General features: G+C 58.8%; 34 protein-coding genes and 1 pseudogene. 20 read left to right on the top strand and 15 right to left on the bottom strand.

Translation table 11 applies throughout. The features are described from left to right. Positions 1 to 46: 46 nt before the first annotated feature. From ACZAHD_RS07150 to ACZAHD_RS07160, 3 genes are all read right to left on the bottom strand, one after another. Positions 47 to 982 carry a substrate-binding domain-containing protein gene (locus tag ACZAHD_RS07150; protein ID WP_462456158.1) on the bottom strand — a complete coding sequence of 312 codons (936 nt, stop codon included), beginning with the start codon at positions 980 to 982 and terminating at the stop codon, positions 47 to 49. Positions 983 to 1,116: 134 nt separating this feature from the next. Further along, positions 1,117 to 2,637: an FGGY family carbohydrate kinase gene (locus ACZAHD_RS07155; protein ID WP_462456159.1), complete on the bottom strand. Its 1,521-nt coding sequence runs from the start codon at positions 2,635 to 2,637 to the stop codon at positions 1,117 to 1,119. Between the two features lie 363 nt (positions 2,638 to 3,000). Next, positions 3,001 to 3,951: a sugar-binding transcriptional regulator gene (locus tag ACZAHD_RS07160; protein WP_462456160.1), complete on the bottom strand. Its 951-nt coding sequence runs from the start codon at positions 3,949 to 3,951 to the stop codon at positions 3,001 to 3,003. Positions 3,952 to 4,316: 365 nt separating this feature from the next. On the opposite strand from ACZAHD_RS07160, the gene ACZAHD_RS07165 reads away from it, so the two are divergent. Beyond that, entirely contained in the window at positions 4,317 to 5,147 is an 831-nt protein-coding gene (locus ACZAHD_RS07165) for a transketolase (RefSeq protein ID WP_462456161.1), read from the top strand. Then, complete coding sequence (locus ACZAHD_RS07170) at positions 5,140 to 6,075, top strand: transketolase family protein (protein WP_462456162.1); 936 nt, start codon at positions 5,140 to 5,142, stop codon at positions 6,073 to 6,075. The genes ACZAHD_RS07165 and ACZAHD_RS07170 overlap by 8 nt, the downstream gene beginning before the upstream one ends. Before the next feature lie 53 nt (positions 6,076 to 6,128). Here ACZAHD_RS07170 and entD read toward each other — a convergent pair whose 3' ends face one another. Next, positions 6,129 to 6,761 (bottom strand): enterobactin synthase subunit EntD, encoded by a 633-nt coding sequence (gene entD, locus ACZAHD_RS07175; RefSeq protein WP_462456163.1) that lies wholly within the window; start codon positions 6,759 to 6,761, stop codon positions 6,129 to 6,131. Positions 6,762 to 6,879: 118 nt separating this feature from the next. Beyond that, positions 6,880 to 9,135, bottom strand: coding sequence for a TonB-dependent siderophore receptor (locus tag ACZAHD_RS07180; RefSeq protein WP_462456164.1), 2,256 nt, complete (start codon positions 9,133 to 9,135; stop codon positions 6,880 to 6,882). 218 nt (positions 9,136 to 9,353) lie between these two features. Between ACZAHD_RS07180 and fes the strand changes: the two genes are divergently transcribed. From fes to entF, 3 genes are all read left to right on the top strand, one after another. Next, positions 9,354 to 10,598 (top strand): enterochelin esterase, encoded by a 1,245-nt coding sequence (gene fes, locus ACZAHD_RS07185; protein ID WP_462456189.1) that lies wholly within the window; start codon positions 9,354 to 9,356, stop codon positions 10,596 to 10,598. Between the two features lie 98 nt (positions 10,599 to 10,696). Further along, positions 10,697 to 10,915, top strand: a complete 219-nt coding sequence (locus tag ACZAHD_RS07190; protein WP_462456165.1) for an MbtH family protein — start codon at positions 10,697 to 10,699, stop codon at positions 10,913 to 10,915. Further along, positions 10,912 to 14,793: an enterobactin non-ribosomal peptide synthetase EntF gene (gene entF / locus ACZAHD_RS07195; protein ID WP_462456166.1), complete on the top strand. Its 3,882-nt coding sequence runs from the start codon at positions 10,912 to 10,914 to the stop codon at positions 14,791 to 14,793. Before ACZAHD_RS07190 ends, entF begins: the two co-directional genes overlap by 4 nt. 117 nt (positions 14,794 to 14,910) lie before the next feature. Here entF and fepC read toward each other — a convergent pair whose 3' ends face one another. The 3 genes from fepC to fepD are packed head-to-tail and all read right to left on the bottom strand — an operon-like array spanning position 14,911 to position 17,698. Then, positions 14,911 to 15,705 carry an iron-enterobactin ABC transporter ATP-binding protein gene (fepC, locus tag ACZAHD_RS07200; protein WP_462456167.1) on the bottom strand — a complete coding sequence of 265 codons (795 nt, stop codon included), beginning with the start codon at positions 15,703 to 15,705 and terminating at the stop codon, positions 14,911 to 14,913. Next, on the bottom strand, positions 15,702 to 16,694 hold the full coding sequence (gene fepG / locus ACZAHD_RS07205; protein WP_462456168.1) for an iron-enterobactin ABC transporter permease: 993 nt from the start codon (positions 16,692 to 16,694) through the stop codon (positions 15,702 to 15,704). Before fepG ends, fepC begins: the two co-directional genes overlap by 4 nt. Then, positions 16,691 to 17,698, bottom strand: coding sequence for a Fe(3+)-siderophore ABC transporter permease (gene fepD / locus ACZAHD_RS07210; protein ID WP_462456169.1), 1,008 nt, complete (start codon positions 17,696 to 17,698; stop codon positions 16,691 to 16,693). Before fepD ends, fepG begins: the two co-directional genes overlap by 4 nt. 237 nt (positions 17,699 to 17,935) lie before the next feature. On the opposite strand from fepD, the gene entS reads away from it, so the two are divergent. Beyond that, positions 17,936 to 19,177, top strand: a complete 1,242-nt coding sequence (gene entS / locus ACZAHD_RS07215; RefSeq protein ID WP_462456170.1) for an enterobactin transporter EntS — start codon at positions 17,936 to 17,938, stop codon at positions 19,175 to 19,177. A gap of 48 nt (positions 19,178 to 19,225) precedes the next feature. Here entS and fepB read toward each other — a convergent pair whose 3' ends face one another. Continuing rightward, on the bottom strand, positions 19,226 to 20,125 hold the full coding sequence (gene fepB / locus ACZAHD_RS07220; protein WP_462456190.1) for a Fe2+-enterobactin ABC transporter substrate-binding protein: 900 nt from the start codon (positions 20,123 to 20,125) through the stop codon (positions 19,226 to 19,228). Between the two features lie 247 nt (positions 20,126 to 20,372). Between fepB and entC the strand changes: the two genes are divergently transcribed. From entC to ACZAHD_RS07255, 7 genes are all read left to right on the top strand, one after another. After that, a complete protein-coding gene (entC, locus tag ACZAHD_RS07225) occupies positions 20,373 to 21,548 on the top strand; it encodes an isochorismate synthase EntC (protein WP_462456171.1) in 1,176 nt (391 codons plus the stop codon). A 9-nt stretch (positions 21,549 to 21,557) separates the two neighbouring features. Further along, a complete protein-coding gene (gene entE / locus ACZAHD_RS07230; protein ID WP_462456172.1) occupies positions 21,558 to 23,165 on the top strand; it encodes a (2,3-dihydroxybenzoyl)adenylate synthase EntE in 1,608 nt (535 codons plus the stop codon). A 13-nt stretch (positions 23,166 to 23,178) separates the two neighbouring features. Beyond that, positions 23,179 to 24,030, top strand: coding sequence for an isochorismatase (locus ACZAHD_RS07235; protein ID WP_462456173.1), 852 nt, complete (start codon positions 23,179 to 23,181; stop codon positions 24,028 to 24,030). Then, a complete protein-coding gene (entA, locus tag ACZAHD_RS07240; RefSeq protein WP_462456174.1) occupies positions 24,030 to 24,785 on the top strand; it encodes a 2,3-dihydro-2,3-dihydroxybenzoate dehydrogenase EntA in 756 nt (251 codons plus the stop codon). Before ACZAHD_RS07235 ends, entA begins: the two co-directional genes overlap by 1 nt. After that, positions 24,786 to 25,199 (top strand): proofreading thioesterase EntH, encoded by a 414-nt coding sequence (gene entH, locus ACZAHD_RS07245; RefSeq protein ID WP_462456175.1) that lies wholly within the window; start codon positions 24,786 to 24,788, stop codon positions 25,197 to 25,199. 214 nt (positions 25,200 to 25,413) lie between these two features. Further along, positions 25,414 to 27,519, top strand: coding sequence for a pyruvate/proton symporter CstA (gene cstA / locus ACZAHD_RS07250; protein WP_462456176.1), 2,106 nt, complete (start codon positions 25,414 to 25,416; stop codon positions 27,517 to 27,519). A gap of 49 nt (positions 27,520 to 27,568) precedes the next feature. After that, positions 27,569 to 27,766, top strand: a complete 198-nt coding sequence (locus ACZAHD_RS07255) for a YbdD/YjiX family protein (protein ID WP_032688939.1) — start codon at positions 27,569 to 27,571, stop codon at positions 27,764 to 27,766. Positions 27,767 to 27,775: 9 nt separating this feature from the next. On the opposite strand, the pseudogene ACZAHD_RS07260 reads toward ACZAHD_RS07255, so the two are convergent. Together ACZAHD_RS07260 and ACZAHD_RS07265 are read right to left on the bottom strand one after the other, a co-directional pair. After that, positions 27,776 to 28,519: pseudogene (locus tag ACZAHD_RS07260) on the bottom strand (SDR family NAD(P)-dependent oxidoreductase). Positions 28,520 to 28,577: 58 nt separating this feature from the next. Further along, a complete protein-coding gene (locus tag ACZAHD_RS07265; RefSeq protein WP_462456177.1) occupies positions 28,578 to 29,675 on the bottom strand; it encodes an oxidoreductase in 1,098 nt (365 codons plus the stop codon). A gap of 162 nt (positions 29,676 to 29,837) precedes the next feature. On the opposite strand from ACZAHD_RS07265, the gene ACZAHD_RS07270 reads away from it, so the two are divergent. From ACZAHD_RS07270 to ACZAHD_RS07285, 4 genes are all read left to right on the top strand, one after another. Beyond that, positions 29,838 to 31,340 carry a sugar ABC transporter ATP-binding protein gene (locus ACZAHD_RS07270; RefSeq protein WP_462456178.1) on the top strand — a complete coding sequence of 501 codons (1,503 nt, stop codon included), beginning with the start codon at positions 29,838 to 29,840 and terminating at the stop codon, positions 31,338 to 31,340. After that, the gene (locus tag ACZAHD_RS07275) at positions 31,337 to 32,335 is read left to right on the top strand and encodes an ABC transporter permease (protein ID WP_462456179.1); all 999 of its coding nucleotides are present in this window, start codon (positions 31,337 to 31,339) and stop codon (positions 32,333 to 32,335) included. The genes ACZAHD_RS07270 and ACZAHD_RS07275 overlap by 4 nt, the downstream gene beginning before the upstream one ends. Positions 32,336 to 32,355: 20 nt before the next feature. After that, a complete protein-coding gene (locus ACZAHD_RS07280; protein WP_462456180.1) occupies positions 32,356 to 33,420 on the top strand; it encodes a sugar ABC transporter substrate-binding protein in 1,065 nt (354 codons plus the stop codon). An 83-nt stretch (positions 33,421 to 33,503) separates the two neighbouring features. Next, positions 33,504 to 34,745, top strand: a complete 1,242-nt coding sequence (locus tag ACZAHD_RS07285) for an LVIVD repeat-containing protein (RefSeq protein WP_462456181.1) — start codon at positions 33,504 to 33,506, stop codon at positions 34,743 to 34,745. Between the two features lie 164 nt (positions 34,746 to 34,909). Here the strand turns inward: ACZAHD_RS07285 and mtnK are convergent, their stop codons facing one another. Next, a complete protein-coding gene (gene mtnK / locus ACZAHD_RS07290) occupies positions 34,910 to 36,109 on the bottom strand; it encodes an S-methyl-5-thioribose kinase (RefSeq protein ID WP_462456182.1) in 1,200 nt (399 codons plus the stop codon). Between the two features lie 103 nt (positions 36,110 to 36,212). Here mtnK and mtnA point away from each other — a divergent pair, with 103 nt between their 5' ends. Next, positions 36,213 to 37,241 (top strand): S-methyl-5-thioribose-1-phosphate isomerase, encoded by a 1,029-nt coding sequence (gene mtnA / locus ACZAHD_RS07295; protein WP_462456183.1) that lies wholly within the window; start codon positions 36,213 to 36,215, stop codon positions 37,239 to 37,241. A gap of 269 nt (positions 37,242 to 37,510) precedes the next feature. Here mtnA and codA read toward each other — a convergent pair whose 3' ends face one another. Genes codA through codB form a run of 3 tightly spaced genes read right to left on the bottom strand, consistent with a single transcriptional unit; the run spans position 37,511 to position 41,246 of the window. Beyond that, a complete protein-coding gene (gene codA / locus ACZAHD_RS07300) occupies positions 37,511 to 38,749 on the bottom strand; it encodes a cytosine deaminase (protein ID WP_462456184.1) in 1,239 nt (412 codons plus the stop codon). After that, positions 38,746 to 39,981: a PucR family transcriptional regulator gene (locus ACZAHD_RS07305; protein WP_462456185.1), complete on the bottom strand. Its 1,236-nt coding sequence runs from the start codon at positions 39,979 to 39,981 to the stop codon at positions 38,746 to 38,748. Before ACZAHD_RS07305 ends, codA begins: the two co-directional genes overlap by 4 nt. A 2-nt stretch (positions 39,982 to 39,983) precedes the next feature. Further along, the gene (gene codB / locus ACZAHD_RS07310) at positions 39,984 to 41,246 is read right to left on the bottom strand and encodes a cytosine permease (protein ID WP_462456186.1); all 1,263 of its coding nucleotides are present in this window, start codon (positions 41,244 to 41,246) and stop codon (positions 39,984 to 39,986) included. Positions 41,247 to 42,162: 916 nt separating this feature from the next. Here codB and ACZAHD_RS07315 point away from each other — a divergent pair. Continuing rightward, the gene (locus ACZAHD_RS07315) at positions 42,163 to 42,774 is read left to right on the top strand and encodes a methylthioribulose 1-phosphate dehydratase (RefSeq protein ID WP_462456187.1); all 612 of its coding nucleotides are present in this window, start codon (positions 42,163 to 42,165) and stop codon (positions 42,772 to 42,774) included. A 25-nt stretch (positions 42,775 to 42,799) separates the two neighbouring features. Beyond that, positions 42,800 to 43,982, top strand: a 1,183-nt coding sequence (locus ACZAHD_RS07320; protein ID WP_462456188.1) for an FGGY-family carbohydrate kinase, incomplete at its 3' end; no start/stop codon positions are given.

Raw genomic sequence — 43,982 nt, forward strand, 5'->3', positions numbered from 1 at the left:
CATGAGACTCTCCTGTGCGCCCCGAAAGGGGCGCAACAACCCGAACTCAGGACTTGATATTGAAGTCCTGAACTTTGTCTGCGTTATCTTTGGTGATCAGGATGCCGCGGAACATGACGCGCTGTTTCGCCGGTTTCACCCCTTTTTGCAGGAAGTTATCGAGGTCGCTAACCCCTTGAGCGGCGATGGACTGGGCCTGCAGCATCACGGTGGCCTGCAGGGTTCCCGCTTTAACCGCGTCACGCTCGTCATTGCTGCCGTCGATGCCGACCACCACCACGTCCGAACGGTTCGCTGCTTTCAGGGCGGCGATAGCGCCCAGAGCGACAGGGCCGTTACCGCAAATCACCCCTTTGACGTCCGGATGAGCCTGCAGGATGCTGTCCATAATGCGTTTACCGTCGATTAACGTTCCTTTGGCATCCTGTCTGGCGACGCTGACCATGTCAGGATACTGGTCGATCACCTGATGGAAAGATTTAGAGCGGGTCACGCAGTTATTATCAGCAAGGTTGCAGGTGAGCTCTGCGTATTTTCCTTTCTCCGCCATTTTCTCAACAAATACGTTGGCGACTTCCGAACCCGCCTGGAAGTTATTATGCGTAATTTGCTCAAGCGCAATATTATCGACAGGGATTTCTCTGTTGATTAATATCACGGGAATACCTGCATTTTTGGCTTTTTCAATGGCGGCGACACTGGCGGTTGAGTCGGCGTTATCGAGAATAATACCCTGAACTTTTTTACCAATGGCGGTATCAATAAGTTCGTTCTGCTTTTTTACATCTTCGCCATGTGACAGAACCGTCGTTTTATATCCCAGCTCTTTGGCTTTTTCACTGGCGCCTTTAGCTTCAGAGGCGTAATACGGATTATCCAGTGAATTGACCATAATCATAATGGTGCCTTTTTCTAGCGCCTGAGCAGAAAGTGAAAAAGCGCTCAGGGTGGCAGCAGTTAACAGCGTTAAACGTAATTTCATGACAATGTTCTCTCTATGTTGTTATTGTCGGGTACGGTGAAACAACGCAAAGCCTGAAAATCAGTTGTATGGGCCGGATCTCTCCTTATGTTGTTGATTCAGGTTCGTCGCGCAGCAAGATCCCTGGTGGGGCGTCAGGCGGACGGGGCCGGTTTCCATAATGTTCTGTCCACCGCATGACGCCATTCCTGCCATCTTTTCTGTAACCGCAGATGGCGCGCCATATCGGGGCGAAATTCGCTGTGTTCGGTTAAAAAAGCGCTTAAATCAATTCGCGTACCGGGTTGCATCGCTTTGCGGGCCAGCAGGGCCGCGCCAATTGCCGACAGCTCGGGGACATCGCTGCGCATCACCGGGCAACCCAGCAGATCGGCCTGGTATTGCATCAGCCAGTCGTTTTTTGTCGGCCCGCCATCGACCATCAGCGCCGCCAGGTGGAAGTCGTCATGTTGCCGCATGGCAATTACCACATCAGCAATCTGGTAGGTGATGGCTTCCAGCGCGGCGCGAATCAGGTGGGCGCGCTTGACGCCGCGGCTGAGTCCGCAGATCGTTCCGCGCGCGCTGTCGTCCCACCAGGGGGCGCCAAGACCGGTCAGCGCGGGGACAAAATAGACGCCCAGCGTTGAGTCGACGGAGGCCGGCAGGGTATTAAGCTCGTGGGCCAGTTCGCGTTCGGAGAGCTCGCTTAACCCCGTACTATCAGCCATCCAGGCCACCGCATCGCCGGTATGAGGAATGTTGCCTTCCAGACCATAAATGATGCTGTCGCCATCATGCCAGGCGATGGTGGTAGCCAGTGCGGCAATATCGCATTGGGCTGACTTCACCGGCGCCATGACTGACGATCCCGTTCCATAAGTAGCCTTAACGCAGCCCAGTTCGCCGAGCGCATGCCCAAACAACGCAGCGTGTGAATCGCCGACCATCGCCATTATCGGGATACCGTCAGGAATAGCAGCCAGCCCGCGGGTATAGCCGAATAACCCGCTGGAAGGTTTTATCTCCGGGAGAGCGGCGCGAGGGATCTGGAACAGCGCCAGCATTTCGTCATCCCATTGCCCGGTATGTAAATTAAGTAGCTGCGTCCGCGCGGCGTTGGAGTAATCGCAGCGGAATGCTGCGCCTTGCGTCAGGTTCCACAGCAGCCAGCTATCGATGGTGCCGAGGCAAATCTCCCCGCGTTCTGCCATCGCCCGGCCTTCCGGCAGCGACTCCAGCAGCCAGCGCATTTTTGAGGCGGAAAACAGCGGGGCGATCGGCAGCCCGGTGGTGGATTTAATAAGCGATTCTTTGTGGTCGCGGCGCAGCGCTTCACAGAAACCGGCGCTGCGGGTACATTGCCAGGTGATGGCGGCATTAATCGGTTTACCGCTCTGGCGATACCAGCCGATGGCGGTTTCGCGTTGGTTGCTGATGGCTAATGCTGCCACGTTTTCTGCGCCAACATGGTCGATAGCGTAGGCTATCACCGCCAGCGAGGCCTCGACTAATGCCTCTCCGGATTGTTCTACCCAGCCATCGCGCGGTGTCTGGATCGCTAACGGTTGAGAAAACTTCACAATCACGTTGCCATGGCCGTCAAGTACCACCGCTTTGGCATTCGTAGTACCTTCATCGAGCGCAATGATGAACTCTTTCTGTGTCGCCAGCATTAGATAGTCTCCTGAGTCACACGTCGTCCTGGCGCGAAGGGAAGGGCGAGCATTCCTCGTTATCGCATTGCTGCATAGCAGGCCATGATGTGACATTTCGTTATCACTTTTTTAATCACTGAATATATATTCGATAGTGATTATTTATTTAATACCTTAGCCAGAAAGTTTCTCCGGGGCCAGAGGGAAAGTTATCAATTGTGCTGGCAATCACACTTATCTGGATCGCGAAATGTGCAGGCAATGTTAAGAGGTAACTGCGGTTAAACTGTTTACTACATTGAAATATAAAAGGTTATTTGATGTGCCTTTGCGTCTTCCTGGAGGACGCAAAGGCAGGAGAAAAGATGTTTTGACGGATGATCACGCGGTGACGAGTAGCCTGGCGGTAGGATAATCGGTGATTAAAACGTCAATGTAACCGCCGGAAAGAGCGCCTTTGATGGCGGCGACTTTATCGCTACCGCCAGCCAGCGCGACGACATTGGGGCATTTTTTGACTTTCTCCAGCGCCATGCCGATAACAGGATCTTCATCATCGCGTAACACTGCATGCCCGTTTTTATCGTAATAGTGTAGGCAGATGTCACCCACCGCGCCACGCGCCGCCAGTACCTGCAGCATATCCTGGTGATAGTAGTTGCCCGACGTTTTCAGGAGCTGAGAAGGTTCGAGGATGCCGATGCCGACGATAGCTATATCGACCTCATCAAAACGTGAAATCACATCGGCTACATCCTGGCTGGCAATCAGCCGGTTTTTCTCTTCCACCGAGCCTTCAATGCTTTGCGAAGGCAGCAGCCAGGCTTCACAGTTTAGTCGTTGCGCCAGAGTCTGCGTGAGGATTGTCGCCTGCACATTGCCGTTAGGACCCACTCCACCCAGCAACTGAATCACGCCGCTGGCTTTCAGATTTTGCGCGTGAACCTCGTCAACCATGGCCCGAATGGTCGAGCTCCAGGAGGAGACGCCAATCAGATCTTTTGGCCGTAACCGCGTTTCAAGGTAGTGGGCTGCAGCCGAACCGATGGCGCGTTTGAGGGTATGGTCGCTAGCATCTTCTTCGGTGTCCACCACGATGGCCTGCTTAAGGCCGTAGCGATCCTCAATGCCTTTTTCGAGATTCAGGAAAATATTCGAGGGCTGCACGACGCTAATTTTGACCACCCCTTCTTTCTGACAGCGGGTGATGGCGCGGGAGACAAACGACTGAGATAGCGAGAGAAGTTGAGCAATGTCGGACTGCTTGCGTCCTTCAAGGTAGTAAAGAGTGGCAATCTTAACTAATAGCCGTTGTTCATCCTGCTTAGCCATACATATCCCCGAAAATCATTAACGTGCAGCCATTATGTTAGAGGCTGCAATCATACGCGAAAAAAAAAGACATTTAAGTGTGATGAGACTCTAACTTTTATCAATCCTCTAAAACAGCTATGGACAAAAACAGCACAGTGGTTGCATAATTGAATAAAGAATCATTAGTGAATATATATTCATTATGATTTCAGATCAACTGAAAAATTATCCAGGCGCAGGTATGCCTGATGGTGAGGAGGCAGAATGCTCCTGAGTCTGGTGCAGCGGCGAAAGCGCTGTGATGCGCTGCCAGGGGATATCTGGTTTTTTTAGTCCCTTACGGAATAAATATTCCGAGTTGAAATTAAATTCAGAGGTATTAAATGAATCCCTATAACTACGATGTTCCGGCACTTGAGCGTCAGGCTCGCGCGGTACGCCGCCACATTATCAGATTGAACGCCAACAGCCCTGCCGGCGGCCATACCGGCGCCGACCTGTCGCAGGTGGAGCTCTTAACCGCGCTGTACTTCCGTATTTTGAACGTTGCTCCGGACCGTATTGCCGATGAAGGGCGCGATATCTATATCCAGTCGAAAGGCCATGCTGTGGGTTGCTATTACTGCGTGCTGGCCGAGGCGGGATTCTTCCCCGTCGACTGGCTGAGCACCTATCAGCATGCCAACTCTCACCTTCCCGGTCATCCGGTTCGCCAGAAGACGCCTGGCATCGAGCTGAATACCGGGGCTTTAGGGCACGGTTTGCCGGTGGCGGTGGGGCTGGCGTTGGCAGCGAAAAAGAACCACAGCGCCCGCCGCGTTTTCCTTATCACCGGCGATGGTGAACTGGCTGAGGGGAGTAACTGGGAGGCCGCGTTGGCCGCAGCGCATTACGGTCTTGATAATCTGATCATTATTAATGACAAAAACAATCTGCAGCTGGCCGGGCCAACCCGCGAAATTATGAATACCGATCCGCTTGCCGAAAAATGGCGGGCCTTTGGTATGACCGTAACCGAATGTCAGGGAAATAGTATGGCCTCGGTTGTCGCGACGCTTGAAGGATTAAAGCAGGAAGGGAAACCCAACGTCATTATTGCGAACACCACGAAAGGCGCCGGCATCTCCTTTATCCAGGGACGTCCGGAATGGCACCACCGGGTGCCGAAAGGTGAGGAGATTGCGCTGGCACTGGAGGAACTGAAAGATGAGTAATGCAGAACACCTGGCAAACGTGATGGTTCAGGCATTTATCGATGCCGTAGAAAATGGAGTTGATCTGGTGCCTGTTGTCGCCGACTCAACATCAACCGCAAAAATAGCGCCCTTTATTAAACATTTCCCCGACCGGCTGGTTAACGTTGGCATTGCCGAGCAAAGCATGGTCGGTATGGCGGCCGGACTGGCGTTGGGGGGAAAAGTGGCGGTGACCTGCAATGCCGCGCCATTTTTGATTTCCCGCGCCAATGAACAAATCAAAGTCGATGTCTGTTACAACAACACCAACGTCAAATTATTTGGTCTGAATGCGGGAGCCAGCTATGGCCCGCTGGCGAGCACGCACCACGCTATTGATGACCTTGCGGTGATGCGTGGATTCGGCAATATTCAGATCTACGCGCCGTCATCGCCACGAGAATGTCGACAGATAATCGACTACGCCCTACAGCATCAGGGGCCGGTTTACATCCGTCTCGACGGCAAAGCGCTGCCGGAGCTGTATGCTGAAAACTATCGTTTTGTCCCCGGCGCCGTAAACACGCTGCGCGAAGGCCACGATCTGGCGCTGGTCGCTGCCGGTTCGACGGTACATGAAATTGTCGAGGCCGCCCAAGCGCTGGCAGAGTCAGGGATTCAGGCGCAGGTCGTCAGCGTACCTTCGATTCGCCCTTGTGACACGTCTGCGTTACTGGCTGCGCTAACGGGGTGCAACGCGGTGATTACGGTCGAAGAGCATAATGTGAATGGGGGGCTGGGAAGTCTGGTGGCTGAGGTTCTGGCGGAGGCCGGTATTGGTATCCCGCTGAAGCGGTTGGGTATTCCTGATGGCGAATATGCGGCGGCGGCGGATCGCGGCTGGATGCGCCAGCATCACGGTTTTGATGCCCAGGCGATTATCGCCCTCGCGAAAACGATCCGTTAAGCCCGGATGAGGTTTCCCCCGTGCGGTGCTGACCGCGCGGGTTCTTCCTTATATTACCGGTGTTGCGTCTGGCAAAGCGTGATGACGTAGGGCGCAACCGCCTTCCAATGCACCTGGTACATCTCCTGCGCAACCCGCAAAGTGGCGAGCTCGCCCTGAATCCCGGTTATTCGAAAGTGCATAAACCCTGTTCCTGACTGTTGCGCGAGAGGCAGGGCTTTAAATCCACTCTCTTTCGCCGAAAAAGCCAGTGTCAGGGCTAGCTCAAAGGGCAGTCCGCTCGCCTTCAGCACCGCGTGTTCCGACGGACTGATAATACTGCTCTCCAGCTCTGACGCCAGCGTGGGGGAGAAGACGTTTTCGATGTCGATCCCGAGCGGTCGAGTGGCGACGACGGCCAGTGCGCGGGTGCCGCAGTGGCTGATGCTGCCAGACCAGGGGGCAGGCCACAACGGCTGGCGCTGGTCACCTGTTCCGGGAACGCCTTTCACACCCACCGCTTTCAGGGCGCTGGCCGCCGCGATACGTCCGGCAAGATGTTCCATCTGCCGTTTTCGACCGCAATTTTCGAGTTGCTGATAGTGGGGGAGCCACAGGATATCGTGAGGCTCAAAGGTGCCGGGGTCGAAATCAATCTGATGCAGCCGATGGCCGGCAAAAAGAAACGTGGAGTGTGTCGTTTGCATAGTGTCATCCTACGTCAGGATGCAGGCGAAGAGATATCTTTGCGATCGCCCCATCCGGAGGCAAAATCGCCAGGCCGTCCTCCGGGGGGAGAGAACGGCCTGGGCTTCAGGCGCGTAATCAGAACTGCGTGTTGACGCTCATATACCAGGTACGGCCCGATTCGTTATAGGTCTCGGCGCCCGCGCCGTACATATAAGCACCGGTCGTTACGTTACCCGTTGTCTGCGCGTTACCCGCACGCCAGTGGCGCTTGTCGAAGACGTTATCCACGCCGCCCGTCAGGCTGACATATTTGGTCACGTCCCAGGTCGCGCTCAGGCCGAGGATGCTGTACGGGCTTACCTCGTTCTTCTCGCTACCAGTGACCGGCTGACCCTTGTAGTTATACTTCTTCGGTTCCTGCTTGCCGTACCAGGTGAAGGTCGACTGCACGGAAACATCCTGGTATATCTGCCAGCTCAGCGTTGAGTTCAGCGTATACTCCGGAATAATCGACAGACGGTCGCCGGTCTCTTTGTTCTTGCTCTGCAGCATATAGGTAATGTTGTTGGTCCAGTTAACGGTGTCGCTAACCGGGACGTTTAATGTCCCTTCCAGACCTTCTACCACCGCTTTCGGTACGTTTTCCCACTGGTAAATATCGGTTTTCACTTTACCCGTACCGGTCTGGGCGATCGGCGCATAGCCGGCTTCAATCTTGTTGCGATAGTCGTTACGGAACCAGGTGACTCCCGCCAGCCAGCCGTCGCGTTTAAACTCAAGGCCAATCTCCTTATTAATGCTGGTTTCTGCCTTCAGGTCATCGTTACCTAGCATGTAGCAACCGACATTATCTGCGCTGGCGTAGCAGCCCTGGCCTTTACTGTACAGGAGATAGTTCGGGTTGGTCTGATACAGGCTCGGTGCTTTATAGGCGCGGCCAATCCCCATCTTCAGGGTAAAGTCGTCGCCCAGCCCTTGTGACAGGTTCAGCGACGGGCTCCAGTTATTGCCGACAATGCTGTGGTGGTCGAAACGCAGCGCTGGGGTCAACATAGTGGAGTCGGTTAGCTCAACGTTATCTTCGGCAAATAGCGAGAAGATCTCCGCCTGTGAATATGGGCTACGGTCATTGCCCATGCCTGCAATCGGACCGCCCTGTAAAGCCTGGCCGTTAGACGACATGTCCTTCATCCGCTGCTGGTTCCACTCGGTGCCCAGGGTCAGGTTCTGATTCACCCACAGGTCGAACGGGACGCTGATTTCACTGTGCAGCATCACGTCGGACAGGTCGATATCGCTAAACTTATCGCTGTTAAACAGGCCTTCCAGACCGCCAGCCAGCCCCTCGCCGAGACGTGAATTACGGGTATGTTCGTACTGCGCCCAGTTGCTAGTGGTAATGCCGTTATCCCAGCCGCCGTTCCAGGTGACTGAATAGGTCTGACGGTAGAGACGGTTGGTCTCTTTACCGTAGTTTTTCTTCACCAGGCCGTTGCCGCTGTTGTCGTTGTTGGTGTTCTGCGTATCTCCGGCGTACAGGTTGCCCTGGCGGCTGTAGCCCGCTTCAAACTCCAGCGAGTTCATTGGCGCAAAGTCCCAGCGCACGACGCCGTTGATATTCTTGTTCTCCACCCCTTCGCGGCCGGCGGGTAACGTATCGGCGTAAATACCGGTACGTTGTGACTGGTGTCCCTGGTTGATATCCCAGGCGTCGGCCTGCGTTTTATCGAGATTACCTAACAGGCGGAAGCTGAAGTCGCCGCCCAGCGGGCCATTCAGGCTGAAGTTGGTGCGTTTGGTGGCGCCTTCATCTTTGTGCTCCGGGGCGTTCATGTAGGTGTTCCATGAACCGTGCCATTGGTTATCACCTTTTTTGGTGATGATATTGACCACGCCGCCCGCGGCACCGTTGCCGTAACGTACCGCCGCCGGTCCGCGAATGACTTCAATGCGCTCAATCAGCTCCGGTGGAACCCAGTTGGTATCGCCGCGGGTATCGCGCTCGCCGCGCCAGCCCAGGCGGATGGAGTTACGGCTGGTGACCGGTTTACCATCAATCAGGATCAGGGTATTTTCCGGGCCCATGCCGCGGATATCAATCTGACGGTTGTTGCCGCGCTGGCCGCTGGTGGAGTTGCCGGTCAGGTTAACGCCCGGCATGGTGCGGATAATTTCGGAGACATCGCGAGCGGGCGGGCGTTTACGAATTTCCTCGGCGGTGATCGTCGATACGCCTGGCGCCTGAAGGTTTTGTTCGGCGGCGGTGACGACCATCGTCTCTTCAGCGGCCGCTTTTTGACTGCCGGAGGTCTCTTCCGCGCATAGCGGGAAGGCAACCCCATAAATCCCCAGATTGACCAGCAAGGCCAATGATTTGATCTTGTTATTCATTTTACGTCCTGCTTTCCTTTGCCGCATGCCCCTGAAACCCCTTCCCACCGAGAGGGGCGGCGGCAGAAATGTTGCCAGTAGAGGACGAAGGCATTCCATCGCTGACCAATTGGCCCTCTCTGACAGGTGTAATTAGAAGTGGCTCTTCCTAAGGTGCGGTAATACGCTATTGCAAATGAAAATGGTTATCAATAATATTATCAATAAAAATTACGTTTATTGAGAAAAATCACGGTAAACATAGGGTTAATAACGGAATGTTAATGACAGGAAGTGATGACTGGTGGCAGGGGATCCCCGGTCCTCAAGTTGAGGCCGTTGGCGATGGCTGTCAGGTGACCTTCTGGTGGCGGGATCCGGCGGGCAGCGAAGAGACCTCGTTGACGAAGCGGGTGTGGATTTACATCACCGGCGTCACCGATCATCACCAAAACGCCGTACCGCAAACCCTGAAGCGTGTGTCCGGCACTGATGCCTGGCAATGGCAAACCACGCTGTCGCCCGCCTGGCGCGGCAGCTACTGTTTTATTCCCTCCGAACGCGATGACGATTTTGCCCCTGAGATTTTCGCCGGCGGCAACCCGGATCGTACGCTGCTGCGTGAAGGCTGGCGCAGGCTGCTGCCGCGTGCGCAGGCCGATCCGCGAAACCCACAAAGCTGGAAAGGCGGGCGCGGCCACGCCGTTTCGGCGCTGGAGCTGCCGCTGGCGCCGGAACAGCCCGGCTGGTCGCTACGCAATCAACCTTATCAACCGCCAGTGCGCATTGAATGGCACAGCGCCCGGCTGGGTAACACGCGAAGGATATGGATTTACACCACCGGTGAGGCAGACGGCGCAGCGCGTCCCCTGGCGCTGCTGCTTGATGGTCAGTTCTGGGCCGAGAGTATGCCGGTGTGGTCCGCGTTGGCCGGACTGACGCGCGAGGCAAAACTGCCGCCTGCAGTGTATCTGCTGATTGATGTCATCGATAACGAACAGCGAAGCCGGGAACTGCCCTGTAACGCTGATTTCTGGCTGGCGGTGCAGGAAGAGCTCTTGCCTCTGGTGCAGCAAATCGCGCCTTTTAGCGACCGCGCCGATCGCACCGTGGTCGCCGGGCAGAGCTTTGGCGGCCTGGCGGCGATGTTTGCCGCGCTGTACTGGCCGCAGCGCTTCGGCTGTGTCCTGAGTCAGTCAGGCTCCTACTGGTGGCCGCATCGCGGCGGCGCGCAAACCGGCCTGTTGATCGAACGCCTGAGTCAGGGGGCGATCCGCCCGCACGGGCTGCGAATCTGGCTGGAAGCCGGAGAGCGTGAGCCGCTCATTTTTCGCGCCAATCAGGCGCTTTTATCGCAGCTACAGCAGACACAGCAGACGATTTTTTGGCGTCAGGTTGACGGCGGACACGATGCGCTTTGCTGGCGCGGTGGGCTGACGGCCGGGCTCATCCAGCTATGGCAGCCGTTGAGCCGTACGCAATAACAACGTGCGCTTCAGATTCAACATCCTTCCGGCTACCCCAAGGCGGCAGCCTGGGCGAAAGCCGTCAGGAGGGTGGCGAGTAAAGACAGGAGTTTGGTATGCAATTCAGCAACCCCTTCGATAATCCGCAAGGGCAGTTTTACATTTTGCGCAACGAGCAGCAGCAATACAGCCTGTGGCCGCACCACTGCGCGCTGCCGCAGGGCTGGGGGGTGGAATGTCCGCCGCAGTCCCTGGAGGCGTGCAATCGCTGGTTGGCGGCGAACTGGTCAACCCTTACCCCCGCGCATCATGCAACCTCAAGGAGCCGGACATGAGCACTCGTTTACCGCTGGTCGCGGCGCAGCCTGGGATCTGGATGGCGGAACGCCTCTCTACGCTGTCCGGCGCATGGAGTGTTGCCCACTATGTCGAGTTGCGCGGCAACCTTAACCCGGCGTTGCTGGGACGGGCGATCGTCACCGGTCTGACGCAGGCCGATACCCTCAGCCTGCGTTTTTGCGAAGATAACGGCGAAGCCTGGCAATGGGTCGATGAGCATCGTCTCTTCGCGGAACCAGGCTATGGCGACCTGCGCGAGGCACGCGATCCGCACGACGCCGCGCTGGCGTTAATGCAGGCCGATCTCGGGCAGAATTTACGCGTGGACGGCGACAATCCGCTGGTTTGTCACCAGTTGCTGCGGGTGGCGGATGACTGCTGGTACTGGTATCAGCGTTATCACCATTTGCTGGTCGATGGCTTCAGTTTCCCAGCCATTACCCGCCAGATAACGGAGATTTATCGCGCCTGGCAACGTGGAGAGCCGACGCCAGCGTCACCGTTTACCCCTTTCTCTGAGGTTGTTGAAGAGTACCAGCGCTACTCCGGCAGCGAGGCCTGGCAGCGCGATAAAGCGTTCTGGATCGAACAGCGCAAAGCGCTGCCGTCACCGGCGTCGCTCTCTGCCGCGCCGCTAACGGGGCGGGCGACCAGTACCGATATCTGGCGCCTGAAGCTGGATCTGGATGCCGGCCTGTTCAGCCGCCTGGCCGCCGGCGCACCGCAGTGTCAGCGAGCCGATCTGGCGCTGGCGCTGACCACCCTGTGGCTCGGCCGTTTATGCAACCGCATGGACTATGCTGCGGGCTTTATCTTTATGCGGCGGATGGGCTCGGCGGCATTGACCGCAACCGGCCCGGTACTGAACGTCCTGCCGCTGGCGATACATATCGATGGGCAAGAGACCCTGGCCGAGCTGGCGTTGCGTCTCAGCGCCCAGCTGAAAAAGATGCGTCGCCACCAGCGTTACGACGCCGAACAAATCGTGCGCGATAGCGGCAAAGCGGCGGGCGATGAGCCGCTGTTTGGGCCGGTGCTCAATGTTAAAGTTTTTGATTATGCTCTGGATATTGACGGCATCGAGGCGGTGACTCACACCCTGGCGACCGGCCCGGTAAACGACCTTGAACTGGCGTTGTTTCCGGAGGAGTCTGGCGGACTGTCGCTGGAGGTGCTGGCGAACAAAGCGCGCTATGACGAAGCAACGCTGCGCGCGCACGTGGCGCGTTTATCCGCGCTCCTGACCCAGTTTGCCGCCGATCCGGCGCTACGTTGCGGCGAGGCGAATCTGCTCTCGGCCAGCGAGACGCAACAGCTGGTGCAGGTGAATAATACCGGCGTCGCGCTGCCGGTGACGACGCTCAGCGCCCTGGTGGCAGAGCAGGCGGCGAAAACGCCGGATGCCCCGGCGCTGGCGGACGCGACCCGACAGTTTAGCTACCGGGAGATGCGCCAGCAGGTGGTGGCGCTGGCCCGACTGCTGGGTGAACGCGGCGTCAAGCCGGGCGATAGCGTAGCGGTGGCGCTTCCGCGCTCAGTGTTCCTCACCCTGGCACTGCACGGTATCGTCGAGGCCGGTGCGGCCTGGCTGCCGCTGGATACCGGGTATCCTGACGATCGCCTGCGTATGATGCTGGAGGACGCCCGCCCGTCGCTGCTGATTACCGCAGACGATCAGTTGACCCGCTTTAGCGATATTGCGGGTCTTGAAACTCTGTGTTATCAACAGCCGCTGGCGGCGGGCGATGACACCCCGTTGGCGCTCTCGCAGCCGGAACATACGGCGTACATCATCTTTACCTCTGGCTCCACCGGACGCCCGAAAGGGGTGATGGTCGGGCAAACTGCGATCGTGAACCGCCTGCTGTGGATGCAAAATCACTATCCGCTGACCGCCGAAGATGTGGTGGCGCAGAAAACGCCGTGCAGCTTTGATGTGTCGGTATGGGAGTTCTGGTGGCCGTTTATTTCCGGCGCACAGTTGGTGATGGCCGAGCCGCAAGCCCATCGCGATCCGCAGGCGATGCAGCAATTCTTTGCCCGCTACGGGGTAACCACCACCCACTTTGTGCCGTCAATGCTGGCAGCTTTCGTGGCCTCGCTGGATGCTGAAAACGTGGCGACCTGCCGGACGCTGAAGCGCGTCTTCTGCAGTGGCGAAGCGTTACCTGCCAACCTGTGCCGCGAATGGGAAGTCTTGACCGGCGCGCCGCTGCATAACCTCTATGGTCCAACTGAAGCGGCGGTGGACGTGAGCTGGTATCCGGCCTGTGGGGCGGAGCTGGCGGCGGTCACCGGCAACAGCGTACCGATCGGCTGGCCAGTATGGAATACCGGACTGCGTATTCTCGATGCGAATCTGCGGCCGGTTCCGCCGGGCGTTGCCGGCGATTTATATTTGACCGGCATTCAGCTGGCGCAGGGATATCTGGGCCGCCCGGATCTGACCGCTTCGCGCTTCATTGCCGACCCGTTTGCCGCCGGTGAACGGATGTACCGCACCGGGGACGTGGCTCGCTGGCTGGATAACGGTGCGGTGGAATACCTCGGGCGCAGCGACGATCAGCTGAAAATTCGCGGACAGCGTATTGAGCTGGGCGAAATCGACCGCGTCATGTCTGCGCTGCCGGACGTTGCCCTGGCGGTGACCAACGCCTGCGTTTTCAATCAGGCGGCGGCGATCGGCGGCGATGCCCGCCAGCTGGTCGGTTACCTGGTGTCGGAGTCGGGGCTGCCGCTGGATACGGCAGCGCTGAAAACGCGCCTTACTGAACAGCTGCCGCCGCATATGCTGCCGGTGGTACTGATTCAACTGGCGGAACTGCCGCTAAGCGCCAACGGCAAGCTGGATCGCAAAGCGCTGCCGCTGCCGACGCTCGGCAACGAACAGCGAGGTCGCCCGCCGGAACCGGGGATGGAAACCACCGTTGCGCAGGCGTTCAGTCGGCTGCTGAGCTGTGAAGTGAACGATATTGAAGCCGATTTCTTCGCCCTCGGCGGTCATTCTCTGCTGGCGATGCGCCTGGCGGCGCAGCTCAGCCGCGAGCTGGGATGCCAGGTGACGCCAGGGCAGGTGATGGTCGCCTCGACGGTGGGGAAACTGAGCGCGCTGCTGGGATCCGATCTCAGCGATGAGCAGGCGCAACGCCTGGGCTTTGATGCGATTCTGCCGCTACGCGTTAGCGAAGGGCCGACGCTGTTCTGCTTCCATCCGGCTTCGGGTTTTGCCTGGCAATTCAGCGTGCTGGCCCGTTATCTTAGCCCGCGCTGGTCGATCACCGGCATTCAGTCACCGCGTCCGGAAGGGCCGATGATGAACGCGGCAAACCTCGATGAAGTGTGCGAACAGCATCTGCAGACCCTGCTGGCGCAGCAACCGCACGGGCCCTATTACCTGTTTGGCTATTCCCTCGGCGGGACGCTTGCACAGGGGATTGCCGCCCGCTTACGCCAGCGCGGCGAAGCGGTGGCGTTCCTGGGCTTGCTGGACACCTGGCCGCCGGAGACGCAGAACTGGGCGGAGAAAGAGGCTAACGGTCTGGACCCGGAAGTGCTGGCCGAGATTGCACGTGAACGAGAAGCCTTCCTTGCTGCCCAGCAGGGACAGGCTTCCGGTGAGCTGTTCCGTGTCATCGAGGGCAACTATGGCGATGCGGTACGCCTGCTGACCACCGCGCATAGTGCGAAGTTTGATGGCAAGGCGACACTGTTTGTGGCGGAGAAAACGCGTCCGGCGGGGATGGATCCGCAGGCGGTATGGGGCCCCTGGGTGGGTGAACTGGAGGTCTTTAGCCAGAACTGCGCCCACGTGGACATTATCTCCCCGCAGGCCTTCGCATCGATTGGTCCGGTCGTGCGGGAGATATTGGGGTAAGGATAGATAAACTCCCGGGTTACGGCGCAAGCGCCTTACCCGGGCTACGGTTTCTGCACGATTGTGTAGCCCGGCTAAGCGCAGCGCGAGCCGGGAGTGTGGCCGTCATGGAACTCACTACCGGCGCCCCAGCGGTACCACCAGAGGGGTATGGGCGACCGGATCGTCGATGATCATGCAGCGCAGGCCGTAAATCTGCTCGATCAATTCGGCGGTGACAATCTCTTTTGGCGCCCCCTCGGCAATGATTTTACCCTCGCGCAAGGCAATCAGATGTGTTGCGTAGCGGCAGGCCTGGTTGAGGTCGTGCAGTACCGCCGCCAGGGTATATCCCTTCTCGCGATTCAGCTCACTCAGCAGCTCCAGCAGGTCGATTTGATGGCTGATATCCAGCCAGGTGGTGGGCTCGTCGAGTAGCATAATGGCCGTTTCCTGCGCCAGCACCATCGCAATCCAGGCCCGCTGCCGTTGGCCGCCGGAGAGCGTATCGACACTTTGTCGTGCCAGGTCGGTTATTCCGGTCGCCCCCATGGCGCTGTTGACCGCCTCATCATCCTCTTTACGCCAGCGGGTAAACAGCGGCTGATGCGGATAGCGGCCGCGCGCCACCAGCTCCTGAACGGTAATATCCCCCGGCGTAGTGGCATTTTGCGCCAGCAGACCGATACGCTTCGCCACCTCTTTGCTGGCATAGCGCTGGATCTGCTCACCGTCGAGATAGACATGGCCGCTGGCCGGCGTCATCAGGCGACTCAGGGTACGCAGCAGCGTCGATTTCCCGCAGCCGTTAGGGCCAATGATCGCGGTGAAATGGCCGTCAGGAATGGTCACATTCAGCGATTCGGCGATGGTCTTTTTGCCGTACGCCAGGGTTAGCTGGTCGCCGCGCAAACGGGTCGTTTCGGCGGTCATTTTTTGCGGGACTCCTGAATTAACAGCGCGATGAGATAGATGCCGCCGAGGCTGACGGTCATCACTCCCACCGGTAATTGATAGGGCATAAACAGGCGCTGGGCGCTGTAGTCAGCCAGCGCTAGCAGCAGCGCGCCGCAGAGCGCCGATTGGGTTAGCCCCCAGCGCGCGGTGCCGCTCAGGCGACGGGCGATATGCGGCGCGACCAGGGCGATAAACGAGATCGGTCCGGCTAACGCGGTGGCAGCGGCGGTCAGCACCACGCCCACCAGCATCATCAGCAGGCGCGAACGTTCCACCCGCACGCCGAGCGCGCAGGCGGTATCGTCGCCCATCTCCAGCAGGCGCATGCGACGCGCCAGCAGCGCCGCCGCGACCAGCATCAGCACAATCAGCGGCGCCGAGGGCCAGGTTTTGCTCCAGGTCAGGCCATTGAGCGAGCCGGCATTCCATAGTCCGGCAGAGAGAGCGGTCTCCAGCGAGGCGCGCAGCAGCAGCCAGGTATTGAAGGCCACCAGCATGGCGCGAACGCCGATGCCGATAATAATCAGGCGGAACGTTTCGATGCCGTTGCGCCAGGCCAGCAGCCACACCACCAGCGCGGTCAACACGCCGCCGGTCATCGCCGCCAGCGCAATCGCCGCCAGGTTCTGGCCGAACATCACTATCGCCACCAGCACGCCGCTCCAGGCGCCGGTGTTGAAGCCCATCACGTCCGGGCTGCCCAGCGGGTTACGCATCAGCGACTGAAAAATGGCGCCGCTGACGCCAAGCCCCGCACCGATCAGCAGGGCCATCAGCACCCGCGGCAGTCGCCATTCGGTGACCACCATAGTGATGTTACGTGGCGCATCGCCCAGCAGAGCGGAAAGCACCTGCTCGACGCTTAACGGCACCAGCCCACTGCCGAGGCCCCAGAGGGAGACCAGCAGGCTGGCGGCCAGCAGAATCAGACAGCTGAGTAGCAGTCGGCGGGAAGGGGCGATCATACTGCACCTCCGCGCGGCTGACGGCGCACCAGCCAAATCAGCACCGGCGCGCCGATAAAGGCACTGACCACCGAGACTCGCAGTTCGCCGGGGACCAGCAGGCGACCCAGTACATCGGCAAACAGCAGCAGAGCAGGGGTGGCCAGTAAGGTGACCGGCAACGACCAGCGATGGTCAGCGCCGACCAGCCAGCGCGACATATGCGGCATCATCAGGCCGATAAAGGCTATCGGGCCAACCACCGCCGTGGCGCTACCGCAGAGCACGGTAATCGCCAGCAGGCCGATAACCTGCGTACGGGCGACCCGGCTACCGAGCGCAGTAGCGGTATCGCTGCCGAGACTCAGGCTGTTCAACGCCCGGCTTAATAGCAGCGTCACGGCGGCGGCAATCACCACCGGCAGGAGGACGATTTTCAGCGTCTGCAGGGTGCGGATATCCAGCGAGCCGGCCTGCCAGAAACGTAGCTGGTCATAGACATCAGGATTGAGGAGCGCAATCCCGTTGGAGAGCCCTTCCAGCACGGCCGCCAGCGCCACACCGGCTAGCGTCAGACGTACCGGGCTGAGCTGACCGCCGCCCTGACTGCCGGTAAAGGCCACCAGCAGCGAGGCGCCAAACGCGCCGCAAAACGACATCAGCAGCTGTTCCTGCGGGGAGTGGATGCCAAACAGCGCGGCACCCAGCACAATCGCGAAGCTGGCGCCAGAGTTCACCCCGAGAATGCCGGGGTCGGCAAGGGGATTACGCGTCAGAGTCTGCATCAGCGATCCTGCCAGGCCCAGCGCGGCGCCGGCCAGCAGTCCCGCCAGGGTTCGCGGCAACCGGGCGTCCAGCACGATCGTACAGTCGGCACTCTGACAGGTACCGGAAAAAGCCTCCACGACGACGCTCACTGGAAGAGGTTTGGCGCCAATCAGCAGGCTGAGAGCGATAGCAAAGGCTAAAACGAGTAACAGACCCGGTACGGCAACGGCGCGCACCGTGGTCGTAGAAAACGACATAATTCACATCCCTGACATGATAATGATAGTAATTATCGTTATCGATTCTATTCAGTTATGTTAGCATGGCGGCCCACAAGAATGGTATACGCAAAATCATTCAGAATGCATCGCGGCGGCAAACGCACGCTTGCCTGGAAGTATCGCTAACCGTATGACCGGGCTAAGGAAGTACTGCCAATAAGCACGCTGCCTGAACGATCGCGCGTTGATGGAAAAGAATAACAAGGCGCTGTCATGAACCGACAATCCCGGCTGCTGAACCTTAGTCTGCTGCAAACCCATCCGGCGTTTCGCGCCGTCTTTATCGCCCGTTTTATCTCGATCCTGTCGCTCGGCCTGCTGGGCGTGGCGATTCCGGTCCAAATCCAGATGATGACCCACTCTACCTGGCAGGTGGGGCTCTCGGTCACTTTGACCGGCTGCTCCATGTTTGTTGGCCTGATGGTCGGCGGTGTGCTGGCGGATCGCTATGAGCGGAAACGTTTGATTCTGCTGGCGCGAGGGACCTGCGGTGTGGGGTTTGTCGGTCTGAGCCTCAACGCGCTGCTGCCTGAGCCGTCGCTCATCGCTATCTATCTGCTGGGTATCTGGGACGGTTTTTTTGCTTCGCTGGGCGTGACGGCGCTGCTGGCGGCGACGCCGGCGCTGGTCGGGCGTGAAAACCTGATGCAGGCCGGCGCGATCACCATGCTGACGGTGCGTCTGGGTTCGGTGATTTCGCCGCTGATCGGCGGTCTGCTGCTGGCCACCGGCGGGGTGGCCTGGAACTATGGCCTGGCGGCGGCGGGTACGTTTATCACCACCCTGACCCTGCTGAGGTTGCCGCGGCTACCGCCACCGCCGCAACCGCGGGAACACCCGCTAAGGTCATTGCTGGCGGGGCTGAAGTTCCTCTTCAATAGCCCGCTGATTGGCGGCATTGCCCTGTTGGGCGGCCTGCTGACCATGGCGAGCGCGGTGCGGGTGCTTTACCCGGCGCTGGCCGACGGCTGGCAGATGTCGGCCTCGCAGATTGGTTTGCTGTATGCCGCTATTCCGCTGGGGGCAGCGCTGGGGGCGTTGACCAGCGGTCAACTGGCACAAACGGCAAAACCGGGCGCCCTGATGCTAATGACTACCGTCGGCTCATTTGTCGCCATCGCGCTGTTCAGCCTGATGCCGTTCTGGGCGCTGGGCGCGCTGTGTCTGGCCCTGTTTGGCTGGCTGAGCGCAATCAGCTCTCTGTTGCAGTACACCCTGATTCAGACCCAGACGCCGGAAGCGATGCTCGGGCGAATTAACGGCCTGTGGACCGCGCAGAACGTCACTGGTGATGCCATTGGCGCCGCGTTGCTGGGCGGGCTGGGGGCGATGATGACCCCGGTAGCGTCGGCGAGCGCCAGCGGTTGGGTGCTGGTGATTGTCGGCGTAATACTGATGGGACTGCTGCGGGAGTTGCGTCGCTTCCAGCGCCCTGAGACGGTCAGCGAAAGTTAAAGGCGGTGAAATTTCCCGGCCAGGCGCTGCGCCTGCCGGGAATGAAGATTAGCCGAAGAGGGTAGCGAGGCGTTGCAGCACCAGCATGGCACTGTAGTAATCGAGACGGAATGTTTCTGTACCGAGCGGATAGAGGCGTTTGTTCTCTACCGCCGGGAGGTGCGCCAGCAGCGGGTTGGCGTAAATGGCCGCCGCATCTTTATCGTCGCCAGCGAACAGGAACAGGCTTTTGCCATTCAGGCCAGCGGCTAAATTCTCGCCGCCCAGCTGGATAATGTCATGGCGTTTTCCCTGGCTCTGGCTGGTATGCAGACCGGCAGGCAAAGTCGCCAGCGTGAAGCCCAGTTGTTCAAGCATCTGGCCCTGAGCGGATTCCGGCGTCCACAGGTTGGCGCTGTGGGCGGCGGCGGTATAGACCAGTGCGCTCACCGGCTGCGGTGGCAGTGTCATCTGTTGCTTCAGCGTGGCGAGCTGCTTATTGAACTCCGCAATGCGCGCCGTCGCCTGCTTTTCCTGGCCGGTGATGTGCCCCAGTTCAGTCAGCAGCGCCTGCCAGCTTTTGTCGTCGTAATTAATTATGAGCGTCGGTGCGATGGTGGAGAGCTGGTCGTATAGCGCGAAGGCGGAATCACCGCCGGTAGCGCTAATCAGAATCAGATCCGGCATTTGTGCGGCCACGGCTTCGGCGCTGGGTTCGCCGATGTACAGGCGTGCGAGCTTACGTTCTTTCGCGACGGCGCTCCATTGACGCAGAAATCCCTGATCATCCGCTACGCGGTTGTTCGGCGTGGTTGCGCCGCTGGCGATGACGGGCGCGTCAATCGCCAGTAAGGATCCGGTGAGAGTGACGCTGGTGGAGACGATGCGCAGTGGTTTGCTTTCCAGCGTATGCACGCCGTGGCTATCGGTCACCTGACGCGGCCAGTCGGCCGCCAGAGCGGAGGTCATTCCTAAAAGCACCAGCCCGCAGGCCAGCAGGGTACGGCGACATAATGTGGACAAATTCACGAATTCGCATCCTGATTAAGTTGATATAAATGCGTCTCATTTTCAACTTTGTCGCAGGTGGATGCAAGCGTAAGTCGCACAACATGCCGTTTGTACGGTTGACATGGCAGGCAATACCTTTTAGGTTAGCCAACCAAAATATAAATGATAATTATTCGTAATATCTTTATCGTTTTTGGAGAATGATATGGAAACGTCATTGGCCGAGGATGTACAGGAACAAAAAATGACTCTGTCGCCGGAAAGCTTCTTCTTTATGTCGCCGTACCGCAGTTTTCGTACCGCGGGCTGTTTTCGCCGTTTTTCTCATTCTGCCGCCGATGGCGCGCTGCTCAACGGGAAATTCCAGCAGAACATGATGGCCGCGTTTACCGATGCTAAGGCTGCCGGGATCCGTAAACCGTTGATGGTCGGCGCTATCCCGTTTGATACCAACCAGCCTTCTGAGTTGTTTATTCCCGAGCGCTGGGAGAATTTCTCCCGCACCGGTAAACAGCAGTCGGCGCGCTACTTCTCCACCCCGACGGCAATGGATATTGTGGATCGTCAGGAGATTCCTCAACAGGATACGTTTATGGCGATGGTTGAGCGGGCGGCTGAGCTGACTGCGACGCCGGAAGTGGACAAGGTTGTCCTGTCGCGTCTGATCGATATTACCACCCGTGAACGAGCGGACAGCGGCGCGCTGCTTGAGCGCCTGATCGCGCAGAATCCTGCCAGCTTTAATTTCCACGTGCCGCTCTCCGACGGCGGCGTGCTGCTGGGTGCCAGCCCGGAGCTGCTACTGCGCAAAGAGGGCGATCGTTTCAGCTCGCTGCCGCTGGCCGGTTCGGCCCGTCGCCAGCCGGATGATGTGCTGGATCGTGAAGCGGGTAACAAACTGCTGGCTTCTGCAAAAGATCGCCACGAGCACGAGCTGGTGACCCAGGCGATGAAGACGGTGCTGACTCCGCGCAGCCGGGAGTTGTCGCTACCGAATTCCCCGCAACTGGTTACCACGCCGACCCTGTGGCACCTGGCGACGCCGATTGAAGGGACCGCGCTGGCCCAGGAAAACGCGATGTCGCTGGCCTGCCTGCTGCATCCAACCCCTGCCCTGAGCGGTTTCCCCCATCAGGTGGCGAAACGGCTGATTGCCGAGCTTGAACCGTTCGATCGCCAGCTGTTCGGCGGCATTGTTGGCTGGTGTGATGACGAAGGTAACGGCGAGTGGGTGGTGACGATTCGCTGCGCCCGTCTGCATCAGCGTACGCTGCGTCTGTTTGCCGGTGCGGGGATTGTTCCGGCTTCCTCCCCGCTGGGGGAGTGGCGCGAAACCGGCGTCAAACTGACGACCATGCTGAATGTGTTTGGCTTGAATTAAGAGGCACTGATGATTGCATTTAACCGTTGGCCGGAAAATTTTGCCGCCCGCTACCGAGCAAAGGGCTACTGGCAGGATTTGCCGCTCACCAACCTGATTACCCGTCATGCCGACAGCGACGTCATCGCCATTATCGACGGCGATAAGCAGTACAGCTATCGTCAGTTCAATCAGCAGGTGGATAACCTGGCTTCGTCGCTTCAGCGTCTGGGACTGAAGCGCGGCGAAACTGCGTTGGTGCAGCTGGGCAACGTCGCCGAATTCTACATCACCCTGTTCGCGCTGCTGCGTATCGGAGTGGCGCCGGTGAATGCGTTGTTCAGCCATCAGCGCAGCGAACTGAATGCCTACGCAACGCAAATTGAACCCGCGCTGCTGATTGCCGATCGCGAGCATGCGCTGTTTGCCGATGACCATTTCCTGAATAGCTTTGTTGAGCAGCATGCGTCAGTACGGGTTGTGCTGCTGCGCAACGATTGCGGAGAATACGATCTGGCGGCGGCGATCGCGCGGCCGGCGGAGAACTTTATCGCTAATCCGACACCCGCAGATGAAGTGGCTTTTTTCCAGCTCTCCGGCGGCAGTACCGGCACGCCAAAGCTGATACCTCGTACCCATAACGACTACGACTACAGCATCCGTCGTAGCAACGAAATTTGCGGCATCAGCGCGGAAACCCGCTACCTCAACGCCCTGCCTGCCGCCCACAACTATGCGATGAGCTCGCCGGGGTCTCTTGGCGTGTTTCTCGCCGGTGGCCGGGTGATTCTGGCCGCCGATCCGAGCGCTACGCTGTGCTTCCCGCTGATTGAACAACATCAGATTAACGTTGCTTCGTTGGTACCACCGGCGGTCAGCCTGTGGCTACAGGCGATCCGCGAAGGGGCAGGGAACGCGCCGCTGCGTTCGTTGACGCTGTTGCAGGTTGGCGGCGCACGCTTGTCGGCAACGCTGGCGGCGCGGATCCCGGTGGAGATTGGCTGCCAGCTTCAGCAGGTTTTCGGCATGGCGGAAGGGTTGGTGAACTACACCCGCCTCGACGACAGCCCGGAACGCATTATCAATACCCAGGGTTGCCCGATGTGCCCGGACGATGAGGTTTGGGTCGCCGATGCCGACGGCAACCCGCTGCCGCGCGGTGAGGTGGGGCGTCTGATGACCCGCGGTCCATACACCTTCCGCGGCTACTACAACAGTCCGCAGCACAACGCTGAAGCGTTTGATACCGAAGGTTTTTACTGTTCCGGCGATCTTATCTCGATCGACGAGGACGGATACATCACCGTGCAGGGACGGGAAAAAGATCAGATCAACCGCGGCGGCGAGAAGATCGCGGCGGAGGAGGTTGAAAACCTGCTGCTGCGCCATCCGGCGGTGATCCATGCCGCGCTGGTCAGCATGGAAGATAGCCTGCTGGGTGAGAAAAGCTGCGCGTATCTGGTGGTGAAAGAGCCGCTGCGCGCGGTAGCGGTACGTCGCTTCCTGCGTGAGCAGGGCGTCGCAGAATTTAAACTGCCGGACCGCGTGGAGTGCGTGGATGCGCTGCCACTGACGCCGGTGGGCAAAGTCGATAAAAAACAATTACGCCAGTGGCTGGCCTCACGCGAGCCGGGCTGAAGGAGAAGAGAGAATGGCTATCCCTGAATTACAGGCTTACGCGCTGCCGGAAGCCAGCGACATCCCGGCGAACAAGGTGAACTGGGCTTTTGAGCCCTCCCGCGCCGCGCTGCTGATCCACGATATGCAGGAGTATTTTCTCAACTTCTGGGGGGAAGAGAGCGCGATGATGGCGAAAGTGGTGGCGAACATTGCCGCGCTGCGCGACTTCTGCAAACAGAATAATATTCCGGTGTTTTACACCGCGCAGCCGAAAGAGCAAAGCGATGAAGATCGCGCCCTGCTTAATGATATGTGGGGACCGGGCCTGACCCGCTCGCCGGAGCAGCAGCGCGTGATTGCCGCGCTGGCGCCCGATGAACACGACACCGTGCTGGTGAAGTGGCGCTACAGTGCGTTTCACCGTTCACCGCTGCAAGAGATGCTCAAAGAGAGCGGTCGCGATCAACTGATTATTACCGGTGTCTATGCTCATATCGGCTGTATGACCACCGCTACCGACGCCTTTATGCGCGATATTAAACCGTTCTTCGTCGCCGATGCGCTGGCGGACTTTAGCCGTGATGAACATCTGATGTCGCTGAAATATGTTGCCGGCCGCTGCGGTCGCGTCGTCATGACCGAAGAGCTGCTGCCGCTGCCGGCCTCAAAAACGGCGCTGCGGGCGCTGGTACTGCCGCTGCTCGATGAATCCGACGAACCCATGGATGACGAAAACCTGATCGATTACGGTCTGGACTCCGTACGGATGATGGCGCTGGCCGCCCGCTGGCGCAAAGTGCAGGGCGATATTGATTTCGTCATGCTGGCGAAAAACCCGACCATTGATGCCTGGTGGGCGCTGCTCTCTCGTGAGGTGAAATAATGGCCGCGCTGGATTTTCAGGGGCAAACCGTTTGGGTCACCGGCGCCGGTAAGGGGATTGGCTACGCAACGGCGCTGGCATTTGTTGAAGCCGGCGCTCGGGTGAGTGGTTTCGATCTCGCTTTTGAGGGGGATGACTATCCGTTTGCCACCCACACGCTGGATGTTGCCAATGCGCAGCAGGTGGCCGAGGTATGCGGGCATCTGCTGAAAGGCATCGATCGGCTGGATGTGCTGGTTAACGCCGCGGGGATTCTGCGCATGGGCGCGACCGATGAGCTGAGTCTGGACGCATGGCAGCAGACTTTCGCCGTCAACGTCGGCGGGGCGTTTAACCTGTTCCAGCAGACGATGGGCCAGTTCCGTCGCCAGCAGGGTGGGGCCATCGTCACCGTCGCCTCCGATGCCGCGCATACGCCGCGCATCGGCATGAGCGCCTACGGCGCCTCAAAGGCGGCGCTGAAAAGTCTGGCGTTGACCGTGGGCCTGGAACTGGCGGGCAGCGGCGTACGCTGTAACCTGGTCTCTCCGGGCTCCACCGACACCGATATGCAGCGCACGCTGTGGATGAGTGAGGATGCCGAGCAGCGCCGTATCCGCGGTTTCGGCGAGCAGTTTAAGCTCGGGATCCCGCTGGGTAAAATTGCGCGCCCGCAGGAGATTGCCAGCACGATCCTGTTTCTCGCTTCCGAGCACGCCAGTCATATCACGTTGCAGGATATCGTGGTAGACGGCGGCTCGACGTTGGGGGCGTAAATGGCCTGGAAACGTCAGCTGACGCTGGAGGCGCTGAATGCCACCAGCGAGAATACGATGGTCGCTCACCTGGGGATAGTTTACACCCGGCTGGAAGAAGGGCTGCTGGAGGCGAGTATGCCGGTTGATGCGCGTACGCATCAGCCGTTTGGCCTGCTGCACGGTGGTGCCTCCGCGGCGCTGGCGGAGACGCTGGGATCGATGTCCGGCTGGCTGATGAGCGAAGAGGGCCAGTGCGTGGTGGGGACCGAGCTGAATGCGACCCACCATCGGGCGGTCTCGAGCGGTCGCGTGCGTGGCGAGTGTCGTCCTCTGCACCTGGGGCGTCAGAACCAGAGCTGGGAGATTGCCGTGTTCGACGAGCGGGGCCGCCGCTGCTGTACCTGCCGTTTGGGCACGGCGGTCCTCGGCTGAGGAGACCAACTCGGGGGTTGCCTGACGATGTATCAAGTCGCGCTTGCGTGCTGACGATACATTCCATTTTCCCCTCAGAAGTGATCTCGCTAGCAATGTGAGATAAATCCCTGCCTTTGCACGACATCTGTACGGTTTCAATGTTGTTAAACTTGGCGTTCTGTTCTAGAAACAAAATGTAACATCCTGATTACCTTACCGGTGGAACGCAACGATGAATCATTCAGGGAAATACCTCATCTGGACAGTGCTCTCGGTTGTCGGAGCCTTTGCCCTCGGCTATATCGCCTTAAACCGAGGTGAACAGATTAATGCGTTATGGATTGTCGTCGCGGCAGTCTGCATTTATCTGATCGCCTATCGTTTCTACGGTCTCTATATCGCCAAAAATGTGCTGGCGGTTGACCCTACGCGCATGACCCCCGCCGTACGCTATAACGACGGCCTTGATTATGTCCCGACCGATAAAAAGGTGCTGTTCGGTCATCATTTTGCGGCGATTGCCGGGGCTGGGCCGCTGGTTGGGCCGGTACTGGCGGCGCAGATGGGCTATCTGCCGGGAATGATCTGGATCCTTGCCGGGGTCGTGCTGGCCGGCGCGGTGCAGGACTTTATGGTGCTGTTTGTTTCGACCCGCCGCGACGGACGCTCTCTCGGGGAGCTGGTGAAAGAAGAAATGGGGCCAACCGCCGGCGTGCTGGCGCTGGTGGCTTGCTTTATGATTATGGTGATTATCCTCGCCGTACTGGCGATGATCGTGGTGAAAGCGCTGACCCACAGCCCGTGGGGCACTTACACCGTAGCATTCACCATCCCGCTGGCGATCTTTATGGGGATCTACATTCGCTACCTGCGTCCGGGACGGATTGGCGAGGTGTCGGTGATTGGTCTGGTGATGCTGGTGTTTGCGATTGTCTCCGGCGGATGGGTGGCGGAAAGTCCGACCTGGGCGCCATGGTTTGATTACACCGGCGTACAGCTGACCTGGATTCTGGTGGGCTACGGTTTTATTGCCGCCGTTCTTCCAGTATGGCTGCTGTTAGCGCCGCGTGATTACCTGTCGACCTTCCTGAAAATTGGCACCATCGTCGGGCTGGCGATTGGTATTCTGATTATGCGCCCGACGCTGACCATGCCAGCGCTGACCAAATTTATTGACGGTACTGGCCCGGTCTGGTCCGGCAGCATGTTCCCGTTCCTGTTTATCACTATCGCCTGTGGCGCGGTCTCCGGCTTCCATGCGCTGATTTCATCCGGAACCACGCCTAAGATGCTGGCGAATGAGAGCCAGGCCTGCTTTATCGGCTATGGCGGTATGCTGATGGAATCCTTTGTCGCCATCATGGCGTTGGTGGCGGCCTGCGTTATCGATCCGGGCGTCTACTTTGCGATGAACAGCCCGATGGCGTTACTGGCGCCGGCGGGCACCACCGATGTGGTAGCCTCTGCCGCGCAGGTGGTCAGCAGCTGGGGCTTTAGCATTACGCCGGACACGCTGCGTCAGATAGCCAGCGAAGTGGGCGAGCAGTCGATTATTTCGCGGGCCGGCGGCGCGCCGACGCTGGCGGTGGGGATGGCCTACATCCTGCATGGTTCGCTGGGCGGTTTGATGGACGTTGCCTTCTGGTATCACTTCGCCATTCTGTTTGAGGCGCTGTTCATCCTGACGGCGGTTGATGCGGGTACCCGCGCAGCGCGCTTTATGCTGCAGGATTTACTGGGCGTGCTCAGTCCGGGTCTGAAGAAAACCAACTCGCTGCCGGCCAACCTGCTGGCCACCGGGCTTTGCGTGCTGGCGTGGGGATACTTCCTGCATCAAGGTGTTGTTGACCCGCTCGGCGGCATTAACACGCTATGGCCGCTGTTTGGTATCGCTAACCAGATGCTGGCGGGGATGGCATTGATGCTGTGTGCGGTGGTACTGTTTAAAATGAAGCGCGAACGCTATGCCTGGGTAGCGCTACTGCCGACGGCCTGGCTGTTGATTTGCACCCTGACCGCTGGTTGGCAGAAATCGTTCAGCCCGGACACCAAAGTCGGCTTCCTGGCGATTGCCAATAAGTTCCAGGCGATGATCGACAGCGGCACGATTCCGCCTCAGTACACCGAATCTCAGCTGGCGCAGTTGGTCTTTAACAACCGCCTGGATGCGGGATTAACCATCTTCTTTATGGTGGTCGTGGTGGTACTGGCGTTCTTCTCCATCAAAACCGCGCTGGCGGCGTTGAAAGAGGACAAACCGACGGCGAAAGAGACGCCTTATCAAGCGTTACCTGCCGCCGCAGAGCCGATGGCGGCGCAGGCGAAGCGTGCACATTAAACCTGACCCCCTTTCCACCTGCGGAAAGGGGGAGTCATGAGAGAGCAATATGTTTGATACCCTTTCGAAAGCCGGGAAATATTTGGGTCAGGCGGCGAAAATGATGATTGGTGTGCCTGATTACGATAATTATGTCGAGCATATTCGCCAGACGCATCCTGAGCAAACGCCGATGACCTATGAAGAGTTCTTTCGCGAGCGACAGGATGCGCGCTACGGCGGAAAAGGCGGCGCGAAGTGCTGTTAAGTCCTTCCTTCAGGCGTTAAGTCCTCCATCAACATCCACACCGGTGCCGGAGATTTGTCCGGCTGCCGGGCTGGCCAGAAAGGTCACCGCAGCAGCGACATCATCCGGCTGACCGTAATGTCCCACGGCAATAAGCTGGCGTTGCGCGTCGGCCTGCTCACCATTCGCCGGGTTCATATCGCTATCGGTCGGTCCCGGGTGCACCAGGTTCACGGTAATGCCGCGCGGCCCGAGATCGCGGGCCAGGCCGCGGGTCAGCGAGTTGAGCGCAGATTTGGTCATGGCGTAGACCGCGATGCCCGGTGAGGCCACGCGGTTGGCAAGGCAACTGCCAATATTAATAATGCGCCCTCCTGCAGGCAGATGCGGCAGTGCCGCCTGGATAGCAATCACCACGCCACGGATATTCACGTTGATCAGCGCATCGATATCTTCCAGAGACAGCGATTCCAGCGGGCCGCCGCGGGCGATCCCGGCGTTATTCACCAGAATATCCAGTCCGCCGAGGGACTCTACCGTGCGCGTGACGGCCTACTGAATCGCCTGGGCGTTCGCGCTGTCGGCCTGAATCGCCGCGCCACGGCGACCGAGAGCCACGATCTCGTCGACAAGCGCCTGCGCTTTATCGGCGGATTTTTCATAAGTGATAACCACGTCGGCGCCTGCCTGTGCCAGCGACAGTGCAATTGCGCGACCAATTCCGCGACTGGCCCCGGTAACCAACGCTTTTTTACCCGTTAACTCGATCTGCATGATGACCTCGTACTGTGTGGGAGATGCATCATTAGGTATAGAGCGGGATTCCCGTCCGTCAATGCACCTGTCTGCGGAAGTTTTCCACTTTCTCAAAGGCGGCGGCCAGGCTCTGCGGCGTCAGCTCCACCGGCAGGAAGTGGATCGATTCTACCGGGCGCAGGGTATGGGCAATGACCCGATCCAGTTCGTCCCGGTTATGGATATCCACGTCGAGTTCCGCCAGGGTGGTAGGCAGGTTGAAACGCTGCCAGGCGTCGATCAACTGCGCCAGTTCGTCGTCCTGACCCAGCAGGGCGCTTTGCACCAGAATGCCGTAGGCAACCTTGGTGCCATGAAGGAATTTATCGGTCTGCGGCAGGATCGTCAGGCCGTTATGCACCGCATGCGCGGCGGCGACGCGGGTATAACGCTCACCTAAGCCGCCGACCATCCCGCCGCCGGCGATAATGGCGTCCGTCACATCGCGGAACGCCTGCGACAGTTCGCCGCGCTGCTGATCCGCCAGCGCGGTTTCGCTGCTTTGCAGCAGAACGTCGCGAATGGCCAGCGCACCGTTAATCCCCAGTCGCACGGTCAACGGCAGCGTTTCCGGTTTCGGCGCCAGCACCACCGCTTCATACCATTTCGCCAGCGTATCGCCGATTCCCGCCAGCAGATATTCCGCCGGGGCGTTGAGAATGATTTGCGGCTCCACCAGTACCAGGAAGTTGGCGTCATCGAAGATTTCAAAATGCAGCGCCTGCCCGGCGTCGTTGTACCACACCGATAGCGGGGTCCATGCGGCGCAGGTGGCGGCGATTGTCGGGATGGCTACCACCGGCAGGCTTAACCGCCGGGCCACGGCCTTGGCGGTATCCAGCAGCGCGCCACCGCCGACGCCGATCACCACGGCGCGGTCATCTCCGGCTTCCTCGACCAGTTCCGCGACGTCGCTTTCGCTGCAGTGCCCGCTAAACAGCACTTTTTTGGCGCCGACGGCGTGAAACGCCTGCGGCAGAAAGGGCTGCGCACCGGCGATGGCGCGCTCGCCGTAGATCCAGATAGCGCGCGAAAGCTGCTCGTCGCTGTAAAAATCGTGTAGGTGGGCAAGGCTGCCATCATGGGAAAAATAGTTTGCCGGGCCGGGTACCACGCGGATATCGCTGTTGCTCATGAACGCTGTCCTTTATTTTGTTTCGCTAACCTGATGTTATGTCTGGACATCCGGATGGCTAATATTATTTCGTTTTATCTTATGCCTTTTACGCAGTTGTCAGTCAAGGTCGGCTATGAAAAATTCGTTAAATCAGAATATTAATCGTGAAGGTCCCGACGGATGACAGTGAATCGTCTCGAGATGAATAACATTAATCTGGCCTTTTCCGGTTTCAGGGCGCTGAGCAGTGTTGCGTTTACCCTGCGGGGAGGTTCGGTACACGCGCTGACCGGTGCTAATGGCGCGGGGAAATCGACACTGATGGCGGTGCTGTGCGGAACGCACGCCCATTATGAGGGCGAGATCGTCATCAATAACCAGACGGTGAGCATTCGCTCGCCACGAGATGCGAAACAACTGGGTATTCATCTGGTGCAACAGGAGGTCGATGTGGCGCTGGTGCCCGGCCTGACCATTGCGGAAAACATTATGCTGGATCGACTGGCGGAGCCGGGGCTGGGCTTTAGCTGGCGCGCCGTGCGTGAGCAGGCGCGCGAGGCGCTGGCCCAGTTGGATATTACGCTCGATGTGCGTCGCCCCATCGAGAGCTGCACCCTGGCGGAGAAGCAGCAAATTCTGCTGGCCCGCGCGCTGTCGCACCATTGCCGGTTTTTGATTCTGGATGAACCTACCGCGCCGCTGGATCAGCATGAAAGCGAGCGTCTGTTTACGGTGGTTCGCCGCTTGCAGCAGCAGGGGATCGGCGTGGTGTTTATCTCCCACCGCATTCATGAGCTGAAAGCCATCTGCGACACCCTGACGGTATTGCGCGACGGAAAGCTGATTGAAAGCAGTCCGATGAACGAGCTGAGCGGCGAGCAGATCGTAGAGAAGATGCTCGGCCACGAGCTGAGCGATATCTTCCCGCCGAAACGTCCCCCGCACGGCGAAGAGATTCTGTTACAGGTTGACGGTCTGCACGATGAGGGGTTGCTGCAGGATATTTCGCTGCGTCTGCGCAAAGGTGAAATTCTGGGGATCGCCGGCCTGGCCGGGGCGGGAAAAACCGAACTGTGCAAGGCGCTGTTTGGCGCCAGCAAAAGTCGTCTGACTCGCGGTGAGCTGAACAGTCAGCCGTGGCGGCCTCGCGACCCGGCAGATTCCGTGATGCGCGGGCTGGCGCTGGTGCCGGAAGAGCGGCGCAAAGAGGGCATTTTTATTGAAGAACCGATCGGCATGAACCTGGCGGTCAGCGCTGATAACAGCTTTTCGCGCTGGAGCCTGTTCGGCCATCGCCAGGCATGGCGCTGGGCGGAAGAGGTGATCGCCCGGCTCGGGATTCGGAGTACCGGCCCGGGCCAGACCCTGCGTCGGCTTTCCGGCGGTAACCAGCAGAAAGTGGCGATCGGCAAATGGCTGCGCGGCAACGCCAACGTCTTGATCTTCGACGAGCCGACCAAGGGCGTCGATGTGAAAGCAAAAACCGACCTGTTCACCCTGATCGACGGGCTGGCGCGAGACGGGAAAGGGATTATCTATGCCTCCGGCGAGTTCTCTGAGCTGGTGGGATTGTGCGACCGCATTTGCGTGTTGTGGGACGGGCGTATCGTCGCAGAAATTCCGGGCGCTGAGGCCCGGGAAGAGACACTTCTTTATTACTCCACCGGAGGAGCAGTAGCGTGAGCAAGGCCCTGACAGTTAACGCGACGGCATCGGGTCGTCAGCGATTTTTTGATTTTCTTTATAAATGGGGCATGTTGCTCACCGTGGTGCTGCTGATTGCCGTTTTTGGCCTCGCCTCGGACAACTTCCTCGACCCGTTCAACATCATCAACATTTTGCGTTCCATCGCCATCGTGACGGTGATTGCGATTGGCGTCTCTGTTTCGTTGACCATTGGCGGCTTTGACCTGTCGGTGGGGTCAACGGCCTCGCTGGCAAACGCGCTGGTGATCTCGCTGTTTGTCTGGCATGGCTTTGGCACCACCGAGGCGATCCTGGTCACCCTGGCGCTCTGTACGCTGGTGGGGTTGTTCAACGCGTTTTTGATTGTGGTACTGCGCATTCCCGACATGCTGGCCACCCTCGCCAGCTTGTTTGTGATTCAGGGCGTGGCAATGACCTACAGCTATGGCGGTTCGATTACCGAGAACATGGTATTGCCGAGTGGCGACATGGCGGAGGGCGTGATTCCGGCCGTGTTCGGTTCGCTGGGTCAGGTACCCACGATAGTGATCGTGATGTTGGTGGTGACCGTGGTTGCACAACTGGCGCTCTCGTTCACCACACACGGGCGCAGAATGTATGCCATCGGTGGAAACCCAGAGGCCGCGCGGCTCTCCGGGTTGCGCATCACCCGCTATAAAGTGGCGGTCTATGTTATCTCTTCGCTGTTGGCCGGTCTGGGCGGCATTTTACTGGCATCGCGCATCGGTTCCTCGCAGGTTAATGCCGGTGGCGGCTACCTGATGGATGCGGTGGCGGCGGCGTGGATTGGCTTTTCACTGGCGGGCTCAGGCAAACCGAACGCGATGGGCACGCTGGTGGGAGCGGTGATTCTTGGCGTGCTCTCCAACGGTCTGGTGATGCTGTCGGTGCCGTACTACGCAATGGACATTATTAAAGGGCTGGTGCTGGCTGGCGCGCTTGCACTGACTTACTTTCAGCGCCGCACATAAAATTTTACAGGGTAAACACCATGAAAAAGATAATGCTTTCACTGATCGCCTTGGGGTTGTTCAACTCTGCGGCGGCCTTTGCTGAAACCCCGACGCCGCTCCCGGCGGCAATTGCCGAACATAGCGGCCCGATTCGTATCGCGGTGATCCGTAATCTTGGATCCGACGATAACACCACTCAGTTTGTCTCCGGGGCTATCCAGGAGGGGAAAAAGCTCGGTTTTAAAATCAGCACCTTCCTGAGCAACGGCGATGACGCCAAATTCCAGGATTTCGTTAACCAGGCAATTAGCGAGAAATACGACGGCATTATCCTCTCTCAGGGACGCGATCCGTACTCCACCGCGCTGGTGAAAAAAGCGGTGGATGCCGGGATCAAAGTTGCCGTGTTCGATACGGCGGTCAACGGCGAGATCCCGGGCGTCACCGTCACCCAGCAGGATGACGCTTCGCTGACCAATCTCTCCTTTGGCCAACTGGTGAAAGACTTCAATGGCAAAGCCAATATCGTCAAACTGTGGGTCGCCGGCTTCCCGCCGATGGAACGCCGCCAGGCCGCTTACCAGAAGCTGCTTAAGCAAAACCCGGGGATTAAAGAGCTGGAGTCGATTGGCGCGGTCTCTTCCGATGTACAGGGCGATACAGCCAACAAAGTCGGCGCGATATTAGCTAAATATCCCAAAGGTAAAATTGATGCCATCTGGGGGACCTGGGATGCGTTCAGTCAGGGCGCTTATAAAGCACTGAAAGAGAATGGCCGCACCGAGATCAAACTGTACAGCATTGATATTTCTAACCAGGACCTGCAGCTGATGCGTGAGTCCGGCAGCCCGTGGAAGGTGAGCGTGGCGGTGGATCCGAAGCTCATCGGCGCCACCAACGTACGCCTGATCGCCAATAAGATCGCCGGTGAACCGACTCCGGCAACCTATGACTTCAAAGCGGCGACCATTCCGCAGGCGCTGCTTGTGGCGCAGCCGGGAGCGGTTAACGTCGCTTCGCTGGGTAAAATCATTCCGGGTTGGGGCCAGACGGAGGACTTTATCGCCCCGTGGTTCGCCACGCTGGAAGCTAAAAACAAGTAACGCCCGTTGGCGCTGCGCATAACGGACCTGTGATCTGGCAGATCAGATAAGGCGCAGCCGCCATCCGACAAAAGGAGCTTAAGGTGACTGAATTACCGCGTCCCGACTACAGTCGCAATATGCGGCTGATTGGGCATAGCGATCAGGGAGGACGCCCGGACGGCGTCCAGCTCATGGTACACCGTGGCTTTGCCTACATCGGCCATATGGTGTCGCAGGGGTTTTCGGTGGTGGACGTGCGCGATCCGTCGAGTCCGAAAACGGTCAACTACATTGCCGCGCCGCCGGGGACCTGGAACGTGCATTTGCAGGCGCATGATGATCTCCTGCTGGTCATTAATGCCCGCGATCTGTTTGCCGACACCCGCTTTGCCGATGAGAAGGTGTATTACACCCGCTCGGTGGGAGAGACGGTGAGCGATGTGCAGGATCGCGGCTGGAGCGCCGGGCTGCGCGTGTTCGATATTTCGCGTCCGGAGCATCCGCGCGAGATTGGGTTTTTATCGCTCAGCGGTATCGGCATTCATCGAATCTGGTACGTTGGCGGTCGTTGGGCTTACGTTTCCGCGCTGATCGACGGTTTTAGCGATTATATCTTCCTGACTATCGATCTGGCGGATCCGCGCAAACCGGAAGTGGCCGGGCGCTGGTGGTTGCCAGGGATGAACCAGGCGGCGGGGGAGACGGCGAACTGGCCGCAGGGCAAGCGCTATGCGTTGCATCACGCCATTATTGCTGGGGACACGGCTTATGGCAGCTGGCGCGACGGAGGTCTGACGCTGCTCGACGTGAAAGACAGAACTCAGCCGAAGCTGATCAGTCATCGCAACTGGAGTCCACCGTTTGGCGGTGGAACCCATACGGCGCTGCCGTTGCCGGATCGCGATCTGCTGGTGGTGCTGGATGAAGCGGTGCTCGATAACCAGCAGGATGGCGAGAAGCTGATCTGGCTGTTTGATATCCGCGAACCGACGAACCCGGTGAGCATCTCTACTTTCCCGCAGCCGGATGAAGCTGACTACGTGGCGAAAGGGGCGCACTTTGGTCCGCATAATCTGCATGAGAATCGCCCCGGCAGCTTTATCAGCTCAACGCTGATTTTCGCCACTTACCAGAACGCGGGCGTTCGCGCTTACGATATTTCCAACCCTTATCGGCCGCTGGAGACCGGGGCGCTGGTGCCCGCCGCGCCAGCAAAAATGATGGATACCCGTCCAGGTCGCCCGCAGGTGATTCAGTCATGTGATGTCTTTGTCGATGCGCAGGGAATTATCTACAGCACGGATTACAACGGCGGGCTGTCGGTGATTGAGTATCTGGGGTAGGGGGTTGCCTTCCCGGGCCGCGACGCTAACGCGTCTTGCCCGGGCTACGTGTTCTTTTCTCGGATTACGGCGTAAACGCCTTACCCGGGCAACCGGAGCGCAGACGGCTGTAACCGGTAGCCCGGCGAAGCGCAGCACGATCCGGGAACGGTTGGGCTGGGAGTTCAACCGTATTGACGGATTCGCGCGATCAGCTCGTCGACACTATCAATACGGTCAGCAATCACAATCAGTGCTTTACCCAGGGTGATGGTGTGGCGCAGGCACTCGTGGCGCATGGCCTCATCCTGAATTGTCTCTATATCGGCGACGTGGGACAGGCCGACGCTACGGCGAATCAGTTCGGTGCCGCAGAAGCCAATCGCATCGTTCCACACTTTTTTCAGGAACGTGGAGGCATATCCGGGATAGGCCAGCGCTGCATCGCGCGTTTTCTCCGCAGCCAGAGACTGGAAGCGTTCGGCAAAAGTATTCCACAGCGTCTGAATATCGCGCAGTCGCCGTTCGCGAGCCGCAGCCGCATCGCGAATGCCCAGATGTCCCGGCAGGCCGCAGTAGTTCAGCAGCAGGTTGCCGATAGCGGTACCGATATCAAAACCTATCGGGCCGAAATAGCCGAATTCCGCGTCGATGGCTTTAAAACTGCCCTCGGCGACAAAAATGGAGCCGCTATGAATATCGCCGTGCAGCAGCGCTTCAGCGTGCGAGAAGAAGCGATGTTTCAGCGAGGCGACCGCCAGCCTGAGCGAAGCGTCGTCACGCAGGGCGGCCACTTCAGCTTCCAGTTCGGCCGGGTAGTTATTGCGTTCGTGAACCTGGTACGGGTCGTTGAAAAACAGGTCTTCGGTGATTTCGCACATCTCCGGATTGATAAACCGGGCGACCTGCGCCTTTTTCTCGTGTGGATGGAGGTAGAAATCACTGGTATGAAACAGCGCCTGGGCCAGGTATTCCCCCAGTTGACTAGCGGCCTGCGGATAGTCAACGTTGTTAATCAGCTCGCCGCGCCAGATACGGTGATCGGAGAGATCTTCCATCACCATCACCGCCAGTTCAGGGTCGAAGTGATGGATTTTCACCGTGTGCTGCGGGGCGTGCTGGTAGTGCGCCACCAGGGTTTGCGCTTCGAGGCGGGCGCGGTCAAGGGTCAGCGGCCAGGATTCACCTACGCAGCGAACGTAGGGCAGGGCCTGCTTCACGACCACGCGGCTCACGCCGTGAGTATCATAAATCTTAAAGACCAGGTTGAGGTTACCGTCCCCCACTTCCTGCGCGGACACCAGCTCCGACGGGTCATCGATGCCGCCAAATTGTTGTGCGTATGCCACGGCATCGCCGGGGGTGAAGGTATGGTATTGCGACATTGCCTCGATCCTCGAAAGTTCTGATTAAGCCGTTCAGACGTCTATACTTCTGGATTTCATCCTGACACAATGTAATACAACAACGCAACAGGGATTTAACGATATGCAGACACTACAGACCACCAGCCTGCGAGTAAGCGAAAATCAGCTTTTTATTCTTGATCAGCAGGCATTGCCGCAGGAAAAACGCTGGCTGGCGGCGGATAACGTTTCGTTGCTGGTGGACCATATTCACGCGCTGCGGGTGCGCGGCGCGCCGTTAATCGGCCTGTCGGCCAGTCTGCTGCTCGCGCTGCTGGCCCGGCGCGGCCTCAGCCAGGATGAACTGCTCCAGTCGCTGGAAACGCTGCGGGCCGCGCGCCCGACGGCGGTAAACCTGATGAACAATCTCGATCGCATGAAGCTGGCGCTGGCGGAAGAGAACTATTCCCAGGCGTTGGAAGAGGAAGCGCTGCGCCTGATCGAAGAAGATAAACAGCTGTGCGCCAGTATCGCCGAGGCGGGCAGCGCGCTGGTGACGCCGGGCAGCCGCCTGCTGACTCATTGTAATACCGGCGGGCTGGCGACGGCGGGCGTGGGGACGGCGCTGGGGGTCATTGCGCTGGCCCATCAGCGCGGGCGGGTGGAAAACGTCTGGGTCGACGAGACGCGTCCGCTGCTGCAGGGCGGGCGACTGACTGCCTGGGAGTTGGGCGAACTGGGAGTGCCTTATCGGCTGATTACCGATTCGATGGCTGCCAGCCTGATGGCCAAAGGACAGGTTGATGCCGTATGGGTTGGGGCTGACCGTATCGCGGCTAACGGCGATGTGGCGAATAAGATCGGCACTTACTCGCTGGCGGTACTGGCGAAGTATCACGGAATTCCGTTCTACGTGGCGGCACCGCAAACGACCCTTGATCGCCACTGTCCAAACGGCGAAGCGATTCCGATTGAGCAGAGAGCGGCAGTAGAAGTGACCGGCGTCGCTGGCAGCTTTGGCGCGGTGCAGTGGGCGCCGAAAGAGGCCGCCGTTTACAATCCGGCATTTGACGTCACCCCCGCAGCGTTAATTAGCGGCTGGGTACTGGATAGCGGCGTGGTGACCCCGGAGCAGGTAGCCGCCGGGGCGTTTGCGCCAGAAAAGGCCTGAGTCAAAACGCGAAGCGGTCGCCACAGCTTCGCGTCGGATGAGCGGCAGAGTGCAACTTTCGGTATGGCCCGACGGTGCTGCGCTGTAGGCGATACGCAACCTTCAGACTCAAGGTTTTTGCCGGTCAGATAAGGCGCCAGCCGCCCCCTGACAAGAAGGTCGGCATGAGCCTATGACCGGTACAAAAATGCAGTAAGTAAGAAGGTACTTACATAACTCCCTGTGCGGGCAGCAGATTGACGCGGGTGCATACCGCATCAACGTGATGTCTATGCCGGATAGTGAATCTGCTCCGGCTGGCGCTGCAAAATGACGTTGCCGTGACGAATTGAGGTCAGTACTTTGGCCTGACGGCGCACCGCGTCATAGTCGTTTTGTGCATCGAGAATCAGCAGGTTTGCCGGGCGACCTTCGGCAATACCGTAGTTGTCGCCGAGGCACAGTGTGCGGGCGCTGTTGTCGGTGATGAGGTCGAGGCAGCGCTGCAAATCTTCATATCCCAGCATATGGCAAATGTGCAACCCGGCGTCGAGGATACGCATGATATTGCCGTTACCCAACGGGTACCACGGGTCCTGAATGGAGTCCTGGGCAAAGCAGATGTTGATTCCGGCGCGGTCTAGCTCCGCCACCCGCGTCAGGCCGCGGCGTTTCGGCCAACTGTCGAAGCGCCCCTGCAGGTGAATGCTTTCGGTCGGGCAGGAGATAAAGTTGATGCCTGAGGCTTTAAGCAGGCGGAACAGCTTTGAACAGTAGGCGTTATCGTAGGAGCCCATCGCGCAGGTATGGCTGGCGGTGACCTGCGCGCCCATACCGCGCACCCGGGCCTCTTCCGCCAGCACTTCCAGAAAGCGCGACTGCGGATCATCGGTTTCATCGCAGTGCACGTCCACCAGGCAGCCGTGGCGCTGGGCCAGATCCATCAGAAAAACCAGCGAGCTGACGCCCTTATCGCGGGTGTTTTCGTAGTGAGGAATACCGCCCACCACGTCGGCGCCCATTTCAATGGCGCGGGTCATCAGCTCGCGCCCGCAGGGGAAGGACTCAATACCCTCCTGCGGAAAAGCGACAATTTGCAGGTCGATAAGGTGGGCCGCCTCTTTTTTCACCATCAGCATCGCTTCAAGCGCCGTCAGGGAGGGGTCGGTGACATCAATATGGGTGCGTACGTGCTGTACGCCATTATCGCGCAGCATGCCGATAGTTTTTAGCGCCCGCTGGCGCGTATCTTCAACCGTAACGCTCTCTTTACGCTGGCTCCAGCGGGCGATGCCCTCGAACAGGGTACCGCTCATATTCCACGCCGGCTCGCCCGCTGTCAGGGTGGCATCCAGGTGGATATGCGGTTCGACGAACGGCGGGATCACCAGCTTTTGCCGGGCGTCGATATCGCTGGCGTCGGCCGCCTGCAAGGCGGACTGTGGGGTGATGCTTTTAATCAGGCCGTCACGTAACTCAAGGGTATAGAGCGCTTCTTGATGGCGCAGGCGCGCGTTGAAAATTTTCATGGTTGTTCCCGTAAATGGTTTTGCGACATACGCCAGATAGCTAAGGCGACCGAGGCGTTGAGATGAAATTGCGGATGGCTGACCGGGTAGCGGGTCAACTTTTCAATGCGCTGGATACGTTGATGCAGCGTGTTGCGGTGAATACCCAGCCGCTCGGCGGCCCTGACCACGTTACCGCTCTCCTGAAGAAGCGTTTCCAGCGTCTCCATCAGCAGCCACGGACTTTTGCGATCCGGTTCGATCAGGCAGCCGAGGGTGTCGTGCATAAAATCGCTCAGCAGGGTAGGGTCGCTGACGGCGGAGAGCAGCTTGATAAAACCCAACTGCTGGTAGTCGCTGATGCGTTGGGCCGGTCGCAGGTTATCGCTGAGGTCCAGCGCCTGACGCGCCTGCGACAGCGCGCGCTGATACCCCTGTAACTGCTGCACCGGCGCTGAAAGGCCGCACAGCAGCGAAAGCCCATCGTCGCCTTCCGCCAACGCCAGCAGCCACGCCTGGAGCCACTTTTTCTGCTGATAAAACTCGCCTTCTTCATCCGGGAGCAGGAAGAGAAACATATTGCTGCGCTCGACCAGCGGAAAGGGGTTGCCCTGCTGATTGAGCTGCTGCTGCAGGCGCTGGCGCACGGTGCGGCGGGCCTGCTGGAGCCAGGCTTCAGCCTGCTCTGGCGGAAGCTGGCGAAACAGGCGCGGGATCCCTTCCAGGCGCAGCGCTGCCACTCGCAGCGAGCGGGTAAAATCCAGCTGCTGATGGAGCGCGCGTTGATGCAGAATTTGCAGGTCGGGATAGTCGCCGGTTAACAGCTGTAGCAGAATATCGCGCTGCGATTGCAGGGCATTCTCGCTGCGCACCAGTGCGGTACCGATGCGTTCGGTCACTATCACCATCTTTAGCAGATAGGGTTGTTCGATCAGCGGAATACCCAGTTCATCGGCCAGTGCGATCAGGCGCGGCGGGATCGCCTGAATATAGGCGTCGCCGGTGAGGATCACCATTCCGGCGATCCCGCGCTGCTTGCCTTCCATCAGTAAATGGATCAGGTTGTCTTCATTGCGGGGATGGTTGATCCCAGTGATAAACACCAGTTCCCCGCCCATGATCCATTCGGCGATATTTTCATTTTCCGCCACGTAGTACCAGCGCACCGCCAGCTGCAGCCCCTGTTTGCCCGCGCGCAGGCGCAGGGCGGAGAGCCCGTCAAGGGCGAGGATTTCGCTGACCGTCAGGCTCATGACTACTGCTCCGCGACCGAATCAGCGGCGGGCTGGCGTTTGCTCAGACGGCTCAGCGCGATATAGACCAGCGCGGAAACGGTAATGCCTACCAGCGGGGCGATCCACGGCGACAGGTAAGCTACCACCGCGCCTACGGCGTAGGCGCTAAGCCCCAGCCAGTTAAAACGCGGTAAGCGGGCGGTATGTAGCAGCGGATAGCGGCCACCGCGATAAAACCAGTAATCGGCGAGGATAACGCCGCCGATGGGCGGAATGATGCTGCCCAGCAGGACCAGGAAAGGAATCAACATTTCATACATCCCGCCAATGGCCAGCACAATGCCGACACCGGCGGCGACCACGGTCAGGGTACGGCGGCGCTCGCTGCGCAGCAGATGGCAGGCGGCGGCCGAGACGTTATAGATCGTCGGCCCTTGGATCGTCAGCAGGTTGAGGCACAGCATTACCACTGCAGCGACAGACAGCCCCTGTAAAATCAACACTTCCACGATATCGGCCTGCTGATAAACGATGGCGCACCAGGCGCCGGCAACGATCATCAGCCCATTGCCGACAAGGAAGCTGCTCATGCTGGCGACGATAGCGGTGCGGCTGGAGTTGGCCAGCCGCGTCCAGTTTGTCGCCTGGGTCGCGCCGCTGGCGAAGGTGCCAAATACCATGGTGATTGCCGCCGACCAGGTCATGGTTTCGCCCGGTTCGATTTTGGTCATCGCTTGCCAGCCGCCGGCGTGATGGGCGGCAAGGTACATCGAAACCACCAGCAGAATAAACATCAGCGGCACCGACACACGCGACAGCGCATCCAGCCCCTTATAGCCCACCAGCGCGGTGACGCAGAACAGGATCCCGAACAGAATCATCAGCGGGATGGTCATCGCCTCAGGAAGGGCGAGGATTTTGACCAGCGAGATGGCGACCGTTGCGGTGCCCCAGGCGTACCAGCCCAATTCGGCGAAGCCGAGAATAAAGTCGGCAAGCTTGCTGCCGATTTCCCCGAAACAAAAACGCCCCATCAGTACGGTATTCAGTCCGCTGCGTGCGGCAATCCAGCCGAGCGAGGCAGCGTAGAGGGCCAGTAAAAAGTTACCGATCACCGCAATCCACAGCAGATTGACGATGGAAAAAGAGACGCCAAGCTTGCCGCCTGCGAACATCGTGCCGGTAAAAAAAGTAAAACTGAACAGAACCATGGAGATCGACAATACGCCTTTACGTCCGGAGGCGGGCGCTTCGACGAGTGGAAAATCATTGCTGTTTGACATGGTGGAACCTCTGAGTGGTTGTCCGAATGGCGATGCCAAAGGGATAGCAAGAGGTGTGCCAAAAAAAAGGGGGCAGGGGTAACACAATATGGTGGGCACTGTGCACATAAAAATTCGTTTATCAGCCTGTGTTTGTCATAGGGGTGTGCATAGTGCAAAGTTTTGCACTGCGATGGGGCAGAGGTTCATGGTGTAAAACAGGCTGGCGCTGAGATTGATCTTGGGTACGCGCATTTCTGGCGGCTGGCGCCTTACGCGACCTGCGGGGGCGTGGTCCTGACTGCCTGCGAGTTCAATATTATTGCCAGATCTTGTCGGCCCTCTGGGGCGTTAGCCGCCAGCGGGCAATTCCTGATAAATGCACTTTGGCAACAATCAGGCACTGTATGGCGGCGCTGGGGGGGGGTCTGCCTGTTATCGAGGCAATACTGATTGTGCGAGGTAGATCAGAATCGGCAAATCATGCGCGTTTCCCCCGACTTTCTTGCAGAACGATCCCCCGTCTTTTTGAGCGCCGGTAGCCGGTAATAGGGGCTACATGAAAGCGCTTGGTTATATTATTGTTAAAAACAGTAATTTCATATGCGTTTCTGATATAACCATTATCAATGTAAGCCTTTCCTGAAATATTGTTCACTTAAGCTGGCGGTGTTAGTATCGGATAAATAGCCATTTAGACGGCTAAAGAACCTTTTGTCGGGCAATTTTATTGGCCATTTTGGACCTGGGGGCCTCACACAAAACTCGTCGAGTTTTGAACGCCTTTCATGGCGACCCGAAGGTGGGCGTAGCGAATACTCCTCACGTACTCCGTGTACGTTCGGGGTGTTCCCGTTGTCTGTGTCCAGACTGCCTGCCACATTCATGCCTGCCCGTAAAGGTTCTCAAATTAATATCGCTAAACTAAGGAACTGCTATGTGGCAAGAAAGACTCGCGCAACTGGTCACCACCTGTCATTGGATCGGCGCAAAAGGCTGGGCGCCGGCCACCGGTGGCAATATGTCGGTGCGTCAGGACGCGACCTGGTGCTGGCTCAGCGAGTCGGGGCGCGATAAAGGCAGCCTGACGACGGAGGATTTCCTCCAGGTGGAAATCGCCAGTAACAAAGCGCCTTCCGGGCGTAAACCCTCCGCTGAAACCGGCCTGCATACGCTGGTGTATCGCCTGTTTCCGGAAGCGAATGTTGTTCTGCATGTGCATACCGTCAACGCCACCGTGCTGTCGCGGATTGAAAAAAGCGCCACCCTGGCGCTGCAGGGTTATGAAATGCAGAAAACCCTGAGCGGCCAGCACAGCCATCTCGATACCGTACCGGTAGCGATATTCGATAACGACCAGGATATCGATGCTCTGGCGGCGCGCATTGAAGATTATGCCCAGACCAACCCGCTGCGCTACGGCTTCCTGCTGCGCGGTCACGGTCTGACCTGCTGGGGCAAAGATATTCACGAGGCCCGTCGCCAGCTGGAAGGACTGGAGTTTCTGTTCGAGTGCGAGCTGATGCGTCGCCGCTACGAGCGCGACTAAATTTCTCTCCATTAACGGGTCAGGCATGGATTTTTATCTCGGAATCGATATCGGCACCTCGCGCGTGAAAGCGGTGCTGTTTGATGAACATTTTCAGGCACGAGCCAGCGCGGCGGAGAATACCGGGCCGCGCCTGTCGGCGAACGGTTATGCCGAGCAGGATATGGCGCAGCTGTGGCAGTCGGTGATAGCCATTTTGCAACAGATTGCCCGGCAGCCGGAACTGAAGAACGGACGTCTGCGGGCGATCGGCCTTGCCGGGCAGGGCGAAGGCGTCTGGCTGAGCGATGCCGAGGGCGAACCGGTTGGCCCGGGGATCCTGTGGAGTGACACCCGCAGCCGCGAGCTGATGAGCGAGCTGTTACGTCGCCCCGGCTTTGACCGCCGTTTCTTTGACGATACCGGTACTCACCTGCAACCGTGCAACACCAGCATGCAGCTGTGCTGGCTCCGGCATTATCAACCGGAGCGCCTGGCGCAGGCTCACTATCTGTTTTTCGCCAAAGACTGGGTGCGTTTTCGTTTAACCGGGGTGGCGGCGCTGGATTTTACCGATGCCAGTACCTCGCTACTTAATCAGCACAGCGGCGAGCTATCGGAAGTGGTACTTAACGAAATGGGGCTGGCCGATCTGCAGCACCTGTTCCCGTCGCTTCTGGCCCCCGATGCGCCGGCAGGCACGCTGCGAGATGAGATCGCCGCCCTGACCGGACTCCCCGTCGCCACGCCGGTGGCCGCAGGGGCGCTCGACGTATGCAGCGCCGCGTTGGGCTGCGGCGCGATCGACGATGGCGATATTTACACCATTCTCGGCACCACCTGCTGTACCGGGATTGTTTGCCACGGTCGCCAGGCGGTGAATGAGGGAACGCGCTACGTGACCCACACCGAATCGGGGAGCTTTATCAATCTCTTCCCGATGCAGGCCGGCACGCCGAATATTGACTGGTTGCAACAGCAGATTTCCCTGACGGCGGACCTCCAGCTACTGGAGCAGTCTATTGCCGATGTCGAGCCGGGCAGCGGCGGCGTCTTCTGGCAACCCTATCTGAACGGCGAACGCGCGCCGTTTTTCAGCCCCGATGCGCGGGCCGGTTATTTCGGTATCAGCCAGCACACCACCCGCGCGGAGCTGCAGCGGGCAGTGTTTGAAGGGCTGGCTTACGCGATTGTCGACTCGCTGCAGGGCTATCCGCAGGGCGACGAAC

This window comes from Raoultella sp., assembly GCF_039594335.1.
GTDB lineage: Bacteria > Pseudomonadota > Gammaproteobacteria > Enterobacterales > Enterobacteriaceae > Klebsiella.

Bases quoted from the DNA above. Each gene is read 5' to 3' on its own strand.
- ACZAHD_RS07255 (WP_032688939.1), top strand. From the start codon at position 27,569: ATGTTTGATACCCTTTCGAAAGCCGGGAAATATTTGGGTCAGGCGGCG.
- entD (WP_462456163.1), bottom strand. From the start codon at position 6,761: ATGCAAACGACACACTCCACGTTTCTTTTTGCCGGCCATCGGCTGCAT.
- entC (WP_462456171.1), top strand. From the start codon at position 20,373: ATGGAAACGTCATTGGCCGAGGATGTACAGGAACAAAAAATGACTCTG.
- ACZAHD_RS07270 (WP_462456178.1), top strand. From the start codon at position 29,838: ATGACAGTGAATCGTCTCGAGATGAATAACATTAATCTGGCCTTTTCC.
- fepC (WP_462456167.1), bottom strand. From the start codon at position 15,705: ATGACCGCCGAAACGACCCGTTTGCGCGGCGACCAGCTAACCCTGGCG.
- ACZAHD_RS07190 (WP_462456165.1), top strand. From the start codon at position 10,697: ATGCAATTCAGCAACCCCTTCGATAATCCGCAAGGGCAGTTTTACATT.
- codA (WP_462456184.1), bottom strand. From the start codon at position 38,749: ATGAAAATTTTCAACGCGCGCCTGCGCCATCAAGAAGCGCTCTATACC.
- fepD (WP_462456169.1), bottom strand. From the start codon at position 17,698: ATGTCGTTTTCTACGACCACGGTGCGCGCCGTTGCCGTACCGGGTCTG.
- entF (WP_462456166.1), top strand. From the start codon at position 10,912: ATGAGCACTCGTTTACCGCTGGTCGCGGCGCAGCCTGGGATCTGGATG.
- fepG (WP_462456168.1), bottom strand. From the start codon at position 16,694: ATGATCGCCCCTTCCCGCCGACTGCTACTCAGCTGTCTGATTCTGCTG.
- ACZAHD_RS07170 (WP_462456162.1), top strand. From the start codon at position 5,140: ATGAGTAATGCAGAACACCTGGCAAACGTGATGGTTCAGGCATTTATC.
- entE (WP_462456172.1), top strand. From the start codon at position 21,558: ATGATTGCATTTAACCGTTGGCCGGAAAATTTTGCCGCCCGCTACCGA.
- ACZAHD_RS07305 (WP_462456185.1), bottom strand. From the start codon at position 39,981: ATGAGCCTGACGGTCAGCGAAATCCTCGCCCTTGACGGGCTCTCCGCC.
- ACZAHD_RS07165 (WP_462456161.1), top strand. From the start codon at position 4,317: ATGAATCCCTATAACTACGATGTTCCGGCACTTGAGCGTCAGGCTCGC.
- mtnA (WP_462456183.1), top strand. From the start codon at position 36,213: ATGCAGACACTACAGACCACCAGCCTGCGAGTAAGCGAAAATCAGCTT.
- cstA (WP_462456176.1), top strand. From the start codon at position 25,414: ATGAATCATTCAGGGAAATACCTCATCTGGACAGTGCTCTCGGTTGTC.
- ACZAHD_RS07280 (WP_462456180.1), top strand. From the start codon at position 32,356: ATGAAAAAGATAATGCTTTCACTGATCGCCTTGGGGTTGTTCAACTCT.
- entA (WP_462456174.1), top strand. From the start codon at position 24,030: ATGGCCGCGCTGGATTTTCAGGGGCAAACCGTTTGGGTCACCGGCGCC.
- ACZAHD_RS07265 (WP_462456177.1), bottom strand. From the start codon at position 29,675: ATGAGCAACAGCGATATCCGCGTGGTACCCGGCCCGGCAAACTATTTT.
- entS (WP_462456170.1), top strand. From the start codon at position 17,936: ATGAACCGACAATCCCGGCTGCTGAACCTTAGTCTGCTGCAAACCCAT.
- ACZAHD_RS07150 (WP_462456158.1), bottom strand. From the start codon at position 982: ATGAAATTACGTTTAACGCTGTTAACTGCTGCCACCCTGAGCGCTTTT.
- ACZAHD_RS07155 (WP_462456159.1), bottom strand. From the start codon at position 2,637: ATGCTGGCGACACAGAAAGAGTTCATCATTGCGCTCGATGAAGGTACT.
- mtnK (WP_462456182.1), bottom strand. From the start codon at position 36,109: ATGTCGCAATACCATACCTTCACCCCCGGCGATGCCGTGGCATACGCA.
- entH (WP_462456175.1), top strand. From the start codon at position 24,786: ATGGCCTGGAAACGTCAGCTGACGCTGGAGGCGCTGAATGCCACCAGC.
- ACZAHD_RS07315 (WP_462456187.1), top strand. From the start codon at position 42,163: ATGTGGCAAGAAAGACTCGCGCAACTGGTCACCACCTGTCATTGGATC.
- ACZAHD_RS07180 (WP_462456164.1), bottom strand. From the start codon at position 9,135: ATGAATAACAAGATCAAATCATTGGCCTTGCTGGTCAATCTGGGGATT.
- ACZAHD_RS07160 (WP_462456160.1), bottom strand. From the start codon at position 3,951: ATGGCTAAGCAGGATGAACAACGGCTATTAGTTAAGATTGCCACTCTT.
- fepB (WP_462456190.1), bottom strand. From the start codon at position 20,125: ATGACCTCCGCTCTGGCGGCCGACTGGCCGCGTCAGGTGACCGATAGC.
- codB (WP_462456186.1), bottom strand. From the start codon at position 41,246: ATGTCAAACAGCAATGATTTTCCACTCGTCGAAGCGCCCGCCTCCGGA.
- ACZAHD_RS07235 (WP_462456173.1), top strand. From the start codon at position 23,179: ATGGCTATCCCTGAATTACAGGCTTACGCGCTGCCGGAAGCCAGCGAC.